This is a genomic window from Caminicella sporogenes DSM 14501, assembly GCF_900142285.1.
In the GTDB taxonomy this organism is placed as follows: Bacteria; Bacillota; Clostridia; order Peptostreptococcales; family Caminicellaceae; genus Caminicella; species Caminicella sporogenes.
Genome location: NZ_FRAJ01000012.1, coordinates 1 through 57,671, shown reverse-complemented (window position 1 = coordinate 57,671; position 57,671 = coordinate 1). Strand labels below are relative to the sequence as shown.

At 29.6% G+C, this 57,671-nt stretch carries 50 protein-coding genes, 3 tRNA genes and 1 rRNA gene (1 of these 54 running past the window's edge); 52 read left to right on the top strand and 2 right to left on the bottom strand.

Annotated features, from left to right (window positions below; translation table 11 throughout):
- A protein-coding gene (gene nhaC / locus BUA90_RS07940; protein WP_072967397.1) for a Na+/H+ antiporter NhaC crosses the window boundary here: on the bottom strand, positions 1-1,018 show its 5' portion. The gene continues 392 nt to the left of window position 1, outside the view; 1,018 of the gene's 1,410 nt are visible here — the first part of the coding sequence; its start codon is at positions 1,016-1,018; its stop codon lies beyond the left edge, outside the window.
- Between the two features lie 605 nt (positions 1,019-1,623).
- On the opposite strand from nhaC, the gene BUA90_RS07935 reads away from it, so the two are divergent.
- From BUA90_RS07935 to BUA90_RS07910, 6 genes are all read left to right on the top strand, one after another.
- Complete coding sequence (locus BUA90_RS07935) at positions 1,624-1,953, top strand: hypothetical protein (RefSeq protein WP_072967395.1); 330 nt, start codon at positions 1,624-1,626, stop codon at positions 1,951-1,953.
- 97 nt (positions 1,954-2,050) lie between these two features.
- Complete coding sequence (locus BUA90_RS07930; RefSeq protein ID WP_072967393.1) at positions 2,051-2,830, top strand: short-chain-enoyl-CoA hydratase; 780 nt, start codon at positions 2,051-2,053, stop codon at positions 2,828-2,830.
- A gap of 100 nt (positions 2,831-2,930) precedes the next feature.
- Positions 2,931-3,779 carry a 3-hydroxybutyryl-CoA dehydrogenase gene (locus BUA90_RS07925; protein WP_072967391.1) on the top strand — a complete coding sequence of 283 codons (849 nt, stop codon included), beginning with the start codon at positions 2,931-2,933 and terminating at the stop codon, positions 3,777-3,779.
- Between the two features lie 190 nt (positions 3,780-3,969).
- A complete protein-coding gene (locus BUA90_RS07920; protein ID WP_072967389.1) occupies positions 3,970-4,929 on the top strand; it encodes an LCP family protein in 960 nt (319 codons plus the stop codon).
- 190 nt (positions 4,930-5,119) lie between these two features.
- A complete protein-coding gene (locus BUA90_RS07915) occupies positions 5,120-6,307 on the top strand; it encodes a hypothetical protein (RefSeq protein WP_072967388.1) in 1,188 nt (395 codons plus the stop codon).
- A gap of 23 nt (positions 6,308-6,330) precedes the next feature.
- Complete coding sequence (locus tag BUA90_RS07910; RefSeq protein WP_072967386.1) at positions 6,331-7,632, top strand: chloride channel protein; 1,302 nt, start codon at positions 6,331-6,333, stop codon at positions 7,630-7,632.
- Between the two features lie 10 nt (positions 7,633-7,642).
- On the opposite strand, the gene murC is transcribed toward BUA90_RS07910, so the two are convergent.
- Positions 7,643-9,025: a UDP-N-acetylmuramate--L-alanine ligase gene (gene murC, locus BUA90_RS07905; protein ID WP_072967384.1), complete on the bottom strand. Its 1,383-nt coding sequence runs from the start codon at positions 9,023-9,025 to the stop codon at positions 7,643-7,645.
- Between the two features lie 276 nt (positions 9,026-9,301).
- On the opposite strand from murC, the gene purR reads away from it, so the two are divergent.
- From purR to BUA90_RS07675, 46 genes are all read left to right on the top strand, one after another.
- A complete protein-coding gene (purR, locus tag BUA90_RS07900) occupies positions 9,302-10,120 on the top strand; it encodes a pur operon repressor (protein WP_072967382.1) in 819 nt (272 codons plus the stop codon).
- A 137-nt stretch (positions 10,121-10,257) separates the two neighbouring features.
- The gene (spoVG, locus tag BUA90_RS07895) at positions 10,258-10,524 is read left to right on the top strand and encodes a septation regulator SpoVG (protein WP_072967380.1); all 267 of its coding nucleotides are present in this window, start codon (positions 10,258-10,260) and stop codon (positions 10,522-10,524) included.
- Between the two features lie 114 nt (positions 10,525-10,638).
- Entirely contained in the window at positions 10,639-12,009 is a 1,371-nt protein-coding gene (gene glmU / locus BUA90_RS07890; protein WP_072967378.1) for a bifunctional UDP-N-acetylglucosamine diphosphorylase/glucosamine-1-phosphate N-acetyltransferase GlmU, read from the top strand.
- Between the two features lie 30 nt (positions 12,010-12,039).
- Entirely contained in the window at positions 12,040-12,990 is a 951-nt protein-coding gene (locus BUA90_RS07885) for a ribose-phosphate diphosphokinase (RefSeq protein ID WP_072967376.1), read from the top strand.
- Between the two features lie 157 nt (positions 12,991-13,147).
- Positions 13,148-15,208 carry a methyl-accepting chemotaxis protein gene (locus BUA90_RS07880; protein ID WP_094756805.1) on the top strand — a complete coding sequence of 687 codons (2,061 nt, stop codon included), beginning with the start codon at positions 13,148-13,150 and terminating at the stop codon, positions 15,206-15,208.
- A 256-nt stretch (positions 15,209-15,464) separates the two neighbouring features.
- Positions 15,465-16,022: an aminoacyl-tRNA hydrolase gene (gene pth / locus BUA90_RS07875; RefSeq protein WP_072967374.1), complete on the top strand. Its 558-nt coding sequence runs from the start codon at positions 15,465-15,467 to the stop codon at positions 16,020-16,022.
- Between the two features lie 85 nt (positions 16,023-16,107).
- Positions 16,108-19,623 carry a transcription-repair coupling factor gene (gene mfd, locus BUA90_RS07870; RefSeq protein WP_094756804.1) on the top strand — a complete coding sequence of 1,172 codons (3,516 nt, stop codon included), beginning with the start codon at positions 16,108-16,110 and terminating at the stop codon, positions 19,621-19,623.
- A 50-nt stretch (positions 19,624-19,673) separates the two neighbouring features.
- On the top strand, positions 19,674-20,657 hold the full coding sequence (locus tag BUA90_RS12385; protein WP_094756803.1) for a peptidylprolyl isomerase: 984 nt from the start codon (positions 19,674-19,676) through the stop codon (positions 20,655-20,657).
- Between the two features lie 183 nt (positions 20,658-20,840).
- A complete protein-coding gene (spoVT, locus tag BUA90_RS07860) occupies positions 20,841-21,392 on the top strand; it encodes a stage V sporulation protein T (RefSeq protein ID WP_072967372.1) in 552 nt (183 codons plus the stop codon).
- A gap of 294 nt (positions 21,393-21,686) precedes the next feature.
- Positions 21,687-23,285 (top strand): putative polysaccharide biosynthesis protein, encoded by a 1,599-nt coding sequence (locus BUA90_RS07855; protein WP_072967370.1) that lies wholly within the window; start codon positions 21,687-21,689, stop codon positions 23,283-23,285.
- 30 nt (positions 23,286-23,315) lie between these two features.
- Positions 23,316-24,791, top strand: coding sequence for a bifunctional methyltransferase/pyrophosphohydrolase YabN (gene yabN / locus BUA90_RS07850; protein WP_242945066.1), 1,476 nt, complete (start codon positions 23,316-23,318; stop codon positions 24,789-24,791).
- 96 nt (positions 24,792-24,887) lie between these two features.
- Positions 24,888-25,166 carry an HU family DNA-binding protein gene (locus BUA90_RS07845; RefSeq protein WP_072967366.1) on the top strand — a complete coding sequence of 93 codons (279 nt, stop codon included), beginning with the start codon at positions 24,888-24,890 and terminating at the stop codon, positions 25,164-25,166.
- A gap of 303 nt (positions 25,167-25,469) precedes the next feature.
- The gene (locus BUA90_RS07840; protein ID WP_072967364.1) at positions 25,470-26,825 is read left to right on the top strand and encodes a TrkH family potassium uptake protein; all 1,356 of its coding nucleotides are present in this window, start codon (positions 25,470-25,472) and stop codon (positions 26,823-26,825) included.
- 13 nt (positions 26,826-26,838) lie between these two features.
- Entirely contained in the window at positions 26,839-27,489 is a 651-nt protein-coding gene (locus BUA90_RS07835; RefSeq protein WP_072967361.1) for a potassium channel family protein, read from the top strand.
- A gap of 26 nt (positions 27,490-27,515) precedes the next feature.
- The gene (locus BUA90_RS07830; protein ID WP_072967359.1) at positions 27,516-27,758 is read left to right on the top strand and encodes an RNA-binding S4 domain-containing protein; all 243 of its coding nucleotides are present in this window, start codon (positions 27,516-27,518) and stop codon (positions 27,756-27,758) included.
- A gap of 149 nt (positions 27,759-27,907) precedes the next feature.
- On the top strand, positions 27,908-28,198 hold the full coding sequence (yabP, locus tag BUA90_RS07825; protein ID WP_072967356.1) for a sporulation protein YabP: 291 nt from the start codon (positions 27,908-27,910) through the stop codon (positions 28,196-28,198).
- Positions 28,199-28,258: 60 nt separating this feature from the next.
- Complete coding sequence (gene yabQ / locus BUA90_RS07820; protein WP_072967354.1) at positions 28,259-28,771, top strand: spore cortex biosynthesis protein YabQ; 513 nt, start codon at positions 28,259-28,261, stop codon at positions 28,769-28,771.
- Positions 28,772-28,843: 72 nt separating this feature from the next.
- Positions 28,844-29,152, top strand: a complete 309-nt coding sequence (locus tag BUA90_RS07815) for an FtsB family cell division protein (protein WP_072967351.1) — start codon at positions 28,844-28,846, stop codon at positions 29,150-29,152.
- 97 nt (positions 29,153-29,249) lie between these two features.
- Positions 29,250-29,666 carry a S1 RNA-binding domain-containing protein gene (locus BUA90_RS07810; protein ID WP_072967349.1) on the top strand — a complete coding sequence of 139 codons (417 nt, stop codon included), beginning with the start codon at positions 29,250-29,252 and terminating at the stop codon, positions 29,664-29,666.
- Between the two features lie 93 nt (positions 29,667-29,759).
- Positions 29,760-30,680, top strand: coding sequence for a Ppx/GppA phosphatase family protein (locus tag BUA90_RS07805; RefSeq protein ID WP_072967346.1), 921 nt, complete (start codon positions 29,760-29,762; stop codon positions 30,678-30,680).
- 169 nt (positions 30,681-30,849) lie between these two features.
- Positions 30,850-30,940: transfer RNA gene (locus tag BUA90_RS07800), tRNA-Leu, on the top strand.
- Positions 30,941-31,034: 94 nt separating this feature from the next.
- A tRNA-Met gene (locus BUA90_RS07795) sits at positions 31,035-31,110 on the top strand.
- A 4-nt stretch (positions 31,111-31,114) separates the two neighbouring features.
- A tRNA-Met gene (locus BUA90_RS07790) sits at positions 31,115-31,191 on the top strand.
- A gap of 246 nt (positions 31,192-31,437) precedes the next feature.
- The gene (gene spoIIE, locus BUA90_RS07785; RefSeq protein WP_159430009.1) at positions 31,438-33,807 is read left to right on the top strand and encodes a stage II sporulation protein E; all 2,370 of its coding nucleotides are present in this window, start codon (positions 31,438-31,440) and stop codon (positions 33,805-33,807) included.
- Between the two features lie 66 nt (positions 33,808-33,873).
- Complete coding sequence (locus BUA90_RS07780; RefSeq protein WP_072967341.1) at positions 33,874-34,599, top strand: vWA domain-containing protein; 726 nt, start codon at positions 33,874-33,876, stop codon at positions 34,597-34,599.
- A gap of 44 nt (positions 34,600-34,643) precedes the next feature.
- Positions 34,644-35,552 (top strand): protein kinase domain-containing protein, encoded by a 909-nt coding sequence (locus BUA90_RS07775; protein ID WP_072967337.1) that lies wholly within the window; start codon positions 34,644-34,646, stop codon positions 35,550-35,552.
- 76 nt (positions 35,553-35,628) lie between these two features.
- Entirely contained in the window at positions 35,629-37,026 is a 1,398-nt protein-coding gene (tilS, locus tag BUA90_RS07770) for a tRNA lysidine(34) synthetase TilS (protein WP_159430008.1), read from the top strand.
- Between the two features lie 58 nt (positions 37,027-37,084).
- Positions 37,085-39,019, top strand: coding sequence for an ATP-dependent zinc metalloprotease FtsH (gene ftsH, locus BUA90_RS07765; RefSeq protein WP_072967331.1), 1,935 nt, complete (start codon positions 37,085-37,087; stop codon positions 39,017-39,019).
- A 156-nt stretch (positions 39,020-39,175) separates the two neighbouring features.
- Positions 39,176-39,565 (top strand): thioesterase family protein, encoded by a 390-nt coding sequence (locus tag BUA90_RS07760; protein ID WP_072967329.1) that lies wholly within the window; start codon positions 39,176-39,178, stop codon positions 39,563-39,565.
- Between the two features lie 500 nt (positions 39,566-40,065).
- Positions 40,066-41,439 (top strand): aspartate-alanine antiporter-like transporter, encoded by a 1,374-nt coding sequence (locus tag BUA90_RS07755; protein ID WP_072967327.1) that lies wholly within the window; start codon positions 40,066-40,068, stop codon positions 41,437-41,439.
- Positions 41,440-41,650: 211 nt separating this feature from the next.
- On the top strand, positions 41,651-41,992 hold the full coding sequence (locus BUA90_RS07750; RefSeq protein WP_072967325.1) for a DUF3870 domain-containing protein: 342 nt from the start codon (positions 41,651-41,653) through the stop codon (positions 41,990-41,992).
- A gap of 191 nt (positions 41,993-42,183) precedes the next feature.
- Positions 42,184-43,683: a succinyl-CoA:acetate CoA-transferase ScpC gene (locus BUA90_RS07745; RefSeq protein ID WP_072967323.1), complete on the top strand. Its 1,500-nt coding sequence runs from the start codon at positions 42,184-42,186 to the stop codon at positions 43,681-43,683.
- Between the two features lie 236 nt (positions 43,684-43,919).
- Positions 43,920-45,596 carry an acyl-CoA mutase large subunit family protein gene (locus tag BUA90_RS07740; protein ID WP_072967321.1) on the top strand — a complete coding sequence of 559 codons (1,677 nt, stop codon included), beginning with the start codon at positions 43,920-43,922 and terminating at the stop codon, positions 45,594-45,596.
- A gap of 140 nt (positions 45,597-45,736) precedes the next feature.
- Positions 45,737-46,135: a cobalamin B12-binding domain-containing protein gene (locus BUA90_RS07735; RefSeq protein ID WP_072967319.1), complete on the top strand. Its 399-nt coding sequence runs from the start codon at positions 45,737-45,739 to the stop codon at positions 46,133-46,135.
- A 147-nt stretch (positions 46,136-46,282) separates the two neighbouring features.
- Positions 46,283-47,218, top strand: a complete 936-nt coding sequence (gene meaB / locus BUA90_RS07730; RefSeq protein WP_072967317.1) for a methylmalonyl Co-A mutase-associated GTPase MeaB — start codon at positions 46,283-46,285, stop codon at positions 47,216-47,218.
- Positions 47,219-47,397: 179 nt separating this feature from the next.
- Positions 47,398-47,802: a methylmalonyl-CoA epimerase gene (gene mce, locus BUA90_RS07725; RefSeq protein ID WP_072967314.1), complete on the top strand. Its 405-nt coding sequence runs from the start codon at positions 47,398-47,400 to the stop codon at positions 47,800-47,802.
- A gap of 97 nt (positions 47,803-47,899) precedes the next feature.
- Complete coding sequence (mmdA, locus tag BUA90_RS07720) at positions 47,900-49,447, top strand: methylmalonyl-CoA decarboxylase subunit alpha (protein WP_072967311.1); 1,548 nt, start codon at positions 47,900-47,902, stop codon at positions 49,445-49,447.
- 101 nt (positions 49,448-49,548) lie between these two features.
- Positions 49,549-49,956 carry an OadG family protein gene (locus tag BUA90_RS07715; RefSeq protein ID WP_072967309.1) on the top strand — a complete coding sequence of 136 codons (408 nt, stop codon included), beginning with the start codon at positions 49,549-49,551 and terminating at the stop codon, positions 49,954-49,956.
- 91 nt (positions 49,957-50,047) lie between these two features.
- Complete coding sequence (locus tag BUA90_RS07710; RefSeq protein WP_072967306.1) at positions 50,048-50,449, top strand: biotin/lipoyl-containing protein; 402 nt, start codon at positions 50,048-50,050, stop codon at positions 50,447-50,449.
- A gap of 44 nt (positions 50,450-50,493) precedes the next feature.
- Positions 50,494-51,627 carry a sodium ion-translocating decarboxylase subunit beta gene (locus BUA90_RS07705; protein ID WP_094756800.1) on the top strand — a complete coding sequence of 378 codons (1,134 nt, stop codon included), beginning with the start codon at positions 50,494-50,496 and terminating at the stop codon, positions 51,625-51,627.
- Positions 51,628-51,893: 266 nt separating this feature from the next.
- Positions 51,894-52,877: a biotin--[acetyl-CoA-carboxylase] ligase gene (locus tag BUA90_RS07700; RefSeq protein WP_072967301.1), complete on the top strand. Its 984-nt coding sequence runs from the start codon at positions 51,894-51,896 to the stop codon at positions 52,875-52,877.
- A gap of 93 nt (positions 52,878-52,970) precedes the next feature.
- Entirely contained in the window at positions 52,971-53,741 is a 771-nt protein-coding gene (locus BUA90_RS07695; RefSeq protein ID WP_072967299.1) for a type III pantothenate kinase, read from the top strand.
- Between the two features lie 71 nt (positions 53,742-53,812).
- Entirely contained in the window at positions 53,813-54,775 is a 963-nt protein-coding gene (gene dusB / locus BUA90_RS07690; protein WP_072967297.1) for a tRNA dihydrouridine synthase DusB, read from the top strand.
- A gap of 299 nt (positions 54,776-55,074) precedes the next feature.
- The gene (greA, locus tag BUA90_RS07685; protein WP_072967295.1) at positions 55,075-55,551 is read left to right on the top strand and encodes a transcription elongation factor GreA; all 477 of its coding nucleotides are present in this window, start codon (positions 55,075-55,077) and stop codon (positions 55,549-55,551) included.
- Positions 55,551-57,044 (top strand): lysine--tRNA ligase, encoded by a 1,494-nt coding sequence (gene lysS / locus BUA90_RS07680; RefSeq protein WP_072967293.1) that lies wholly within the window; start codon positions 55,551-55,553, stop codon positions 57,042-57,044. Before greA ends, lysS begins: the two co-directional genes overlap by 1 nt.
- Before the next feature lie 310 nt (positions 57,045-57,354).
- Positions 57,355-57,671 (top strand): 16S ribosomal RNA (locus tag BUA90_RS07675); the annotation flags it as partial.

Genomic DNA, 57,671 nt, shown 5'->3' with positions numbered 1-57,671 from the left:
ATGCATGAAGCATACCTGATTTTTCCATAACTCCACCAAAGCACATTGCACAGAGAATAAGAGAAATTGTCCACATCATACTGTCTAAGCCGCCACGAGTAAGTAATTCATCAACAGCTTTAATACCTGTTTCAGAAGTAAATCCATAGTGAGCAGCTTTGATTATAGCTGTCATTCCAGCACCTTGGAAAATCCAAGCAAATAATCCACCAAGAACAGTACCACCTATAAGACCCGGAATAGCTGGGACTTTCATAATAACCATAGCTATAACTAGTATAGGTGGTAATAATAAGAATGGAGAAATTGTGAATTGCTTAGAAAGTGCATCTAAAATGATATTAATTGAAGATGTATCAAGAGAATTACCTGCATACTTGAAACCTAAAATTCCATATAAAATAAGAGCTATAGTTAAACTTGGTGCTGTAGTATATACCATGTGTCTAATATGGTCAAATAGAGTTGCACCTGCCATTGCTGGAGCAAGATTTGTAGTATCGGAAAGAGGTGACATCTTGTCGCCGAAGTAAGCACCAGAAATTATAGCACCTGCAACTATTGGTAGAGGAATTCCTAAGCCCTGACCTACACCTATAAGAGCTATACCAACAGTACCTGCAGTAGTCCAAGAACTTCCTGTAGCTAGTGATACTATACTACATATTAAACATGTTGCTACTAGGAAAATGCTTGGAGAAATAATTTTCAATCCGTAATAAATCATTGTAGGCACGATTCCGGCAAGTATCCAAGTACCGATTATCATACCTATAATTGCAAGGATAAGAATGGCTTGTAAAGACATACTGATAGTTTCAATCATACCTTGCTCAAGGTCTTTCCAAGACTGTCCAGACGCAATAGCTACTACTGCAGCTACAACAGCTGAAGCAATAATTGGAATGTGTGGATCACCATTAAATACTTGTAGTGTAAAAATGAGCGCAATGATTAAGAAGAGAATAGGAATCATTGCTTTGCCAAAAGAAATTTTGTTTGCATTTGGCGTGTTCATAAACATACCCCCCATAAAAATTCATAATAATAAAAATTAAAGTATAAAAGTATACAGGTTAATTTATTATAACATGAAATATTCAGATAATTCAATAAATAATAAAGAGATTTTATGAAATATTTATAATTTTTCATCATATAAAAGTATATTTCTTCATTTTCAGGTAAAAACTTACATGTAATATGGTGGATTAAGATGTTAAAAATTGGTATAAAAATACAAATTATCATTTGATTTTAAGCTTGTATAATTTTGCATAATTGGAAAAAATACAGAAAATTACTATATAAATAATAGCAGAGGAGATTGGATAACAGGAATATTATTTATACATTTATATTCATAATAATACAGAATATGTATTGTGTCAATACAATTTGTTAAATACCATAAATTGATAATAAAATGGATTTAATAGAAAAAGTATCATAAGATATTATAAAGATATTTGATTTATAGCTGATAAAGTTTTATAATAATTTATACAAGATATTCATACCCCCATATGAATATATATTAAAGAAATAAAGTCGTCATTAGTGGCGGCTTTATTTCTTTTTAAATGAAGGAAACATTTGATTATTAAGTATGAGGTGATAAAGGTGCTAAAAGAAATATTAAAGCATGTAATAAAAGGTATAGTATATTCAATTTTGTTATCTATTTTGGGAATGGGATTTTCTCTAATAAAAGGGTACTCGCTTATTAAAGGAGCATATATATTTGTTTTTACAGGTGGAATTTTAACTATGATGTTGTCAATAGCATTGTTAATAGGAACACCTAATATTAGAAAAAAATATTTTTTTATGAATGAAGATGAGAAAAAAAATAATCCTCTATTTGGTGGTGAGGGTATAGCACCGGCACTGATGGGTATTGTGATAGTTATAATAGGATTTATTTTAGAAGCTATTACACATTTAGATTAAATTGTTAAAAATTTGTTAAAAAAGAAGGAATTGACGATAAAAAATAGAATAAAATAATTATGATTTAAAATATTTTAAATTTTGTGGGGGTTTGAGTATGGAGCTAAAATATTTATTATTTGAAAAAAAAGAAAATGTTGCTGTAATTAAATTTAACAGACCTAAGGCACTCAATGCATTAAATACCGAAGTTTTAGAGGAATTAGATAAACTTATTGATTGTATTAAAAATGATGAGCAAATTTATGTAGCTATTTTTACAGGAGAAGGTAAAGCGTTTGTTGCTGGAGCAGATATATCAGAGATGGCTAATTTTAATGCAGATGAAGGAAGAAGATTTTCTATTCTTGGTCAAAGAGTTTTTAGAAAATTAGAGTTAATGGAAAAACCAGTAATTGCTGCAGTAAATGGATATGCTTTAGGTGGCGGTTGTGAGTTTGCTATTGCTTGTGATATTAGGGTAGCAAGCGAAAAAGCTAAATTTGGACAGCCAGAAGTAACTTTGGGAATAATACCAGGATTTGCAGGAACTCAGAGATTATCTAGACTAGTGGGTATTGCAAAAGCTAAAGAGTTGATATTTACAGGGGATATGATAGATGCTGAGGAAGCTAAGAGAATAGGTCTTGTAAATAAAGTTGTTCCACATGAGAAACTTATGGAAGAAAGTATGAATTTAGCTAAAAAGATTTGTGAAAGAGCTCAGTTAGCTATTAGATATTCTAAGATGGCGATAAATAAGGGATTAGATGTAGATTTAGATAGTGGAAACGATATAGAGGCAAGCTATTTTGGACTTTGTTTTGCTACTGAGGACCAAAAGGAAGGTATGAAAGCTTTCCTTGAAAAAAGAAAGGCAGAGTTTAAAGCTAGATAATAATTTTAAATTAAACATTTAACTAGCTACAAGTAAATAGTGCCAATTTTTTTACAATTATAAGTTTACATAAAATTATAACTTTTTGGGGGTATGCTTTATGAAAAAAATAGGAGTTATTGGTGCTGGAACAATGGGAGCAGGTATAGCTCAAGTTTTGGCACAAAATGGATTTGAAGTTGTTTTAAAAGATATTAAGGAGGAATTTGTACAAAAAGGTATAGCTACTATTACTAAAGGATTGGATAGATTAGTTAAAAAAGAAAAAATAACTCAACAGCAAAAAGAAGAAATGCTTTCAAATGTAAAAGGTACTGTTGATACAAAAGAACTTTCTGATTGTGATTTAGTTGTTGAAGCGGCTACAGAAAATATGGAAATAAAGAAAAAAATATTTGCTGAATTAGATGAAATATGTAAAGAAGATACTATATTGGCTACTAATACTTCATCATTATCTATAACTGAAATAGCTTCAGTGACTAATAGACCTCATAAAGTAATAGGAATGCACTTTTTTAATCCAGTGCCTGTAATGAAACTTATTGAGGTAATAAAAGGTATTGCGACTTCTGAAGAAACAAAAAAAGAAGTAATTGAATTATCTAAGAATTTAGGAAAGACACCTGTAGAAGTAGAAGAAGCTCCGGGCTTTGTAGTTAATAGAATACTTATACCTATGATAAATGAAGCTATAGGTATTCTTGCTGATGGAATAGCTACACCAGAAGATATTGATAATGCAATGAAGCTTGGTGCTAATCATCCAATAGGACCTTTAGCTTTGGCTGATCTTATAGGAAATGATGTAAATCTTGCAATAATGGAAGTTTTGTATAAAGAATTTGGAGACCCAAAATATAGACCTCATCCACTACTTAGAAAAATGGTTAGAGGAGGATTATTGGGAAGAAAAACAGGAAAGGGATTTTATGATTATTCAAAATAAAATTTAATAAATATGATTTATAAATAAAAATGAATATTTATTTAGTAATTTTATTTTATAAGGTAGCAAAAAGCTACCTTTTATTTTTTTGTAATAGAAATTTAATTATTAAAATAAATAAATTATATGATACAATATAAAATGGTACTAAATTCCTTAATGTCGATGATTGTTGAGGAAGGAGATTAAAATGAAAACTTTTTTAAAATCTTTTATAATTGCGTTTGTTTGTTTTACTCTTTTAATAGGTTCTGCTGCCTTTGCTATAATGAAATTTGCAGATGATAAGCAAGATAGATTAAATGAATATCAATCTTCTAACGATGAGCAAAATTCAAAGCCAGATTCTAAACCTGAAGCTGAAATGACGGAGCTTGAAAAATTGATACAGAAAAGTCAAAGGGTAAATATATTGTTATTGGGTATGGAAGGACCTAGAACTGATACTATTATACTTGCAAGTTTTGATCCAAAGAGTAAAAATTTAGATTTGGTTTCAATACCGAGAGATACTTATTTTTATTCAGCTGGATATGATAAACTCGATCAGAAAAAGATAAATGCAGTTTATGGTAGAAGCGGCATTAAAGGAATAATGAAAGTAGCATCTCATGTACTTGGAGGGGTTCCGATTCATGAGTATGTAAAAGTATCATATGATGGAGTAGAAGATATTGTTGACTCTCTTGGTGGAGTAAAAGTAAATGTACCATTTAATATGGATTACGATGACCCTTATGCAAAACCACCTCTTCATATTCATTTGAAAAAAGGAGTTCAAACTTTAAATGGGAAAAAAGCTATTCAATTTTTAAGGTTTAGAAAAGGCAATAACGGCAGAGGTTATCCAGATGGAGACCTTGGAAGAATAAAAGCTCAACAACAATTTTTGATGGCTGCTATGGATAAAGCTTTGAGCTTTAGATTGCCATTGGTTGCAAATACAGTTTTTAAGTTTGTAAAAACTAGTATGGACTTAAGTGATGTAATTTATTATGCGAAGAGTGCCATAGGAATTAAAAAAGAGAACATAAAAACTTATAGATTGCCTGGCAGACATAAAAATATGGGGCTGTCCTACTTTATACATGACCCAGCAGAAACAGAAAAATTAATGATAGAAATTTATAAAAGGGGATTAGAAGAATAAGAGCGGTTTTAGATAACTGCTCTTATTTTTTTTTGGATAACATTATAGAGTTTAAATTAGCGAAAAATTAAGGTGGAAAAATAAAAATTCATATAAAAAAATTTATATAAAGGAATAATTTTAGAAGGTATTTTAATAATAAAGTAGAATATTGTATTGTGAATAAAAATATCTGGTATAGGTGATAAGAATGAAGGCAAGAAAAAAGTTTTTATATGGAGTTTTATTTTTAATAGGATTAGCTGTAATAAGTGGAATAATGACTTTTTTACTTGTAAATGGAAAAGAAGGCAGAAAAATTGAAGCAGATAAAAAACAAATCTTTGAAGAACATAAGAAAGATGTCCAATCTATTGATTTAAAAAGAGAAGATAAAAAAAACGCTTTAGATATAAATAAAATTTTTGATGATGTAAAACATATATATATTAAGAATATAAATAATCCTACAAATATGATAGAAGTAACGGGAGAAGATAGAGGATTTATAGTTGCAAATTTTAAAGGATTTAAAAAAGAAAAATCAGATATAAATCAGTTTAATGAAGAAGTATTGGATTTAGAAAGTTATGATTATGAGATTGATTTAATTGAAAAAAATATAAAGTTAAAGTTATATGGGCAAAATGGATATATGTTAGTTGATACAAATAATGAAGGAAGTAAAATTTATAAAATACAGAAATCTGATATGGATAATTTTATACCTATATTAGAAAAAGTTTATCTGCAAAATTTGATGGATAAATTACTGTATCCAATTCCAGAAAATATTTACTTATATGCTGAAGATGAAAAAGCAGTCCGTATTATAAATAAAAGAGAGTCAAAAGAATTAATTTCTAAATTTAATATACTATCTATAGAAGAACAGCAAAATTTTGTAGGAGTTCCAACTCTTTATCCAAATTATGATATAACGATAAAAAGAGGTGAAGATAAGTACAAATTTCATCTTATAAATAATGAAATTATGCTGATAGATACACCTATAGTATTTCTTTATTGTAAGTATGATGGTGAAATATGGGATTATATTTCTAAAAAATTACCTGTCCAAAACAATGCTAAAAAAGATGAAATAAAATATTTGTTAAAAGCTGATAGGGTTATAGTAAAAGATATTGAAGGAGTTTATGATTTAGAAAGCAATAGTTATTACAATATAGAAATAGCAAGGTGCCTAAATTCATCAAATCGTGAGAAGTTAAATAATGATAAAACTATAGATGAAGACTTGAGATTAATTTTAAAATTTATTATAAATGAAGATATTAAGGAAGTTTTAGTTTATGACAACTATTTTGTATATGATAATGTAAAGTATTTTTCAAAAAATATAGGTGAGAAGATAAAAAGTTTATTGATGGTTCCATAATTAATATAGGAAGATGAATTAAAATGATAAATAAGGGAAGAATGAAGGAAATTATTAAAGATGAGAAGAGATATGAAAATGTTGTATTGATGACTTTAGCTGTATTTGTTGGTATTGTAACAGGAATTTCTTCTATCATATTTAATAAATTTCTTGAAATTTTTCATTATGGACTTTATGATGGTCAAATTTTAATGAAAAGAGTTCCTTTAAAGATTAAATTTTTAATAATTCCTATAGTTGGCGGTTTATTAGTTGGCATAATTGGTAAATATTTTATAAGTAAAGAAGATAAAGGTTTTGGAGTGTCAAGGGTTATACAGGAGTTAGACGATATAAATAAATTTTTAATGAAGCCGAGAATAGTATTTCTTAAAACTTTTCAAACCATAGTAACTTTGGGTTCAGGTCTTTCTGCAGGAAGGCAGGGTCCAATAGTCCATTTAGGAGGAGCTATAGGGTCGATTATTGGGTATAAGTTTAATTTTGATGAAACAAAAATTAGAATATTGATAGGATGTGGTGTAGCAGGAAGTATTGCAGGAGTTTTTAATACTCCTATATCTGCTACTATATTTGTGCTAGAAATATTAATGCACAAAGATTGTTTGAGATATTTTACTCCGATAGTTATATCTTCAATAACTTCAGTAGTTATGACTAGATTTTTAATTGGAAATAAAGTATTTTTATCTGTTAGAGGTAGTTTTGGAATACTAAGTTATAGAGAGTTGTTATATTATGTAGTTTTAGGCATTTTATTGGGTTTTCTAGCTATTGTCTATATTAAATTGATAGAAAAAACTAAATGGATTATTAAAAAAATAAAAATTTCACATTGTTTTCATCCTGCTATAGGAGCATTTGTTGTTGTAATAATAGGATATTTTTTGCCTTATATATTTGATATAGAATATGGAACTATAGGAAAGATTATAGAAGATAAGTTTAATGTAAAACTTTTAATTTTTTTACTTATTGGTAAAATAGTAGCAACAGCGGCAACTTTAGGGTCTGGAGGAGTAGGCGGGGTATTTTTACCGGGTTTATATATAGGGGCTGCATTTGGAAGTATATATGGCAATTTACTTTGTAGTTTAGTGCCCAATAATATTTATAATGTTAGCTCATATTCATTAGTTGGTATGGGAGCTATGTTTGCAGCATTTGCAGATGCACCTATTACTGCTACGATAATGATTTTAGAACTTACTAATACTTATTCTATAATTTTGCCAATATTACTATCTTGTGCAGTTGGGAGTGCTACAATACAGCTAATTTATCCAAAGACTATTTATACTGTTTCAATAAAAAAAGATTAAGTCATTTGACTTAATCTTTTTTTAAATACATATTTCCAACTTCGTATATATTTCCAGCCCCCATTGTAAGTATTATATCTTTAGATTTTGCATTTTCATTTAAATATTCAACGATTTCTTCAAAGTTTTGAATATAAACTGCATTTTTACCTTCTTTTTTGATGAGATTTGTTAAGTCTTTAGAGTGTATTTCGCCAGTGTCTTTTTCTCTTGCAGCATAAATGTCGGTGATTATTATATTATCAGCATTGTTAAAAGCAGATGCAAAATCTAAAAGTAGAGCTTTAGTTCTTGTAAAAGTATGAGGTTGAAATATACACCAAATTCTATTATGAGGATATTTTTTAGCTGCTTCTAGAGTAGCTTTTATTTCTGTTGGATGATGAGCATAATCATCTATGACTTTAATATTATTTTTTTCGCCGATAATTTCAAATCGTCTATGAGTTCCAGTAAAATCTTCTAATTTTTCTTTTATTTTATCCATTGGAACACCTAAAGTATAGGTAGTTGAAATAGCTGCTAAGGCGTTATAAATATTATGATAACCTAAAACTTTTAAAGAAATTTTTCCTATAGTATCATTTTTGTATAAAATTTCAAATGAAGGATAGCCTTTTTCATTAAATATTATATTTTTTGCCATAAAGTCGCTTTCTACATTAATACCATAAGTGATTATATTGCAGTTTGCATGAGATAATAATTTTCTTGTGTTATAGTCATCATTATTTATTATGAGATAGCCTTGCTTGGGTATGAGTTTAGCAAATTTGATAAATGTATTTACTATATGTTCGAGATTTTCAAAATAATCTAAGTGGTCTTCATCTATATTAAGAACAACTCCAACATTGGGGAAGAATTTCAAAAAATTTTCTTGATATTCACAGGCTTCAGTTATTAAATAATCTTTATTTCCAATTTTTACATTGCCATTGATTTCTTTAAGTTCTCCTCCAATTAGTATAGTAGGGTTAAGGTTTGCATGTTCAAATATTAATGAAATCATTGAAGTAGTAGTAGTTTTACCATGAGCTCCAGCTATAGCCAAGCTTCTTTTGTATTCTTTCATGATTTCTCCTAACATTTGAGCTCTATCTAGGATTGGAATACCTAATTGTTTTGCCTTGTGAATTTCTGGATTATCTGATTTAACAGCTGAAGTATAAACTACAAGGTCTGCATTATCAACATTTTTTTCACTGTGTCCGATGTAAATTTTAGCACCCTTTTCTTTTAGTTTATTAGTTATATGAGAAGGTTTTAAATCGGAGCCAGATACAGCATAACCATTATTTAAAAGTATTTCAGCAATACCGCTCATACCTATTCCGCCAATGCCTATAAAATGTATGCGATTAATATCTTTATTATTAATAAAATCTGCCATGATACACTCTCCTTGATTTCAAATATATAATGGAAAAATTTACTATAATAATATATGTATATATTATATCCATTAATTAATATTACTATAATTTTATTAAATATTATTTTAGAAAATACTTATTGTATAATTGAAATTATATCATATTTTATTTTAATTAAATAGTTAAGCTTAAAGCCTAGAAGTTTATTAATTTAATTAAAGTATTGAAGAAAAGAATAAAAACGAATAAAATTATATATAATACAAATAACATTCGGATAAGGAGAGAAAAAAGTGAGTAAATATAGACGAAATGAAAGAATAGGAGCTTTAGTTAAAATATTGTGTGATAATCCAAATAAGATATTTACTTTAAATTATTTTACAAATATGTTTAATGCAGCTAAATCTACTGTGAGTGAAGATATAGTTATCATAAAGAAGATAATGGAAAATTTAAATTTGGGAAGAGTAGAAACTATTCCAGGAGCATCAGGTGGTGTGAGATATACTACTTTTATTAATGTTGATGATACAAGAGAGATTCTTTTAGATATATGTAAAGTTATGAAAGACCAAAATAGGATAATACCCGGAAGTTTTTTATATATGTCTGATATTATATACAATCCAAAGTATGTTAGAAAAATGGGAGAAATTTTTGCAACGAAATTTGCAGGGCAAAATATTGATTGTGTAGTGACTGTAGAGACGAAAGGTATTCCCCTGGCACTTATGACTGCAAATGTTTTAAATATTCCTCTTGTTATTATAAGAAGTAATAATAGAGTTACAGAGGGTTCTACAGTGAGTATTAATTATGTATCTGGTTCTACTGGTAAAATACAAACTATGTATGTTTCAAAAAGGGCAATCAAAAATGGTTCTAATGTACTTATTATTGATGATTTTATGAGAGCTGGTGGAACTGCAAGGGGAATAGTGGAATTGATGAAAGAGTTCGATGCAAAAGTTAAGGGAATAGGGGTAATGATTTCTACCAAAGAACCTGAAAAAAAGTTGGTAGATGATTATCTTTCGCTTATAATTTTAGATTCGGTAGATGTTGAAAGAGGTATAGAGATTTATCCAAATGAGAAAGTTTTTAAGTGATGAACAAAAATGATTAGAGAGAACTTTGGTAATTTTAAAAAAATTTCAAAAAAACTGTTTTGTAAAAAGGAAATTAGTACTTTTTGGAGAATTATCAATTATAGCTTGTATGAATTGGCGTGAAAGGTGGGAGTTGTATGAATATTACTAATGTAAGAATTCGTAAGCTAAATGAGGCAGGTAAAATGAAGGCTATAGTTTCAGTAACATTTGATAATGCATTTGTAGTACATGATATCAAAATTATAGAGGGGCAAAACGGACTGTTTATAGCAATGCCAAGTAAAAGAATTAATGAAGGAGATTATAAAGATATAGCTCATCCTATTAATGCTGAAACTAGAGCTAAACTTGAAGAAATTATTTTTACTGAGTATGAGAAAGCTTTAGAAAAAGCAAATTAATTAAAGCAAAAGCTGTTTTTAGCTTTTGTTTTTTTTTGAAGAAAATGATATAATATATCGCGAAATAACAACGTTTTTTAAAATTCAAAAAACATGAGGGGTGCTGAAATAAATATGCTAATGTCGATAATTTTAGCTGCAGGAGCAGGAACTAGGATGAAATCTAAACTTCCGAAGGTTTTGCATAAGGTAAGTGGAATTTCAATGCTTGAACATGTAATAGATGTTGCAGAAGAAATTAAATGCGACAAAAATGTAGTTGTAGTTGGGTGTGGTGCAGATAAAGTTAAAGATGCTACTAAACATAGGAATGTTGAATTTATATATCAGAAAGAACAGCTTGGTACTGGACATGCTGTTATTCAAGCTGAAAATTTAATTTGTGATGAAGGATATGTTATCGTTTTATATGGGGATACACCTCTTATTAAAAGTGAAACTATTCAAAAATTTATAAATTTACATATAAAAAGAGGTTATTCAGCATCTATATTAACTACGGAAGTGGAAAATCCTACTGGTTATGGAAGAATTATTAGAAATGAAAATGGTGAAGTAATAAAAATAGTTGAAGAAAAGGATGCAGATGAGTTTCAAAAATCGATAAAAGAAATTAATTCAGGTATTTATTGTTTTAAAGCTAGTGATTTGAAAAAGTCTTTAAAAAAACTTAATAATGATAATAATCAGGGTGAATATTATCTAACTGATGTTATAGAAATATTGAGAAATGAAGAAAAGAAAATAGGCGCATATAAAATTGATGATTATACGGAAATATTAGGAGTAAATTCACGTGTTCAATTAGCTGAAGCTGAAAAAATAATGAGAAAGAGAATTCTTACAGGTCTTATGGAAAAGGGGGTAACTATAATAGACCCCGATAATACTTATGTAGATAAGAGAGTAGAAGTTGGAATGGATAGTATTTTATATCCCGGTACATTTCTTTTGGGAAATACTGAAATAGGAGAAGATTGTATTATTGGACCAAATACACGTATAGAAAATTCTATAATAAATGACAGAGTGAAAATAATAAATTCAACTATAATAGAAAGTTTTATAGATTCAGATACTAAAGTAGGACCATATGCTTATTTAAGACCTAATAGTAAACTTGGCAAGAATGTAAAGATAGGCGATTTTGTTGAGGTTAAAAATTCAACTATAGGAGATAATTCAAAAGCTTCTCATTTATCATATATTGGTGATGGTGAAATAGGAACAAATGTGAATATAGGGTGTGGAGCAGTTTTTGTAAATTATAATGGAAAGTCTAAAAATAAAACTGTAGTAAAGGATAACGCTTTTATTGGCTGTAATGTAAACTTGATTGCACCTGTAATTGTCGAAGAAAATGGATATATAGCGGCTGGGTCAACAATAACTAAAAATGTTCCAGAAAAATCTTTAGCTGTTGCAAGGGCAAAGCAGCAGAATAAAAAAGATTGGGTAGAGAGAAAGGGCTTATTAAAGAAATAATTATTATATAAATTTTTAGGAGGAAAGAAAATGAATTTAGAGGGCAGAGAAATTAAAATTTTTGCAGGGAATTCCAATAAGGAGTTAGCTCTTAAAATCTGTTCAGAATTAGGATTGCCTCTTGGAAATGCTGAGGTAAGTTCTTTTAGTGATGGAGAAATTGCTGTAAACATTGGAGAGTCAGTGAGAGGTGCAGATGTTTATGTAATTCAATCTACAAGTGCTCCGCTTGTAAACAGATATTTAATGGAACTTTTAATAATGATTGATGCATTAAAAAGAGCATCAGCTAAGAGGATAAATGCAGTTATTCCGTACTATGGGTATGCAAGACAAGATAGAAAAGCTAAAGCAAGAGATCCGATTTCAGCGAAATTGGTTGCAAATTTACTTACTACAGCTGGAGCAGATAGAGTTTTATCGATGGATTTACATGCTGCACAAATACAGGGCTATTTTGACATTCCTGTAGACCATCTAGTAGGAGTGCCGATATTGGCAAACTACTTTAAAGAACTTAATTTAGACAATGTAGTTGTGGTTTCACCGGACCTTGGTAGTGTAACTAGAGCTAGAAAGTTTGCAGATAGATTAGATGCTTCACTTGCTATAATAGATAAGAGAAGGCCTAAAGCAAATGTATCTGAAGTTATGAATATTATTGGAGATATAAAGGATAAAAATGTAATTTTAATTGATGATATGATAGATACAGCAGGAACTATAACTAATGGAGCAGTAGCATTAAAGGAATTTGGGGCTAAAGATGTATATGCTTGCTGTACTCATCCAGTTCTCTCAGGACCAGCAATAGAAAGATTGAAAAATTCTCCTATTAAAGAATTAGTCGTTCTTGATACGATTTTGTTGCCAGAAGAAAAGAGACTTGAAAATATGAAAATACTTTCAGTAGCGTCAATATTTGCTGAGGCAATAAGGAGAATATATTCTAATGAATCAGTAAGTGTACTATTTGATTAAAATAAAAATGATGGCTGTTTAGCCATTATTTTTATGTTTTATAAAAACTTAATTTCCAAAAAAAACAAAGAGGATTATTGAGAATTTTGTCGAAAAAGGATATAATATGTAGAATGTAAAAAAAATAGTGGATTAAAATTAAGCTGGGAGGAAAAGTATGGATAAAAAGATAAAGAAAAAGACAAAAAATGAAACAGAAAAGAGAATTAAGATTAGTATGCAGACAAAGCTTATATTGATGTTTGTAGCTTTGATTACTACTTCCCTTATTTCTTTAGGAATTATTTCGTATAATAAATCAGTAGATATAATGAAAAAATCTTTAAAGACAGATACTATGAATGTTTTAAAAGAAATAAAAAATTCCATAAATAATTTTACCAAAGGGTATGAAGAAAGTGTTGAGCAGATAGCTTTAAATCCAGATGTTCAGCAAATAGTTGAGCACCCTGAATATGAAGAATGGATGAAACCAGCATTTGAAGCTTTTATTAAATCTCATAAGGAAGTAAAAAGTATATATATAGGAACAGTAAAAAAAGATATGTACATATATCCGAATACTGAAATACCTGAAGGGTTTGATCCGACTACAAGGCCATGGTATCAAGAAGCTGTTAAAAGAAATACACTTGTTTGGACAGACCCTTATATAGATACTGATACGAAAGAGTTAGTTATTTCTGTAGCAAAACCTGTTTATAATTCATATAATAGAAATGAATTAGTTGGGGTATTAGCAATTGATATTTCTTTAGATGTTTTATCGAAAAAAATTAATTCTATTCAAATTGGTAAAAAAGGTTCTATTATTATACTTGATAGATATGGAAAGATTATGACTCATAAAGATAAAAAATTTATTGGGAAGTTTATTCCAGTACCAGAAATATTTAAAGCTATGAAAGAAAAAAATGAAGGTTTTGTAGATTATAAATGGGTTGAAAAGAATGAAAAAGGTAAAAATGAAAAAGTAGATAAATTTGGAGTATTTACGAAAATAGAAAAAGTAGGTTGGAGTATTTTAGCTATAATGTATGTTGATGAAATAAAAGAAGATGCTGTAGGTTTATTAAAGAATACAGTATTATTTGGAATTATTTCGATTATATTTGTAATATTGATTTCATTTTTATTTTCAAAGGGAATAACAAAACATATAAATATGATGTTAAATAACATGAAGAAGATAGAGCAGGGAGATTTGACAATAAGAAATAATATAAAAACTTCAGATGAAATAGGCGTACTTGCTGAAGGTTTTGATAGAATGATGGATGAGATAAGAAAGCTTGTAGAAAATATTCAAGTTGTATCAAATGAAGTATCTTCTTCAGCTGAAAATTTAGCAGCTACTTCAGAACAAACAAGTGCATCAGCAGAGGAAGTTGCTAGAACAGTAGAAGAAATAGCAAAGGGAGCTACAGAACAAGCTGCTGAAGCTGAAAAAGGTGCTATGCTTACGGCAAATTTATCTACGAAATTTAATAGTTTATCAGAAAGCACAGAAAAAATGCTTGATTCTGCTAATGAAGTAATAGAAGCAAACATAGTTGGTATAAAGGCTATGGAAGATTTACAAGAAAAGACTAAACTTAATGATGATGCTACATTAAAAATAGAAAATGCAATTGTTGAATTAGATAATAAGACTAAGTACATAGGAAATATACTTGAAACAATAAGTTCTATAGCTGAACAAACAAATCTTTTAGCATTAAATGCATCTATAGAAGCTGCAAGAGCAGGAGAGCATGGAAGAGGCTTTGCTGTTGTAGCTGATGAAATTAGAAAACTTGCTGAAGATTCAAGAAATGCTGTTGATGAAATAAAAGAAATAGTTGTTAATATAACAAACGATAGCACAAAAACTGTAAATATAATGAGTGAAGTTAAAGAAAGGGCTGTGGAACAATCTGAGGCAGTTGAGCATGTAAATAATTCATTTAAACAAATTTCAAAAGCAATAGATAGTATTTCAGCAAAGATAGAATCTATAAGTGATTTTATTAAAGAGGTAAATGAAGATAAGGATAATATAGTTGCAGCTATAGAAAATATATCTGCAGTATCAGAAGAAACTGCAGCAGCTTCTGAAGAAGTAACTGCTTCAATGCAGCAGCAGTCTATGGCAGTTGAGGAAGTAGCTAAAGCTGCTGATAAACTTAATGAATTATCTATAAAACTTAGTAAAGAAATTAGACGTTTTAAAATATAAAATACAGCTGCTAGAATATTCTAGCAGCTGTATTTTATATTGGTTGTGAATTTTAAGAGTGATTAAGAATTAAGGGAGTAAAACTTACAATATAGAATTTGAAATTAATAATATATCAAATATATATTTATTTACTGAGGAAATATTGTATTGTGATAAAAGAATGATTAATTTTCAAAAGTAAGTATATTTTTTGTATACAGACAGTAACATTATGATATAATATTGGTAGTTTTGGACTAAAGAGGTGGGAGAAATGTATGTAATAGTAGGATTGGGGAATCCGGGAAAGAAATATGAAGGTACTAGGCATAATGTAGGCTTTGATGTAGTAGAATATTTAGGATATAGGAATAATATAGATATAAAAAAGATTAAACATAAAGCTCTTATAGGCGAAGGAATGATTGAAGGGAAAAAGGTAATGCTTGTTAAACCTCAAACTTTTATGAATCTTAGTGGAGAAAGTGTTTTAGAAATTTGCAGATATTATGATGTTGATTTTAATAAATTGATAGTAATATATGATGATATAGATATTGATTTTGGGAAGATTAGAATAAGAAAAAAAGGAAGTGCTGGTACACACAATGGTATGAGAAATATTATATATAACTTGCAGAGTGATGAATTTCCTAGAATTAGGATAGGAATTGGAAAACCTGAAAAAGGCGACCTTGTAAGTTATGTTATAGGAAAGTTTAAGGATGATGAAAAGGAAGATATTTTAATTTCAATTAAGACTGCTGCTTGTGCATTAGAATGTATTATTAGAGAAGGAATAGACAAAGCCATGAATATGTATAATAAATAAATTTTAAAGTTAAACAAAGATAGTGCCCGGGTTATATAAATCCGGGCTTAAGGTGTTTTATATAGATGGAAGGAATGTGATTGTCATGACAAATCTTTTTATTGACATATTTAATAATTCGAAAGAGTTTGGTGGGCTTTTGAATGGTATAAAGCAAAAACAGTCTCCAATAGTTGTAAATGGACTTTCTGGTTCAGCGATAGCACATATATCTTTTGCTCTTAACAATAAGCTTAAAAATCAGATGATTATTATTACTCATAGTGAATTGGAGGCAAAGAAAATACTTTATGATTTAAAATTTTTTGATGAAGAAAACGTTTATTATTTTCCGCCTAAAGAAATAGTATTTTATGATGTTTATGCTCACAGTAAAGAAATAATTAAAGAGAGGCTAAAAGCCATAGATAGTATTGTAAAAGGAGAAAAATGTATAATAGTTACAACAATAGAAGCTGTTTTAGAAAAGCTTATTCCTCATGAAGATTGGGCTTTATACAGACAAATTTTAAAAGTTGGAGATATTATAAATGTAGATGATTTTATAAAAAGTCTTTTAAATATGGGTTATGAAAGAGTAGAGATAGTTGAAGCTAGCGGACAATTTAGTTTAAGAGGAGGAATAATTGATTTTTATTCATCTGTTGATGACAATCCTTATAGAATAGAACTCTTTGATAATGAAATAGATTCAATAAGAATATTTGATGTAGAAAGTCAAATATCTCAAGAAAAAGTGCAAAAAATTGAGCTGAAACCAGCTAAAGAAATATTAATAGATGATAATAGGATTAATTGTGGCATAAAAAATATAAAAAATGATTTTAAAGAATTTATTAAGAAACTCAAAGGAGATTCTAAAAAAAAGTTAGAAGAAAGAATAAATGAAATTATTTCCAAATTGGAAAATAATATTTACTTTGAAGGTATAGATAGTTTTATAAATTATTTTATGGAAAAGACAGAAACTTTAATTGATTATATTGATGATAAAGCTCTTGTTTTAATTCATGAATCGTCAAGGGTTAAGGAAAGAGCTGAAAACTTTCAAAAAGATTTTAGAAAGAGATTTGAAATGTTTTTTGAAAAAGGTGAAGTTTTACCCGGACAAATAGATGTCATTGAAGATTATGATAAACTTATAAAAGATAATGAAAAAAATATATTCATAGTGATAAATAGCTTGCCAAAGAGAATAAATGATTTTATGCCTAAGCAAATAATTTCGTTTCCTATGCAGGATATGAGTTCTTATCATGGGAAATTAAATTTACTTATAGAAGATTTAAAGGGATGGAAATATAGAGGTTATAAAGTAGTTATATTATCCGGGACACAAGAAAAGGGAAAAAATCTAGAAAGAGAATTTAGAAATGATGGAATAGAATGTGCATGTATAAATAATTTAGATAAGACTATTTTATCTGGACAAACATTTATAATGAATGGAAATCTTTCTAGTGGATTTATATATAATACTTTTAAATTTGCAGTAGTAACGGAAAATGAAATATATGGAGTTTCTAAAAGAATTAAGAGGAAAAAGAAAAAATATAAAGAAGGTAGAAAGATAAAGTCATTTAGAGATTTATCTGTTGGAGATTATGTTGTTCATGAAAATCATGGTATAGGGAAATATATAGGAATAGAACAGTTAAAAGTTGAAGGAGTAAAGAAAGACTATTTAAAAATACAATATTCTGGTGGAGATTATTTATACGTTCCCATAGATCAAATGGATTTAGTACAAAAATATATAGGTGGGGAAGATAGAGTTCCTAAAATAAATAAGCTTGGTGGAAATGAATGGAAAAAAACAAAGGCAAAGGTTAAGAGTGCTATAGAAGATATGGCTAAAGATTTATTAAAACTTTATGCTGTTAGACAATCTACAAAAGGTCATGCTTTTTCACCAGATACTGAATGGCAAAGAGAATTTGAAAACTTATTTCCATATGAAGAAACTCCCGATCAATTAAAATGTATTGAAGAGATAAAAAGGGATATGGAAAAAAGTATTCCTATGGATAGGCTGCTTTGTGGAGATGTTGGATATGGGAAAACTGAAGTTGCAATTCGTGCTGCTTTTAAAGCTGTTATGGATGGAAAGCAAGTTGCATTTTTAGTACCGACTACTATATTAGCACAGCAACATTTTAATACTCTTTCTCAAAGATTATCTAGTTTTCCTATCAAAGTAGAAATGTTGAGCCGTTTTAGAAGTAAAGCACAGCAAAATAGGATAATTGAAGATTTGGGTTTAGGAATGATTGATATTATAGTAGGAACGCATAGGCTTTTGTCAAAAGATGTAAAGTTTAAAGACTTAGGGCTTCTTATAGTAGATGAAGAACAGAGATTTGGTGTAAAACATAAAGAAGCTTTAAAACACTTACGTAAAAATGTAGATGTTCTTACTTTAACTGCTACTCCTATACCTAGGACTTTGCATATGTCTTTGATAGGTATTAGAGATATGAGTGTTATTGAAGACCCACCAGAAGATAGATACCCTGTAGAAACGTATGTAACTCAGTATAATGAGGGAATGGTTAGAGAAGCTATTTTAAGAGAATTAGAGCGTGGTGGGCAAGTGTATTTTGTCTATAATAGAGTTAGAGATATTGATAAAATGGCTTTTCGGATAAAAGAATTAGTTCCAGAGGCAAAGGTAGAATATGCTCATGGACAAATGAGTGAGAGAAAACTTGAAAATATTATGCTGGATTTTTTAAATAAAGAATTTGATGTTTTAGTATGCACAACGATAATTGAAACAGGACTTGATATAGGAAATGTAAATACAATGATTATATATGATGCCGATAAAATGGGTTTATCTCAGCTTTATCAGCTTAGAGGAAGAGTAGGAAGAAGTAATAGGATAGCTTATTGTTATTTAACTTATCAAAAAGATAAAATATTATCTGAAACTGCTGAAAAGAGACTCAAAGCTATAAAAGAATTTACTGAACTAGGTTCAGGATTTAAAATAGCTATGAAGGATTTGGAAATCAGAGGAGCAGGTAACTTATTAGGTTCTCAGCAGCATGGACATATGGCTTCTATAGGGTATGACCTTTACTGTAAACTCCTTGAAGATACTATAAAAACTTTAAAAGGAGAAGAAGTAGAAGAAGTTATAGAGACAAACATTGATATAACTGTAAATGCATATATTTCTGATGAATATATAAACAATGAGAAACAGAAATTGGAAATATATAAAAAGATAGCATCTATTAGAAGTAAAGAAGATGCATATGATGTTGAAGAGGAAGTAGAAGATAGATTTGGAACATTACCGGAATCAGTTTACAATCTCATATCTATAGCATATATAAAAGTTTTAGCTCAAAAATTGAAAATAAATTCTATTTCAGAAACGAAAGAAGGAATAAAGTTTGAATTTGACACTAGATTTAAAATAGACCCGTTTGTCATAGCTAAAGCTACAGAGGAATTTGGAAGAAAAATTATTTTTAATTGCAGTAGTAAACCTTTCTTTATTTATAGACATCAAAATAAAGGGCTTCAATATAGAAAATTGCAAGAAATTAAAGAAGTATTAGAAAAAATTAGAGGTTTTCATAAAAATTAATATGAGATATAATAAGATAGTAAATAACAGAAGATGAGGAGTGGATTTTATTGGTTCAAATAAAAAGGAAAGTATTGGCTATTACAGTAGTACTAATTTTATTGGCAACTATTTTTACAGGATGTAATAAAGAAAGTTTAAAATCAAGTTTAGATAAAAATGTAGTTGCCAAAGTTAATGGTGTAAAAATAACTAAAGAAGATTTTGAAAAGAATTTTAGTATTGTTGAAAAAAGTTATAGTAAATGGTATGGAGAAGATATATGGAGTCAAGAAATAGATGGAAAAACTTTACTTACAATTGTTAAGCAGCAGATACTTGATAAACTTATTACTGAAGAATTAATTCTTCAAGAGGCAAAGAAAATGGGAATAAAAATAGATAGTGAAAAAGTTGAAGAAAAATATAAAGATTTTAGCAAACAATTGGAGAGTAATAAAGAATTAAAGAAATTTTATGAAGAAAAAAATATTGATGAAAATTTTATAAAAAAACAAATAAAAATGGAACTTTACTTGAAAGAATTTAGAAATAAGATATTTGAACAGGCTGGGTTAAATGATGAGAAAAAATTACAGGAGTTAATAAAAAATTATCCTATAAAAGTGAGAGCTAGACATATTTTAGTTAAAGATGAAAAACTTGCTAAAGATTTACTGAAAAGAATAAAAGCAGGTGAAGATTTTGCACAGCTTGCTAAAGAATATTCAGAAGACCCCGGTTCTAAGGAAAAAGGCGGAGATTTAGGCTATTTTTCAAGGGGGGTAATGGTTCCTGAGTTTGAGGAAGCAGCATTTTCTCTTAAAAAAGGAGAAGTTAGTGATTTGGTAAAAACTAGATTTGGGTATCATATTATAAAAACAGAAGAAATTAAGACTATTGAAGACTTAATAAAAGATGGATTAGAAAAGGAGCAAATTGAGAAAGAAAAGAAAATAGCAATAGATTATATAAAAGAGAGTAAATATAATGAAAAAATAAAAGAATTAAAAGAAAATGCGAAGATAGAAAAATTTGAAAAAAATATAAAGTAGAAAAACAAAGTAAAAAAGTTTATGGTGATTTTACCATAAACTTTTTTTTGATGAAGTATATATCACTTTTAACATAAAAAAAGAAATATGCCATAAATGTATAAAAAAAAAGTATATACAAATAATAATCTTACAAGCAGTAATTATTTCATTATTAAAGTATTTATTTAGGAGGGAAAACAATTGAAGGCTACTGGTATAGTGAGAAGAATAGACGACTTAGGTAGAGTTGTTATTCCTAAAGAAATTAGAAGAACGTTGAGAATTAGAGAAGGAGATCCATTAGAAATTTTTACGGATAGAGAAGGAGAAGTTATATTAAAAAAATATTCTCCTATAAGTGAATTAAATGAATTTGCAACTGAATATGTTGAATCTTTAAATGAAGCAATAAACGTTATAGCTATAGTAACTGATAGAGATAATATAATAGCTGTAGCAGGCGGTTCAAAAAAAGATTACATAAATAAAAGGGTTAGTGAACAGTTAGAAAAATTTATGGAACAACGTGAAATAAAAGTTATAAATGAAGCTGAGAAGCTTATTCCTATAATAAATGAAGAAAAAGATGGCAGGAAATATTCATCTCAAGTTATAGCTCCAATAACTAGTCATGGAGACCCAATTGGTGCAGTAGTTCTTCTTTCTAAAGATACTGACAAAATAATGGGAGAAATGGAGCAGAAACTTGCTGAAACTGCAGCTGGATTTTTAGGCAAGCAGATGGAACAATAAATTTAATATATATCAATAAGTTTAGAAAAGTAGTAACAATATGGTTGCTACTTTTTTTCTTTTAAACGAATTTTTTAACTATAATTTGTGATTTATATTTTATATTTTGGTATAATTATTATGTTTTACAATTATATTATTTTTAGGTAATTACTATATAATAGTTAATACTTGAAAATTAATAGTTAGATTTGACTGCATAAGTGAAATTTAAAACTTGTAGAATAAGTACAGTATTATAGAGAGTTAATTTTTAAGTATATAAACTATTAAAAAGTTGCTAGGAGGATAATTATGATTAGAGGCAATTCTTTTCTAAAGGGAGCTTTCATACTAGGCGTTGCAGGAATAATAGTAAAGATATTAGGAGCTTTTTTTAGAATACCCCTTGCAAATATTATTGGTGATGATGGAATGGGTTATTATCAAAGTGCATATCCTATTTATTTATTATTAGTAGTCATATCTACTGCTGGATTTCCTACAGCGATAGCAAAGCTTGTATCTGAAAAAGTAGCTATGGGTGATAATTATGCTGCTCATAGAATTTTTAAAGTTGCATTTTCAGTATTATTTATTATTGGAATTATTACATCTTCTATATTATTTTTTGGAGCTGGATTTTATTCAAAAGTTATTATAAAGAATCCGAAGGCGTATTATTCTACACTTGCAATTGCACCGGCTCTTTTCTTTGTTCCGATAATGTCTGCTTTTAGGGGATATTTTCAAGGACTGCAAAATATGAAGCCAACAGCTATATCACAGATTATAGAGCAAATGGGAAGAGTTGTTTTAGGATTAGGTTTAGCTTTTATTTTATTAAATAAAAAGCTTGAAATAGCTGCGGCAGGAGCTACATTTGGAGCTACAGCTGGTTCTTTTTTTGGAGCAATTATGATGACATACATATATTTTAAATATAAAAAAAGTGAAAAAATAAAATATACAGCTTTAGAGAAAAGGGAAACTACAAGTGAAATAATAAGAAATCTTTTAACTATTGCTATACCTATTACTATAGGTGCTGCAGTGATGCCTGTAATGCAGTCTATTGATGCTGCAATTGTTATGAGAAGGCTACAAGATATAGGTTATAATGCTTCACAGGCTAATGGACTTTATGGACAATTGACTGGTATGGCAAATCCTTTAATAAATCTTCCGCAGGTATTAACTGCTGCACTTCAAATAAGTTTAGTGCCGGCAGTTTCACATTTGATAGCAAGAAAAGATACAAAATCTTTATTTAGTACTATAGAAGCAGGAATGAGAATATCGCTTTTAATAGGACTTCCTTCTGCAGTAGGATTAGTTATACTATCAAAACCTATAATGATGCTTCTTTATCCGCGACAAATAGATAGTGCAATAAATGCAAGTGCCATTTTGGCTATATTGGGATATGGAATAATTTTTTTATCACTTTTTCAAATATTAACAGGAATTTTACAGGGGTTTGGAAAACCATTTGTGCCTGTTAAGAATTTATTTACAGGTGCTGTTGTGAAGTTAATACTTAGTTATATATTACTCGGAATATCTTTTTTGAATATAAGGGGAGCAGCAATAGCTACAGTTATAGGTTATGCAGTTGCAGCTATATTGAATTTCGCATATATTATAAAAATGGGAATAAAATTTAATTTTATCAATGTAATTTTAAAGCCTATTATTTCAGTCGTTTTAATGGCTGTTGTAGTAAAGTTTTCATACTCAATATTAAGTAGTATTTTAGGAAATAATATAGCTACACTTATTGCTGTAGTGTTGGGCGTAGTAGTATATGGATTAATGCTTTTAATAACAAAGACTATTACAGAAGAAGATTTACAAATACTACCTGGTGGAAGCAAATTACAAAAGATATTTAAAATATTTAATCGAGTTTAATAAGGAATGACGATTAAGGGGAGTGATAAATTGAGAGGAAAAATAACAGTGGTTGGTTTAGGACCGGGTGGCAAACAGTATTTGACAGTAGAAGCTTTAGAAATCATAAAAAAGGCAAAACCTTTGTATTTGAGAACAGAAAGACATCCAGTAGTCGATTTTATAAAGGATTTGGGTATAGAAATAATTAGTTTTGATTATGTTTATGATAAAAATGAAAAGTTTGAAGATGTATATGATGAAATAGTAGATAAACTCATAATGATTAGTAAAAAAGGGTCTGTTGTGTACGCAGTACCGGGAAGTCCATTTGTTGCTGAAAATACTGTGCAAAAGCTGATTGAGATAGCTAAAGAAAATAATGATATTCAATTGGAGTTTATTCCGGGAGTAAGTTTTATAGAAGCCATTTTAAATGAACTTAAATGTGACCCTGTAAATGGTTTAAAAATAATAGATAGTTTTCAAATAAATTTTCAAAAACCTGATATAGATGTTGATATTATTATAACTCAAGTATATAATAGATTTGTTGCTTCTGAATTAAAGCTTAAACTTATGGAATATTATGATGATGAATATATAATTACAGTAATTAGAGGAGCAGGTATAAAGGGTAAGCAGAAAATAGTCCATATTCCTTTATATGAATTAGATAGGATAGAATGGCTAGACCATTTAACTAGTATATTTATTCCTAAAACTAGTAATAATATAAAAGAGAAATATGGAATGGATAATTTAGTAAGTATTATGGATAGATTGAGAAGTAAAGATGGTTGTCCTTGGGATAGAAAACAGACACATGAAACTTTGAGACCATATCTTATAGAAGAAGCTTATGAAGTTTTAGAGGCTTTAGATGCAAAAAATATGGAACTTTTAGAAGAAGAATTAGGCGATCTTTTGCTTCAAATAGTATTCCATAGTCAAATAGCTAGTGAAAATGGATATTTTGATATAAATGATGTGATAGAAAGTATATGTAGAAAATTAATTAATAGACATCCTCATGTATTTGGAGATTTGAAAGTTGATACAGCTGAGAAAGTTTTAAAGAATTGGGAAGATATAAAACGAGAAGAAAAGAAAGAAAAAAGTTATACTGAATCATTAATGAGAATTCCTAAACAACTACCTGCTCTTATGAAAAGTTACAAGGTACAAGAAAAGGCTGCAAAAGTTGGATTTGATTGGGATAATATTGATGGTGCAATGTTAAAAGTAAAAGAGGAGTTAGAAGAACTTCATAAAGTTTATAAAAGTGGTAATGTAGTAGCTACAGAAGAAGAAATAGGAGATTTAATATTTGCAGTAGTTAATGTAGCGAGGTTTTTAAAGATAAGGCCAGAACTTGCTTTGAATAATACAATTAATAAATTTATAAGACGATTTAATTATATGGAAGAAAAGGCAAGGAAAAGTGGATTAGATTTAAAGGAAATGACTTTAGAGGAAATGGACAAGCTGTGGAATGAAGCTAAAAGATTAGAAAAAAGGCAGTAATTTCATAAAAAAATCCTTAAAAAAAGAAGGATTTTTGAATAAAAGATAGAATAAGCTATTACGAACTTTATTTTTAAATAATAAGGAGGTATTATTGTGAACAAAGCTGAATTAGTAGCAAGCATGGCTGAAAAGTCAGGACTTACAAAAAAAGATGCTGAATCTGCATTAAATGCATTTATGAAGAGTGTAGAAGAAGCTTTGGTAAAAGGAGAAAAGGTACAATTAGTTGGTTTTGGAACATTTGATGTGAGAGAGAGAAAAGCTAGACAAGGTAGAAATCCAAGAAATCCAGAACAAATAATAGAAATTCCTGCTTCAAAAGCTCCAGTATTCAAAGCTGGAAAAGCATTAAAAGAGAAAGTAAATGCATAGGAATTTAAACTAGATATTATTAGTATATTTTGTGAAAATACTTTAAAGTAAATATATATCAAGTACATATCAAAATTGGAAATAACCTCCTCAAAGTTTTAAGGGGGTTATTTTCATTTAATAAATTATTGACTAATAAGTATTTTAGATTTATAGTTGAAAGAGGAAGAAGTGGTATTTAAATACATAAAAGAGTGTATAAATATAACCATGGATTCTTCATGGTTTTTGTTTTTATTGTGTCTAAGATTTTAATATGAGATAGAATATAGGACAAATTGTTATAGTCAGGAGGCATTAAATATGAAAAGAAATGGGAATATAGATATATTTGCACTTCATCCTACACAGATATTGGTTTTGGGATTTGCAATTCTTATATTGATAGGAGCACTGCTTCTTAACTTGCCTATAGCTTCTCAAAATGGACAGAGTATAGGATTTATCAATGCTTTATTTACTGCGACTTCAGCTGTATGTGTTACAGGTTTAGTTGTAGTAGATACATTGACATATTGGACAACATTTGGACAAGTAGTTATAATACTTCTTATTCAAATAGGTGGTTTAGGTTTTATGACAATGGGGACGTTATTTGCTCTTTTATTAGGTAAAAAAATAACTCTTAGAGAGAGATTAGTTATGCAGGAAGCTTTAAATCAGTTTAGTTTTTCAGGAGTTGTAAGACTTGCTAAATATATTTTAATTATGACTTTTACTATAGAGGGAATTGGTGCTATACTTCTTTCAATAAAATTTATACCTATTTATGGTTTAAGTAGGGGAATTTGGTATAGTATTTTTCATTCAATATCTGCATTTTGCAACGCTGGATTTGATTTAATAGGCAATTTTAGAAGTTTAACTCCTTTTGTTGATGATGTACTAATTAATATGGTAATAATGTCTTTAATAATTTTAGGTGGAATAGGGTTTGTAGTTATTTTAGATGTCATGCAGAAAAAGAATTTTAATAAGCTTTCTTTACATTCAAAATTAGCAATTACTATGACTCTTATTTTAATTTCAGTAGGTTTTTTTGTAATATTGATTTTAGAATTTTATAATCCAGATACAATGGGACAGTTGTCTTTAAAAGGTAAATTTCTTTCAGCATTATTTCATTCTGTAACTCCGAGAACGGCAGGTTTTAATACACTTCCTACTGATAAGCTGACTATGGCATCGATATTTTTTACAATAGTATTAATGTTTATAGGAGGTTCATCTGCAGGAACTGCTGGTGGTGTAAAGATTACAACAACAGGGGTAGTAATAGCTACGATTGTATCAGTGATAAAGGGTAAAGATGATACAGAAACGTTTGGAAGAAGAATACCTAGAGATATTATAAATAGGTCTTTAGCTATCATTGGACTGGCATTGGGATTAGTTATATTAGTTACAATGATATTATCAATAACTGAAAAAGACTGTTCGTTTATAGGAATATTTTTTGAAGCAGTATCAGCTTTTGGTACAGTTGGTTTATCGTTAGGTGTTACATCAACTCTTAGTAAGCTTGGAAAGATAATTATTGCTATAACGATGTTTTTTGGAAGAGTAGGACCACTTACGGTTTTATTAGCTTTGGCTCAAAGGAAAAAAGAAAATAAGGGAATATTGAGATATCCAGAAGAAAAGGTTATTGTAGGTTAAAGGAGGACATATTATGAAACAATTTTTAATAATTGGAGCAGGACGGTTTGGTGGCAGTATAGCAACTACTCTTTATAATATGGGAAATGATGTATTGATTATTGATGATAGTGAAGAGGCAATAAATCAAATATCAGGTTCTGTTACCCATGCTATTCAGGGAAATGCGGCTGATGAAAGATTGATTAGTACGATAGGAGCAAATAACTTTGATGTATGTGTTATTGCAATGGGTTCAGATATACAGTCATCTATATTAGTTGCTATTATGCTTAAAGAAGCAGGAGCAAGGTATATAGTAGCTAAAGCACAAAATGAACTTCATGCTAAAGTATTATATAAAGTAGGGGTAGATAAAATAGTATTTCCAGAAAGAGATATGGGAGCTAAAATTGCTCAAAGTTTAGTATCTTCTAATATAATGGACTATATAGAATTATCTCCCGAATACAGTATAGTAGAAATTACAGCAATTAAAGAGTGGATAGGAAAAAATTTATTAGAATTGAATATGAGGGCAAAATACGGAATTAATATAATGGCTATAAAAAAAGGAACAAGTATAAATATATCACCTACAGCTTTGACTGTTATTGAGGAAGGTGATGTATTAATAGTCATAGGACATAACAGTGATTTAAAGAAATTAGAAAGAAAAGTATAAAAGACTGCAGAAGGAGTTGAAAATTTATGAGAGTTGATAAATTTTTAAAAAATTCTAGACTGATAAAAAGAAGAACAATTGCGAAAGAAGCGTGTGAGCAAGGCAGAGTAAAGATAAATGATAAAATAGCAAAGCCGGGTACTGAAGTTTCAGTTGGAGATATATTGACTTTGGAGTTTGGTACGAGGGTGATAAAGGTAGAGGTTTTAGACTTAAAGGAACATGCAACTAAAGATGATGCAAAAGAAATGTATAAAGCTATAGAATAATATGGCAAATCAGCAGAATAATAGCTTAACAAATATTTTATAAGCACAAAATTGTGCTTTTTTTTTATCAAGTACATTTGTTTTCTAGAAAATAAACAAGTAATAATTCCAATATTATATACATATTTTTATAAGAGGGAGGTGTCTTTTTGGAAGAAAAGAATGGTTTTAAAAATAGGTCTCAAAACATAATATTGGAAAATCGAGAAAAAATGAGCATTTCAGGAGTAGAACATGTAAAGAGTTATAATGACGATATGATAGTATTGGTAACAGTTCAAGGTAATTTAACTATTAGAGGTGAGGGACTGGATATAAAAAAGCTTAATTTAGAAGATGGGAATCTGTCGATAGAGGGTTATATAACATCTATTGTGTATTCTGAAAAAGAAGATAATCTATCTAAGGGGCTTGGATTCCTTGGGAAAATGTTTAAATAATCTCTCCATTTTAGTAAATGGAGAATTTTTTTCTATGATGGTACATGGAGAGTGATTGATATGACTAGTTTCGTATATTATCAAATATACGTTTTTTTTGCAACATTATATGGAGGGATATTAATAGGGTTTATTTATGATATTTATAAGATTTTTAGATTTTATTTAAAGCCCAAGAGAATTACTGCTATTTTACAAGATTTATTTTTTTGGATTACTATAACTATGGTTGCTATATTAGTTCTTCTTTATAGTGATGACGGAAGGGTGAGAGGATATACTTTATTAGGTTTTATACTTGGAACGTCATTATATAATATATTTTTAAGTAGATTATTTACAAAAATGTTTATGGAAATAATTGTTTTTATAAAAAGAGTTTTTAGCTGCATATATAACAAAGTCAATAGTATTGTTATATTTATAATTAGAATAATCAAATATCCTTGTATAAGAGTAGTTCAAATGTTAAGACCATATTGTTTAAGATTGAAAAGAATATCTTTAATTCCCAAAAGAATGTTTAAAGATATTAAGAAAAATATGAGTACAATTATACATAAAAAAAAATAGAAGGGAATATAGAAAGATTATAGAATAATTAAAATAATAATAGTGTATTAAGATAATAAAGGATGTGAACGTATGAAAAAAATGAAGAAAAAAAGTTTCTTAAAGAGAAATAGAATACATATAATAATTTGTCTTATATTATTTATATATTTATCCATAACTATGATAAAGCAAGAAATAAAAATAAGAGAATTGAAAAATGAGGAAAAACAGGCATTAAAGCAAGTTAATGAGCTTAAAATGAAGATTAAAGATATGAAAAAAAATATAGAAAAAAGTGATAGTAAGGAGTTTGTAGAAAAGGTTGCTAGAGAAAAATTAAAAATGGTAAAACCTAATGAGATTATTTATATTATTCAAGATAATAAGAAAAACAATTAATTGTTAATTATAAAAGGTATATTGACATTAGAGGGCTTATAAAATATAATTTACTTGATAACAATAATGTTAAATGAATTAAGGAGGAATTTTTTTAATGCCCGTTGAGATTGGAAAGGTAGTTGATGGTACTGTTACAGGTATTACTAATTTTGGAGCTTTTATTCAACTACCGGATGGTATAACAGGATTATGTCACATTTCAGAAATTGCAGATGAATATGTAAAGGATGTGAAAGACTATTTAAAAGAACAACAAAGGGTAAAAGTAAAGGTAATAGAAGTTAGTGGAAATGGAAAGGTAAGCCTTTCTATTAGAAAAGCTACTGAAGGAAGTAAGCAGAAAAATACTGTTAAAAAAGAAGCAGTTAAAGAATTTGTAAGCAGACCGGTTAGACCGAAAGCATCTTTTGAAGATATGCTAGCTAGATTTTTAAAGGATAGCGATGAAAAGTTGAAAGATATGAAGAAAAATGTAAATAAGAGAAAAGGGAACGGATATAATAGAAAATAGTAATTAATATGAATATGAAATAGTACCGGGATATATTCCCGGTTTTATTATGTTGAAAAGAGGATATTTATTATTTTATTTGGAGGTAGGAGAATGAAAAAGGTGGGCGTTATTGATATAGGAACAAATTCTATAAGGATTATTATTGCAGAAATAAAAAATAACAAAATAATAAACAGCAGAAAAGAGCTTATTATGACGAGATTAGGTGAAGGAGTAGGTAAGACTAAAAAGTTGTCAGAAAAAGCTATTGATAGGAGTATAGATGCTTTAAAAGTATTTAAAGAGATTGCAATTAAAGAAGGAATAAGTGATATTAGAGCGATAGCAACTAGTGCGGTTAGAGATGCTGTAAACAAAGAAGAATTTGTAAAAAGGGCAAGAGAAGAAGTTAAAATAAATATAGAAGTTATTGATGGTGATATGGAGGCACAGCTTGGTTTTAAGGGTGTAGTACATGGGATAGATAAGTGTGATAAAGATATATTAGTTATAGATATAGGTGGAGGTAGTACAGAATTTATCATCGGGAATATTAACGGCATAAAATTTAAAACTAGTTTAAATGTTGGAGCTGTGAGAATGACGGATAAGCATATTAGTACTGACCCTATAAGCGATATAGAATTTGAAAATCTGAAAAAAGATATAAAAGGAATTATTAGTAAAGTTTTAAAAGCAATTAGAGAATATGATATAAAAAGGATAATAGGGATTGGGGGTACGGTAACAACATTAGCTGCCATAGATAGAAAACTTGAAATTTACGATAGTAATTTAATACATAATTATGAGATTAAAATAAAAAAAGTAGAAGAAATGGTAGATTTATTTAAGAGAACAAATAATGAAGAAAGAAAGAATCTAAAAGGTTTACAGCCTAAGAGGGCAGATATTATATTGGCTGGTGCTGTTATTCTTTATGAAATACTTGTAAGTTTAGGAGTAGATAAAATTACTATTAGCGATTATGATAATTTAGAAGGATATATTTTTGAAAAAATAATAGGATAAAACTTATATTTTGATTAGGAATTTGTATAATGTGTGATTTTTATTATGTTTTTTAGTTTTTATCTGTTATGTTTAATTTTATAATAAATTTCTCAAAAATAATAAATAAATGTGTTGACAAAAAGTAAAATATAATGTAAAATAAAATTCGTCGCAAGAAATGTAATATGCCGGGGTGGCGGAACTGGCAGACGCACAGGACTTAAAATCCTGCGGTCCTTATAAAGACCGTACCGGTTCGATTCCGGTCCCCGGCACCAAATGTAATGAAAGAATTGAGAATTGAAAATTGATAATTGAGAATTAAAAGTTAGTGTTAATTATTTTTTAAAATAATTTTTAATTTTTTATCGTCGCGGGGTAGAGCAGCTGGTAGCTCGTCGGGCTCATAACCCGGAGGTCGCAGGTTCGAATCCTGTCCCCGCAACCAATATGGCGGCGTAGCTTAGCTGGCTAGAGCGTCCGGTTCATACCCGGAAGGTCGGTGGTTCGAGTCCACTCGCCGCTACCAATAAAAAATATTTAAAGTACAGATAAACTATAAGTGATGCCACTTATAGTTTTTATTTTTTTACAATATGTTTTAAAATTTATTTTTAGAGTTATAAAAAAATAATTGTTTTATTTCTAAAAAGTAAACAATTTGTTTGAAAATAGTAGTGAATGTCATAATTTTTTTTGAAACATTCAGTCAAGTTGACAAATATTTCAAATCCTCCCTGTTATAATGCATTATACAGGGGGGTGTTTTTTTACTATGGAAAAATTTAATATAGGATACAAAAGATTAGGAAGAGAAGAAGGACAGATTTACAGTATTATAAGCAAAGATTTTTTGTTGTTAAATATTTTGGCTTTTTTATTGGGACGAGCTTCGATTTTAAATGGATTAAATCCTTTTGGAGTAGCTTATTTTACAACTTTAATGACTAAGGATAAAAAGAATTCTATATTAGGATTAAGTATTTTATTGGGGATTTTAACTACTAATGCTGATAAGTATAGGTATATGTTAATTTTGGGATTAAATTTTATTGTTTTTAGGTATATAGTCAAAAATATAAGGTTTAATACATCAAAATTGGCTTTTTTAACCGGTAGTATAACTTTTTTTTCTGGTGTTTTGTATTTATTTTTAACAGAGTTTTATTTGTATGATTTATTTATGACGAGTTTTGAATCAATTATAGTTTTTGTATTTATATACATACTTTCTTATAGTATTCCAATTCTAACAGTAAAATCAAATAGAAAAATCCTTTCTAATGAAGAGGTAATATGTATAGCAATTATTTTGGCAGTTTCGGTATTAGGACTTTCAGATGTAATATTTTTTGGTTATGATTTGAAGAATATAGTTGGGATTTTTATAATATTAGTATTTGCTTATAATGGAGGAGCAGCGATAGGAGCAGCTGTAGGAGTTACTATAGGTATTATAACTAGCATGTCTACAGTTGATACTCCTGTTATAATAGGAATTTATGGATTTTCAGGTTTACTGGCAGGTATATTTAAAGATGTAGGTAAAGTTACTTCGGCTTTAGGAATTGTATTAAGCAATTCTATACTTACATTTTATATAAATGGTTCAACTGAAACGTTAGTTCAATTTGAAGAAATAGTAATTGCATTTTTAATATTTATACTGCTGCCAAAATCGGTTTCTGAATATATAAATAAATTTATCAGTTTAAAAAGTGATGGTTTTGAAATAGATAAAGTTTATAGTGAGAGAATTAAAAAGCTTATGTTAAGACAATTAGAAAATTATTCATTAGCTTTTTCAGAATTAGCAGTAACTTATTCTAAGATTGCTGAAAAAGAGAAAGTTGTTGAACAAAAAGAAATAACAAATATAATAAATAATATTGCAAATTCTATATGTTTAAATTGTAATATGAAAAGAAGTTGTTGGAATAACTGCTTTTATAGTACTTATAATGCATTGGTAGATTCTATTACTTTAGTAGAAGCTAAGGGCATATTGGATAAAAATAATGTTCCTGATTATCTTAGGAAAAGATGTTTAAGATTAGAAAAGTTGATAAATATAATTAATAGTGCTTATGAAATATATAAGATAGATTATAAATGGAATAAAAAACTCTTTGAAATGAGGCAGTTAGTTTCTGAACAATTTAATGGAATATCTCAGATATTAAGAGAATTATCTAAGGAAATATCTTCTAATATAGAATTTAAAAGAGATGTAGAAGATGCCCTTTATGTTGCTTTTGACAAAGAAGGTATTATAATTGATAAAATTACTGTTTTAGAAAATGAAAATGGGAGATTTGAAATAGATATTGAAAAGAAAAAGTGTTTTGATAGAGAAATATGTGAAAGAAGAATTATTCCAATTGTAAAAAAAGTTATAGGAAGAGAAGTTGTTCATAAAAACAGAAATTGCAATAAAGGCAATGAAAATGGAAGTTGTTTAATTCAGCTAGTTGAGGCTCAAAAATATAAAGTTAATACAGGAGTTGCAAAGGTATCAAAGGATAATTACTATATAAGTGGAGATAATTATTCTTTTATGGATTTAGATGACAACAAGTATATGTTAGCGCTTAGTGATGGAATGGGAACAGGTGAAAAAGCTGCAAAGGAGAGTGTGGCAACTATAACTTTATTAGAACAACTACTAGGAGCAGGATTTAATAAAAATATAGCTATAAAAACTATAAATTCTGTTTTGATGTCTAAATCTTTAGATGAGGCATTTTCAACTATAGATTTATCGATAGTTGACTTGTATAGTGGAAAAGTAGAATTTATAAAAATAGGAGCAGTACCATCTTTTATAAAGAGAACAAATGGGAATGTGGAAGTTATACATGCATCATCTTTACCTGTTGGAATAGTAAATGAGATAGCAATAGATAGCAAGTCTGTAAAATTAAATTCTGGAGATTTTATAATTACCATGTCAGATGGAGTTTTAGATGTAGATAAAAATTTTATAGATAAAACTAATTGGATGGTAGAATTAATTAAAGATATAAATAGTAGAAATCCACAAGTGATAGCAGATAGTATATTAGATAAAGCTATAGAGAGAAATAACAATAAAATTGAAGATGATATGACTGTATTAGTTACAAAGATTTGGAAAAGAAGATAAAATGTATATAAAATAAATAAATTGGCAATAATCCCCTTAAACAAAAAAAGATTGGGGGATTATTATATGGAAATGAAAGAAATTATAATAGTTACAGATGGTAAATCTAATATAGGCGGAGACCCGTTATTAGCTGCAATGGAGGCTCAAAAACATAATATAGTAGTAAGTGCTATAGGGATAATTGGAAAAAACGAAAGTGATGAAAATCCAATTGAAGAAATTCAAGGAATTGCGAAAAAAGGTAAAGGTGAATGGGAACTAACATATTTAGATGATTTAAGCGTTACTTTGCAGATGATGACGCAAAAGACAGTAAATAAAACAATAGGATATGTAGTAAATAGAGAACTTAAAGAGATAATTGGTTCAAGCTTAGATGAAATAAAACCTAAGTATAGAAATAAATTTATTGAGTACATTGAAAATTTAAGTGATGAAATACCACTTAAATGTTGTATTTTGATTGATTGCAGTGGAAGTATGAAGCAAAAACTTGAAAGAGCAAAGGAAAGTATATTGGATTTAATGAATTCATTAAGAGTGAGGAAGGGAAAGAGTGAGATTGCAGTTATAGCTTATCCCGGTGTAAATGGAGAAATGACTAATATAATAAATGGTTTTACTGATGATGTAGATTTATTAAAAGATAAATTAAAAAGTATATTTGCAAGTGGAACAACTCCAACTGCTCCTGCTATTTATAAGGCAATAGAATTATTTACTAATAGAAGCAATATAGTTGATGAAATAATAGAAGAAAAACCTTTCTTAAGTGAAGGTATAGTTTAAAGCGGCTGTAAGTAGCCGCTTTAAATTCGTTTAGGGTGGTAAAAGTGGATTTTAGAGGTATAGAAATTGTTGGAAAATGGAATAAAAAAACTTATATTATTAAAAAGTTGATTGGAACAGGTGGAGTTGGAAAAGTTTATAAAGTTTATGATGCAAAAAGTAAAGAATACTATGCATTGAAAATTAGTATGGATTTATGCAGCATAACTAAAGAAGCAAATATGCTAGATAAATTTAAAGATTTTGAATTTATCCCCAAAATAATCGATATAGATGATTGTGAAATAAATGGAAAAATGTATCATTTTATTGTTTTAGAATATATAGAAGGTAAAAATTTAAAGGAATATACGAAAAAATATAGAATAAATATAAAAGAGTTATTAGGAATAGCGATAATAGTTTGTGAAGCTATTGATAGATTTCATAAAAGAGGATATGTATTTGGAGATTTAAAACCTGAAAATTTGATGATTGATGAAAAGAAAAAAAAGTTAAAAATAATTGACTTAGGTGGAGTGTCTAAAATAGGATTAGGATTGAAAGAATTTACGCCTCTGTATGATAGAGCAAAATGGAATATGGGACTTAGAAAAGCAGACCCAGCATATGATTTATTTAGCATATGTATGTTTCTTACTTGTTTTATTTTAGAAAGTAATAGTAAAATATTGAATATGGATATAAATAGTATGATATGCGAATTAAAAAGAAAAGGTATAAATCAAAAGTTGATAAATCTAATAAAAGATGGTTTATTTCAAAGACAAATTGATTTTTCTATTTTTTTGAAAAGATTAAAAAAAATATATGTGAATGGTAGTTTAAAAAGAGATAAAAAATATAAAAATAAGATAAATTTAATAGTTAATATATATTTTATAAGTTCTTTGTTATGTTTAATAACTATGCTGTTATTTTTATTGTCAAAAAGCTTAACAAATATAGTTTAGATATTGTAGTATTATATATATGATTTTTAAATTTTACTTTCTACTAAAAAATTAAGTTAAAATGGAGAGTAGATATATGATAGAAAAATTTTTAAATACAGTTAATAAGTATAATTTGATTGAAAAAGGGGAAAAAATTGTTGTAGGTGTTTCGGGGGGACCTGATTCAATTTGTTTATTGCATTTATTGTGGAGAATTAGGAATGAATATGATTTAAAACTCTTTGTAGTTCATTTAAATCATCAATTTCGAGGTAGTGAAGCAGAAGAAGATGCCGAGTATGTTAAAAAGTTTAGTGATAATTTAGGTATAAAATCATATATATTTTCTATTGATATTGCTTCATATAGTAAAAAAAAGGGTATTACATTTGAAGAAGCAGGTAGAGAGTGGAGATATAGATTATTTGATGATGTAGCTAAAAAAGAGGGTGCATCAAAGATAGCAATAGCACAAAATAAAAATGATCAGGCAGAGACTATTCTTATGAGGTTAATGAGGGGGGCAGGGTTAGAGGGACTTACAGCCATTGATTATAAAAGAAATGAAAAAATAATTAGGCCGCTACTTAATATTACCAGAAGAGAAATTGAAAATTATTGCTTATATTATAAATTAAATCCTAGAATAGATAAAACTAATTTAGAAACTATATATACGAGAAACAAGATAAGACTTGAACTCATACCTTATATTGAAAAAAACTTTAATTCTAATATAATAGATACTTTGTGTCGAACTGCTGATATTTTAAGAGATGATAGAGATTATTTAAATAAAATGACTAATGAAATTTTTAATGAAATATCACAGATTTATAATAATGGGATATCTTTAGATACGAATAAATTTAGGACTTTACATATTAGTATGCAAAGAAGAGTTATAAGAAAGGCTATTGAAAAATTAAAAGGTAATCTTAAAGAAATAGGGCTTGTGCATATAGAAAAAGTGATAGAGCTAGTTAAAAATTATAAAGTAGGTTTAAGGAGTGATTTGCCGGGACATATAATTGTAGAGCTTGGATATAATAGTATAAATGTAAAAAAACAGAATGAAAAAATACAAAGTAGATTAGGTGAGTTTGAGTATAATATTAAAATAGGAGAGAGTGTATATATTAAAGAGTTAGATTCAATTGTTGAATCTTCGATAATATCTAAAGAAGATATTTGTTTTTGTGGTAAAAATATGATTTTTATAGATATGGATAAGGTAAAAGGTGATTTAATAATAAGAAATCGAAAAAATGGAGACAGGTTTGTTCCATTAGGGATGAAGGGTAGTAAGAAATTAAAAGATTTTTTTATAGATAAAAAAGTGCCAAAAGATTATAGAGATAGAATACCTATAGTATGTGATGAGCAAGGCATAATATGGGTAGTTGGATATAGAATGAGCGAAAAGTATAAGATAGATTCTGATACTGTAAAAGTAATTAAGCTCGTCTATAAAGAAGGTTGTATAGAATAATAAAATATGTTAGAATTAAGAGACCTAAGTTTTTTTTACAGTGAAAGGAGGAGAGTTGTTGAGAAAGTTTTTTAGAGGCGCAAGTTTTTATATTTTGATATTTATAATATTTGTAATGATAGTTCATTTTTATGGAAGACAACCTCAAGAGACATTAGTACTTGACATATCGGAATTTGTAAATCAACTGCAAAATAAGAATGTCTCTGAAATTCATTTTATAGATAACAGTGTAGAAGGCAAATACAAAGATGGAACACTATTCCATATTTATATTCCAAAGGCTATAATGACCGATACATTTGTAGCAAAATATATTTTGCCTGCTTTGGAAGCTGGAGAACTTAAATTAACAGGAGAACCGCCTGCTACTACGCCATGGTTTATAGATATATTACCGTCTGTATTTATGATTTTAATATTTGTTGTTTTTTGGTTTGTATTTATGCAGCAGTCTCAAGGCGGTGGAAGCAGGGTAATGTCATTTGGGAAGAGCAAGGCAAAGCTTCACAAAAGTGATGCAAAGAAAAAAGTTACATTTAAGGATGTAGCCGGTTTAGAAGAAGAAAAAGAGGAATTAAAAGAAATTGTAGATTTCTTGAAAAATCCGAGAAAATATATTGAACTTGGTGCTAGAATACCAAAGGGAGTTTTGATGGTAGGACCTCCAGGGACTGGTAAAACGTATTTATCACGTGCAGTTGCAGGAGAAGCAGGAGTTCCATTTTTCAGTATCAGCGGTTCTGAATTTGTTGAAATGTTTGTTGGTGTTGGAGCATCAAGAGTTCGTGACTTGTTTGAACAAGCTAAAAAGAATTCTCCATGTATTGTATTTATAGATGAGATAGATGCAGTTGGTAGAAAAAGAGGTGCTGGACTTGGTGGAGGTCATGATGAAAGAGAACAGACACTCAACCAGCTATTAGTTGAAATGGACGGATTTGGCGTTAATGAGGGTATAATTATTATTGCTGCAACCAATAGGCCAGATATACTCGATCCAGCATTACTTCGTCCGGGTAGATTTGACAGACAGATAGTTGTTGGAATACCTGATATTAAAGGCAGAGAAGAAATATTGAGAGTACATTCAAAAAATAAACCTTTAGCTGATGATGTAGACTTAAAAGTTTTAGCTAGAAGAACTCCGGGTTTTACACCAGCAGACCTTGAGAATTTATTAAATGAGGCAGCACTACTGGCAGCTAGAAAAAATGATAAAAAAATTCATATGGATACTCTTGAAGAAGCTATTACAAGAGTTATAGCAGGACCTGAAAAGAGAAGTAGAGTTATTAGTGAAAAAGATAGACGACTTACTGCTTATCATGAAGCGGGTCATGCTGTAGTAGCAAGACTTCTACCTAATACTGATCCAGTTCATCAAGTAACTATAATACCACGTGGTAGAGCTGGTGGTTTTACTATGATTCTTCCTAAAGAGGATAAGTATTATATGACAAAAACTGAAATGGAAGAGAGAATAGTTCATTTATTAGGTGGAAGAGTAGCTGAGGAATTAGTATTAAATGAGATAAGTACAGGTGCTCAAAATGACCTGCAAAGAGTTACTGAAATAGCTAGAAGTATGGTTACGAAATATGGTATGAGTAAGAATTTAGGTCCTATGACATATGGTACAGGTGAAGAAGTATTTTTAGGTAAAGATTTAGCTGCGATGAAAGATTATTCTGAAGAAGTTGCAGCTCAAATAGATAGAGAGATAAGAGAGATAATCGATAGAGAATATGAAAGAGCAGAAAGATTATTAAAAGAAAATATAGATAAGCTCCATGAAGTTGCAAAAGCCCTTTTAGAAAAAGAAACACTAAATGCTGATGAATTTGAGATAGTGTTTACAAAAGGATTAAGTGCTTTAGAAACAGATGAAAAAGTTAATTTGAAAAAGGAAGAAATAGATGAAAAAGATAGTACTACTTTTGATTTGACTGATGTAGTAGAAAAAAAGGATAATGATGTAGATGAAAAATAGCTCCTCAAATATGAGGAGTTATTTTTGTAAAATATTACAATATAAATGTTTGGATTTTTAAATATCTGGTATAATAAAATTGTTAATAAACAAACATTATGTGATTTTTAAGATATTGCTTTAAAAGTATAAATTGATAAAAGGAGTGAAGAAATTATGGAATTCAATTTAAAATTGGGAATGTCTGCTGAAGTTGAAAAAATTGTTACAGAAAATGATACTGCATCAGCTTTTGGGAGTGGAAAGGTATTAGTTTTTGCTACGCCAATGATGATTGGTATAATGGAAAATGCTGCTCTTAAAGCTGTTGACCCACATTTGCCAGAAGAACATGCAACAGTTGGAATTCATTTAGATGTGAAGCATATGGCTGCGACTCCAGTTGGTATGAAAGTAAAAGCAAAAGCTGAGCTTATAGAAATAAATGGGAAAAAGCTCAAATTCAAAGTAGAAGCTTTTGATGAAAAAGAAAAAATAGGTGAAGGCTACCATACTAGATATATAATAAATATTCCAAAGTTTTTAGAAAATACAAAACAAAAATAGGACAAAAAATTGCAAAAAATTTTAAAAATATGCAGGAATTATTGAATATATGTAGAATAAATAATATAAAGAAAATTTAAAATTATTTTTTAGTTCTAAATTTTTATTGAAAAGCATAAATTTTTATAATAAAATTATAATAAAAGTTCATATAAAATGTTTGCCAGATTTCTATTTGAGTAATTTCACCATTACTCATTCCTTAGGAATCGTACGGCATGGGATATAATTCCTTTTAAGAGGGGCATATTCCATGCCGTTTTTCGTTTTTATTTATATAAAATTTTTGAAAGGAAATTATTAAAAAACTTAGTATATAGAAATTGCAGTTTAAGATGAATTAGATGCAGTTAGAAAACGTTTTTTAAAAGGAGAAATAAAATAAAAACTTATTATAGAAAGGAGCGATTAAAAGAATCAAATAAGCAGACATTATAGGTTGATAGTATTAATTAATTTTAAAAATTAAATGTTAAAAAGATATTAGAGGGGGAGAAAAAATGAAATTTAATTTAATAAGCTGGATTATGAATCCATTTGTCTTAATGTTTATAGCTGTTTTTACAGGTATGTTGTTTGGTAAAATAAAGTTTGGAAAATTTAATTTTGGTGTTTCAGGGTGTTTGTTTACAGGACTTATAATTGGATGGTGGGTATTAGGTTATGCCAATAGGTTTAATGAAGGAGATAGTGGATTTGCTGCGGCTCAAAAACTTATAAAATCAGGAGTAATACCAAAAGATTTCTTCTATTTGTTCCTTATACTATTTGTTGCTGCTGTTGGACTTTTAGCGGCTAAGGATATGGGTGTTGTACTTAAAAAATATGGGGCTAAATTTGTTATATTAGGTTTTTTAATTACATTATTGGGAGCAGCTGCTACATATGGTATGACTTTATTTAGTAAAAATGCTAATCCATATGAAGTATCAGGAGTTTATACAGGAGCACTTACCAGCTCTCCGGGACTTGCAGCAGCACTTGAAACTGCGAATGCTCACGCTACCGATTGGGTAAGTAAGTATGAAAAGTTGAGTGATGAAGAAAAAGCTAGGTTTTTAAAGCTTCTTGATCCTTCTGGTAAATTAACACCTAAAAATACTCCAACATTGACACCTGAACAAAGAGAAAAATTTATAAAAGATGCAGGAGCTGGTATAGGAGTAGGGCATGCTATAGGTTATCCTTTTGGAGTTCTTATAGTTATTCTTGCTGTTAATTTTTTCCCAAGAATTTTTGGAATAAATGTAGCTGAGGAACAAGAAGCATTTAAAAGGGAAATGGAGGAAGCTAGAGCTATATCATCTGCTAAAGAAATACCAGAGGTATCATTTGACCTTACAGCATTTACTATAGCATGTTTTTTTGGATATACTTTAGGTAAGATAAAAATATACTTAGGACCACTAGTAGGATATTTTAGTCTTGGTTCAACAGGTGGAGTTTTAATAGGTTCTCTTATATTAGGTTATATTGGAAAGATTGGATTTATAAATTTTAGAATGAATAATAAAGTTCTCGGAGTAGTGAGACAATTATCTTTAGCATTTTTCTTAGCAATAGTTGGATTAAGATATGGATTTAAAGTATTTGATGCATTATTTGGGTCAGGAGGTTATTTGGTATTAGTTTCATTAGTAGTTGGTATAGTAGCTATGTTTGTAGGCTTTATAATAGGAAGATATGTATTTAAGATAAATTGGATAATGTTAGCAGGAGCTATTTGTGGAGGCATGACATCAACACCCGGTTTAGGTGCTGCTGTTGATGCTATAGGAAGTGATGACCCGGCAGCTGGATACGGAGCAACTTATCCATTTGCATTACTTGGTATGGTTATATTTACCATAATACTTCATAAGTTGCCTATGTAATTTAATAATTAAAATAAAAATTTTATATTCTTCACAAAATGTTAAAAAAATGCTAATATTTAATTATAAAGTATGAAATAGGAATAGTTTTTTATGATTTTGCGAATTTAAATGTTTTTACAAAATTTTAAATATATAGTTATAGTTTAAATATGCAGAATTATTTGAAGGTGTATTTATTTTTCTTAATTTCAAGAAAAAAGGTGATAATGTGGAGCCATATGAAATATTTATAACTGGTTATGCTAAATTACCCAAAGGTATAACAGCTACAGAACTTTATCATGTTATAGCTGTTGGGTTAATAGTGGATAAGTATACAGGAAAAATATTAGATGTAGATTGTTCTTTAGTAACTAGAGTTGCAAAGCAGTTTATTAAAAATCTTGTTGTAGGTAAAAATTTAAAGGATTTCGATTCTATTCAAAATGATCTCAAAAATCATTATTACGGCTCTGCAAAAAAAGCTTTAATATCAGCTTTTAAAACGTGTCATGAAAAGTATAAACAGATTATGGAAAGTAATAAAAATTATATTGATATAGATGATTAATAAATATATGAAATTGCAATTAATTACAAGTTAATAATTGAGGTATATTTAACTTTATTATTTACGGGAACAAAATGACCTTTTGTTCTAGAGAGTAAATAAATTAAAGTTAGATAACTGGTCTTTTTATAAAAAACCGGTCTATCTAACTTTTTTTTGTAGAAATAAAAAATAATTAAGGGGGGGCTTAGATGTTAAATAATAGATTGAGAAGGGAAGAACTTAAAAGTAAAATTATGTCTGCTGATGATGCAGCTATGCTTATAAAAGATGGTATGATTGTAGCAACTAGCGGTTTTACTCCATCTGGTTATCCAAAGGCAGTACCTCTTGCTTTAGCTAAAAGAGCACAGGAAGGTGATAAGGTAGAGATAACAATTATTACAGGAGCTTCTGTTGGAGATGAATTAGATGGAGCTTTATCTAGGACAGGAATAATGGTAAGGAGATATCCTTATCAGACTAATAAATATTCAAGAAATAGTATTAATGATGGAAGTATAATGTATCAAGATATGCACTTAAGTCATGTACCACAGTTTATAGATTATGGCTTTTTTGGAAAAATAGATATAGCACTTGTTGAAGCACTAGCTATTACTGAAGATGGTGGAATTATTCCAACGACATCTGTAGGTGTAATGCCTCAAGCTATAAATAATGCTGATAAAGTAATTGTTGAAATAAATACGAGTCAGCCAATGGAACTTGAAGGGGTTCATGATATATATGTTACTGAAAAACCACCTCATAGAAAACCTATTCCAATAACTCATCCAGGTGATAGAATAGGAACACATTATATACCATGTAATCCAGAAAAAATAGCAGCTATTGTCATTACTGATATTACTGATAAAGTAAGACCTTTAGCTCCAATAGATGAGAATTCAAGGAAAATTTCTGGATATATTATAGATTTTTTAGAACATGAGGTTAAAATGGGTAGGCTGCCTAAGAATTTACTGCCTTTGCAGTCAGGAGTAGGTTCAGTGGCAAATGCAGTATTAGGTGGGTTAGTTGACTCAAAATTTGAAAATATGACTTGTTATACAGAAGTTATACAAGATTCAATGTTTGACCTTATAGATGCAGGAAAAGTTACAGTAGCATCAGGAACATCTTTTACACCATCAGAAGATGGTTTAAAAAGACTTCTTTCAAATATGAAACATTATGCTAAACATTGTATATTAAGACCTATGGAAATAAGTAATCATCCTGAAGTTGCTAGAAGACTTGGTGTTATAGCTATGAATACTGCCATAGAAGTAGATATATATGGACATGTTAATTCTACAAATATAATGGGTTCAAGAATGATGAATGGAATAGGTGGCTCAGGAGATTTTACTCGAAATGCTTATTTATCAATATTTACTACTGTTTCTACAGCTAAAAATGGAGATATTTCATCAATAGTTCCTATGGTTTCGCATGTAGATCATACAGAACATGATATTGAAGTTATTGTTACTGAACAGGGTATAGCAGACCTTAGAGGAACTTCACCAAGAGAAAGGGCAAGAAAAATAATCAAGAATTGTGCTCATCCTGATTATAAAGATATGCTTATGGATTACCTTGAAAGAGCAGAAAAAGGGAAATATAAGCATGAACCTCATTTGTTAACAGAAGCTCTTTCATGGCATGTTAGGTTTTTAGAAACGGGAACTATGAAGATTAAATGATATTGAATTAAATAAAATATATGAAACATAATAATAGGTAAATTTTAAAGATTAATAAAAAATTATGTTTGTATACAGAATTACCACATGGTATTTTCAAAAAGTATACGTTTATACTTGTAGAAAAAGGTATTGAAATATTAAAAATCATTAAGTTTTGTGTTATTCTTATAGAGGGTACCATGTGGTAGATTACATATTTTTAAATATATAAGCCTAATAAAGGAGGAAATAGGATGTTTGATAAAGACAAATTAGCTGGAATCAAACAAGGCATTACAGAGTATGAAGAAAAAACGAAAAAAGTCTTAGAAAAAAGACCTGAAAGACAGGAAAAATTTTATTCTGGTTCAGGTGATGAAGTAAAAAGACTCTATACTCCATTAGATATAGAAGATTTTGACTATGAGAGAGATTTAGGCTTTCCGGGACAATATCCTTATACTCGTGGGGTACAACCTACTATGTATAGAGGAAGATTATGGACAATGAGAATGTATGCAGGATTTGCTACTGCAGAGGAATCAAATAAAAGATATAAATATTTAATAGAACAAGGTTCTATGGGACTTTCTGTTGCATTTGACTTACCAACACAAATAGGATATGATTCAGACCATCCACTTTCAGAAGGTGAAGTTGGTAAAGTTGGAGTTGCAATAGATTCATTGGCAGATATGGAAATATTATTTGATGGAATACCGCTTGACAAAGTAAGTACTTCAATGACTATAAATGCTCCTGCTTCAGTACTTTTAGCTATGTATATAGCAGTTGCTGAAAAACAGGGTGTTACTCCAGATAAATTAAGAGGAACAATTCAAAATGATATATTAAAAGAATATATAGCTCGTGGAACATATATATTTCCGACAGAGCCTTCAATGAGACTTATAACTAATATATTTGAATATTGTTCAAAATATGTACCTAAATGGAATACAATCAGTATTTCAGGTTATCACATAAGAGAAGCTGGGTCAACTGCTGCTCAAGAAGTAGGTTTTACATTAGCTGATGGTATTGCATATGTTGAGGCTGCAGTTAAAGCAGGACTTGATGTGGATACATTTGCACCTAGACTTTCATTCTTCTTTAATGCCCACAATGATTTATTAGAAGAAGTTGCTAAGTTTAGAGCTGCAAGAAGGTTATGGGCTAGAATTATGAAGGAAAGATTTAAAGCTAAAAATCCTAAGTCAATGGTTTTAAAATTCCATACTCAAACAGGTGGTTCAACATTAACTGCTCAGCAGCCGGATAATAACATTGTTCGTGTTGCAATACAGACTCTTGCTGCAGTGCTTGGTGGTACTCAATCATTACACACTAATTCAAAAGACGAGGCATTAGCACTGCCTACTGAAGATTCAGTTAGAATAGCACTTAGAACTCAGCAAATAGTTGCATATGAAAGTGGAGTAACTAATACAATTGACCCACTTGCAGGTTCATATTATATTGAAGCTAAAACTAAAGAAATTGAAGATAAAGCTATGGAATATATTAAGAAGATAGATGAACTTGGTGGAGCGCCAAGAGCAATAGATTTGGGATATATTCAGCAAGAAATTATGGATGCTGCTTATCAATATCAGAAAGAAGTTGAAAGCGGACAGAGAATAGTTGTTGGTATGAATAAATTCCAGATTGAAGAAGAACCTCCTAAGGGATTATTAAAAGTTGACCCTGCAGTTGGAGAACGTCAAAAGAAAAAGCTTGCAGAGCTAAGAGCTAATAGAGATAATGAAGCTGTTAAAGAAAAATTAGAAGCATTGAGAAGAGCTTGTGAAGGCGATGCAAATGTAATGCCTTATATATTAGATGCTGTTAGAGTGTATGCAACTTTAGGAGAAATATGTGGAGTTATGAGAGAAGTATTTGGTGAATATCAACAGTCTGTTAATTTATAGAATAGTTAGTATCTGAGTTAATTGACAAAATTAATTCTATTAAAAAATAAGAATAATACTACTTCTATTAGTTATTGGTTAAATTTATATAAAAAATAATTAAAAATGTCCTTATTTATAAAATAAAGGAGGAAATTTTGATGGACAGACCGATTAGAGTATTAGTAGCTAAGCCAGGCTTAGATGGTCATGACAGAGGAGCAAAAGTTATTGCTAGAGCTTTAAGAGATGCAGGTATGGAGGTTATATATACAGGACTTAGACAGACACCAGAACAGATAGTAAATGCAGCTATACAAGAAGACGTTGATTGTGTTGCTATGAGTATTTTGTCAGGAGCTCATAATACTTTGCTTCCGAGGGTAGCAAAACTTCTTAAAGAAGAAGGTGCAGATGATATACTAGTAATAGGAGGGGGAGTTATACCAGATGATGATATTCCTTTCCTAAAGGAAAATGGAATAGCTGAAGTATTTACACCGGGAACTCCAACTCAAGTAACCATAGATTATATTAAAGCAAATGTAAAGAGAAAATAATTTTTACAAGCTGTCTAATAGGTTTTTCCTATTAGCAGCTAATTTAGCTTTTTTAGTAGCTGGTTATAGGTTTTTTTATTATAAAATACATACGATTTTAAAAAGCCTTAACCTTAGCTTTTATATGATGCTAGGTGGTGTATATAAATGGAACTTGCAGAGAGACTGCTTAAAGGCGATAGGAGAGCCGTTGCAAGACTTATATCTATGGTTGAAAACAGAGAGCCTGAGGCTTTTGAAATTATTAAAAAACTGTATTCAAAAACAGGAAATGCTTATGTAATAGGAATAACAGGTCCACCGGGAGCAGGAAAAAGTACATTGACTGATAAATTGGTAAAAAAACTTAGTAGTAAAGGAAAAAAAATTGCAATTATAGCTGTAGATCCTACAAGTCCTTTTACTGGTGGGGCTATTTTAGGAGATAGAGTACGGATGTCAGATCTCAATACTAACCCAAACGTTTTCATAAGAAGTATGGGTGCAAGAGGTCATTTAGGCGGTGTTTCAAAAGCTACTCAAGGTGCAATAAAAATTTTAGATATATATGGTGCAGATTACATATTTATCGAAACTGTAGGGGTAGGACAATCAGAAATAGATATTGTTAAGACTTGTGATACAACGGTAATGGTTATGGTGCCCGGGCTTGGTGATGATATACAGGCTATAAAAGCTGGTGTTATGGAAATAGGAGATGTGTTTGCCGTAAATAAAGCAGATAGAGATGGTGCAAAGAGAACTGCTAGAGAAATAGATATGGTACTTGATTTTAATAAATCTGATTGGAGACCACCAGTAGAATTAGTTGTAGCTGTAGAAAACAAAGGAATTGATGAGCTTTTAGAGCATATACAAAAACATAGAGAGTATTTAGAAAGTACAGGCAAATTAATAGAAAGAAGGATAAGAAATAGTAAATTTGAACTTATTGATTTAGTTCAACAAAAGCTTATGAGTATTCTTTTTGATAAATCGAATAAAGAAGAACTTATTAATAAATTATCAAAAGATATTGTAGACAAAATAATTGACCCTTATACTGCAACTGAAAGAATTTTTAATGAGATAAAGATGGATTAGATTTATTAAACTGGAGGTAATTGACATTTGCAGTTGACTGATGAAGGTTTTGATAATTAATTATTATATATTGATAAATTCATAATAAAATTATGGCAAGTTTGCAGTGAGATATGATGAATTTTGTGTTGTAATTTTATAAAATTTTAATAAACAATAATAAAAATGGAGGGGATAATATGAAAGTTTTAAAGGTAGATCATATAGGTATAGCTGTTAAAAATTTAGATGAAACTTTAAAGTTTTATACTGAAGCTTTGGGTTTAGAACTTCATGGGACTGAAACTGTTGAAGAGCAAAAAGTTAAAGTTGCTTTCTTGCCAGTTGGAGATACTGAAGTAGAACTTCTTGAATCAACTTCACCAGATGGACCTATTGCTAAGTTTATTGAAAAGAAAGGTGAAGGTATACAGCATATTGCTTTTAGAGTTGAAAACATAGAAGAAGCTATTGAGTATATGAAAGAAAAAGGATTTAGAATGATAGATGAAAAACCTAGATATGGAGCAGGTGGTGCTAAGATAGCATTTATGCATCCAAAGAGTTCTCATGGAGTATTAGTAGAACTAACTGAAAGAAAGTAGTAGGACTAAAATTTTTACTATTTGTTTTACAACTTAAAGTTTGACTAAAAAACTTGAAATGTGAAGCTTATATTATGTATTAGGAGGTATAAAGAATATGTCCAATCATAAATTGGAAGATTTGCGTAAGCGTCGTCAAAAGATAATGATGGGTGGCGGGGAAAAAAGAATTCAAAAGCAGCATGAAAAAGGTAAATTGACAGCTAGAGAGAGAATAAATCTTTTGTTTGATGAAGGAACATTTGTTGAACTTGATGCATTTGTTAAACATAGATGTACTAATTTTGGTATGGAAAAAGTTGACGCTCCAGGGGAAGGAGTAGTTACTGGATATGGTATGGTAGATGGAAGATTAGTTTATGCATTTGCCCAAGATTTTACTGTGATTGGTGGTTCTCTTGGAGAAATGCATGCAGCCAAAATTTGTAAAGTACTAGATAATGCATTAAAAGTTGGAGCTCCAGTTGTGGGACTTAATGATTCTGGTGGAGCAAGGATACAAGAAGCAGTAGATGCATTATCTGGATATGGAAAAATATTTTATAGAAATACTATAGCATCAGGAGTAATTCCGCAAATATCAGCAATTATGGGACCTTGTGCAGGTGGAGCGGTGTATTCACCAGCAATAACTGATTTTGTTTATATGGTTGATAAAACAAGTCAAATGTTTATAACTGGACCACAAGTTATCAAATCAGTTACAGGAGAAGATGTAACTGCAGAAGCACTTGGTGGAGCGATGACTCACAATAGTGTAAGTGGAGTAGCCCACTTTGTAGCGGCAAATGATGAAGATTGTATTGCACAAATAAGAAGGCTTTTAAGTTTCTTGCCATCAAATAATATGGAAGCACCTCCAAAATATGAATGTACAGATGATATAAATAAAATAATCCCAGAGCTTGATGAAATAATTCCAGAAAATCCAAATAAACCATATGATATGAAAGAAGTAATTGCTTTGATTGTAGATAATGGAGATTATTATGAATATCTAAAATTTTATGCACAAAATATTATTACATGTTTTGCAAGAATTAATGGGCAAACAGTAGGTATAATAGCTAATCAGCCAAAAGTTTTAGCTGGTTGTCTTGATATAAATGCTTCAGATAAGGCAGCTAGGTTTATAAGAACATGCGATGCTTTTAATATACCACTACTTAATATAGTTGATGTACCGGGATTTTTACCGGGAACTACTCAAGAATATGGTGGGATAATAAGACACGGAGCTAAAATGCTTTATGCATATAGTGAAGCTACTGTGCCAAAAGTGACGCTTATTGTTAGAAAAGCATATGGTGGTTCTTATATAGGAATGTGTAATAAAGAGCTTGGTGCAGATATAGTATTGGCTTGGCCATCAGCAGAAATAGCGGTAATGGGACCTCAAGGAGCCGCAAATATTATATTTAGAAAAGATATTAAAGAAGCTGATGATCCAGTAGCAATGAGACAAAAGAAAATAGAAGAATATACAGCTGAATTTGCCACTCCTTATAAAGCTGCTGAAAGAGGAATGGTTGATGATGTAATAGAGCCAAATTCTACAAGACCAAGGTTAGTAGATGCGTTTAATATGTTAGCTTCTAAGAGAGAAACTAGACCGGCTAAAAAGCATGGAAATATTCCTTTATAAAAAGCGAATAAAGCAGGTTGTTGGTGACAAATAAATTAATGTGATGAGATAATAAAAATAGTCATCGGACCTCATAATTTAGTAGAAAAGAGGTGAAAAGTATGGGGCTTCTTGAAAAATTTACTAGTCCTGAACTAATACATAGTTTAAGTTTGGGTGAAAAACTTTTAGCTTCTATATATGTAACTATATTAGGGATGTCAGCTACATTTGCTGCATTAATAATTTTATGGGGTTGTATTATAATAATGTCTAAATTGCTTAATACATCTAAACCTAAAGAAGAAACTGTAGAAGTTAAATCTGTGCCAACTTCACAAGTAAATGTATCTGTTCCTGAAGTTGAGGAAAATGATGAAGAACTTGTTGCAGTAATAACTGCAGCTATAGCAGCAAGTTTAAATACATCAACTCATAATATTATAGTTAAAAATATAATAAGAATACCTGATACAACACCTGTATGGGGTAAAGCAGGTAGACTTGAACAGATGAATAGGATGTTATAAAAAATTAGATAGTAGTTTACGGTTAAAATAGAATAAAAAATATATATTTTTATGAGTTAAATAATGAAAAATTTAAAGGAGGAAGTATCAAATGAGAAAATTTAATATAACTGTAAACGGTAAAACTTATGAAGTAGAAGTAGAAGAAGTAGGTGGAGTAAGTACTCAAGTATCAAAACCAGCTGTAGCACCAAAGTCAGCATCAACAGCGGTGTCACCTACACCAAAACCAGCAGTTTCAGTTCCAAAACAGTCAGCACCAACTACTGCTCCAGCAGGTGCAAATACGATTACAGCACCAATGCCTGGAACTATTTTAGATATAAAAGTAAATGAAGGAGATAGTGTATCAAACGGACAGGTATTGCTTATACTTGAAGCTATGAAAATGGAAAATGAAATAATGGCACCTGTAGATGGAAAAGTTGTATCCATTAATGTTTCTAAGGGTGCATCAGTAAATGCAGGAGATGTTCTTATAGTTTTAGGATAAAGCTGTCCTAAACTGGAACACTTCAAATGAAAGGGGATGCACGAATGGGTCAAGCGATTATTAAATTTCTGCAAAGTACAGGGTTTGCAGAGCTTACAATTCAGCATGTAGTAATGCTTGGAATTGCATGTTTCTTATTATTTCTTGCAATTAAAAAGAGATTTGAACCTTTGCTTTTAGTGCCTATTGCTTTTGGTATGCTTTTGACAAACTTGCCGGCAGCTGGATTAATGCAACCTCATGGAGGACATGGACAGCCTGGTGGACTTTTATGGTACTTTTTTCAAGGAGATGAATTAGGAATTTTTCCACCATTGATTTTTATGGGTGTAGGAGCAATGACTGATTTCGGACCACTTATAGCAAATCCTAAATCGTTATTATTAGGTGCAGCAGCACAATTTGGTATATTTACAACGTTTTTAGGAGCTATAATTTTAGGTTTTACTGGACAGCAAGCAGGAGCTATAGGTATTATAGGTGGAGCAGATGGACCTACATCTATCTATGTGGCATCAAGACTTGCGAAAGAAATACTTGGACCAATAGCAGTTGCAGCATACTCATATATGGCATTAGTTCCGGTAATTCAGCCGCCTATAATGAAGGCTTTAACTACTAAAGAAGAACGTATGGTAAAAATGGAACAGTTAAGACCTGTTTCCAAGACAGAAAAGATACTCTTTCCTATAATAGTTACATTGTTAGTATCACTTATGTTGCCACCAGCGGCTACACTTATAGGTATGCTTATGTTAGGAAATCTATTCAGGGAATGTGGTGTAGTAGGAAGATTGACAGATACTGCATCAAATGCATTAATAAATATTGTAACTATACTACTTGGATTATCAGTAGGTGCTACTGCTACAGCAGATGCTTTTCTGCAACTTGAAACAATAAAGATAATGGTACTTGGAGTATTTGCATTTGCAGTAGGTACTGCAGCAGGTGTATTATTGGGAAAAGTTATGTATAAGTTATCTGGTGGAAAAATTAATCCGCTTATAGGTTCTGCAGGGGTATCTGCAGTACCAATGGCAGCAAGAGTTTCTCAAGTAGTTGGGCAAAAAGAAAATCCATCTAACTTTTTATTAATGCATGCAATGGGACCTAACGTATCTGGTGTTATAGGTTCAGCAGTTGCAGCAGGTGTATTATTATCATTATTTGGTTAAAATAAAAGGCGGGTATTTTACTCGCCTTTTATATGTTAATTAACATATGAACATGAAAACAAATTAGTTTGTGGATAAAAGTAAAATTTTAAAACAATTATTCACAGATTTTAAATAGTAATTGACATTTTGTGAAATCTTTGAAGTAGGTGTAGTTTTAGTAAGATAATAAATATAAATAAATTTTTTGTTTTTAAAATAAAATTTTGGTGCTGTCTATTCATGTGATAAAATATATCCAGATATTTGTGACTGGAGGGTTTGGGTTGAAAAAAGAAATTTTAGAGATATTAAAAAATAATAAAAACAGTTTCATATCTGGAGAAGAATTAAGTAATAAATTAGGAGTAACGAGGACAGCTATTTGGAAATATATAAATATTCTTAAAGAGGAAGGATACAAAATAGAATCTATATCTAGAAAAGGATATAAGCTAGTTGAAGAGCCGGATATTTTATCAAGAGAAGAATTATTAATAGAGCTCAAGTTGAGTAGATTTGTAGATGATATATATTACTTTGATAAAGTAGATTCTACTAATAGTTTTGCAAAAAAATTAGCGCTAGAAGGTGCAAAAGAAGGTACAATTATACTAAGTAATGAACAAACAGGTGGGAGAGGAAGATTAGGTAGAGTTTGGATATCTCCACCATGTTCTAGTATATCCATGTCTTTAATACTTAAGCCTTCAATAAGACCTTGGGATGCAGCAAAAATAACTGAAATTACAGCTGCTGCAGTTGCTATTGCAATAGAAAAAGTAACAAATTTAGATGTAAATATAAAGTGGCCTAATGATATTATTATTCAAAATAAAAAAGTTTGTGGAATATTAACGGAGATGGGTGCAGAACTCGATAATATAAATTATGTAATAGTTGGAATAGGTATAAATGTCAATATAGATGAATTTCCAGATGAGATAAAAGAGGTAGCAACATCTCTGAAAAAAGTAGCAGGAAAAGAGATATCTAGAAAAGAAATAGTTATTAACATAGTAAGAGAATTTGAAAAGCTCTATTATAACTTTATTGAAACAGGGAGCTTAAAAGAAACAGTTGAAATATGCAAGAGAAAATCAGCTACATTAGGTAAAACTGTAAAAATAATAAATAAAAGTGAAACGATTATAGCAGAAGCTGTTGATATAAATGATGAAGGAGAACTTTTAGTTAGAAAAGAAAATGGAGAAATAATAAGTGTAATATCTGGAGAAGTATCAGTAAGAGGTATTAATGGATATATATAGTTTTATAAATTGCTATTGCTATGGATAGTTAAAAATGATAAGATACTTAAGGTGATTGATAAATTTATGATGTAAAGTGAGTAGGTGATTTAATTGTTATTAGCTTTTGATGTAGGGAATACTAATATAGTTCTTGGAGTATATAAGGGAAAAGAGTTAATTAAGTACTGGAGAATATCTACGGATAAGAGTAAGACATCAGATGAATTGGGTATGATTGTAAATCAGTTGTTTCAATATGAAGGTTTAAGACTTGAAGATGTTACAGATATTATTATATCATCTGTAGTTCCTACTATAATGTATTCATTACAGCATATGGCCTATAAATTTTGTAATAAAGAAGCGATAATAGTTGGACCGGGAATAAAGACAGGTATAAATATAAAATATGATGATCCAAGACAAGTAGGAGCAGATAGAATAGTAAATGCAGTTGCTGCATATCATAAGTATGGTGGACCTATCATTGTAGTAGATTTTGGGACTGCTACAACTTTTTGTGCTATATCTGAAAAATGTGAATATTTAGGAGGTATAATTAGTCCGGGAATAAAAATATCTAGCGATGCCTTGTTTCAAAAGGCTGCAAAGCTTCCGAGAGTTGAATTAGTAAAACCTGAAACAGTTATATGTAAAAATACTACTGAAAGTATACAATCAGGTATAGTTTATGGATATGTTGGATTAGTTGATTATATTGTAAAGAGAATGAAAGAAGAGTTAGGTAAAAAAGATGTAAAAGTAGTTGCAACTGGAGGACTTGCAGGTCTTATAGCTACTGAATCAAAGACTATAGAAGAAGTAGATAAATTTTTGACTTTAGAGGGATTAAGACTTATTTATGAGATGAATAAAAAATAAACTGCCGGGATATTTGTCCTGGCATTTATTTTATTGCTGAAAGATTAAATATTTTTTAGGATGGTGATTGAATGAAAATAGGTAATGTTCAAATCGAAAATGATTTAGCATTGGGACCTATGGCTGGTGTTACCGATTTGACATTTAGAGTCATATGCAAAGAAATGGGATGTGGTTTAGTATTTACAGAAATGGTCAGTGCAAAAGGTATATATTATGGAGATAAAAAGACTGAAAAGCTTTTAAAGATAGAAGAAAGTGAAAGACCTGTAGCACTTCAAATATTTGGCTCAGAACCTGAAATAATGGCAAAAGTAGCAGAAAAATTGAATAATCATAATCATGATATACTAGATATTAACATGGGATGTCCAACACCTAAGATAGTAAAAAATGGAGATGGTTCAGCTCTTTTAAAAAATCCAAAGCTTATTGGTAGAATTGTAAAATCTGTTGTAAGGGCATCTGAAAAGCCTGTTACTGTAAAAATAAGAAAAGGGTGGGATGAAAGCAGCATAAATGCCGTTGAAGTAGCTAAAATAATTGAACAAAATGGGGCTAAAGCTATTTCTATACATGGTAGAACAAGAGAACAATTTTATACGGGAAAAGCTGATTGGGAAATTATAAAAAAAGTAAAAGAAGCTGTTAATATACCAGTTTTTGGTAATGGAGACGTTTTTACCATAGAAGATGCTAAAGCAATTAAAGAAACTACTAATTGTGATGGAATAATGATAGCAAGAGGAGCACAGGGGAATCCATGGATATTCAAGAGGATTAATCATTATTTTCAAACGGGAGAAATACTTCCACCACCATCAGTAGAGGAAAAGGTAAGTATGTGTTTTAGACATTTAGATATGCTTATAGATAACAAAGGTGAGTATATAGCAATTAGAGAAATTAGAAAACATGCTGCTTGGTATTTAAAAGGCATAAAGAATTCTGCTAAAATTCGAAATGAGATAAATAAATCTACTTCCATAAAAGAAATAAAAAATTGTTTGGAAAAAATTCTAAATAATTTATAGATAAAGTGTTTATTTTTGTCGAAAAATGATGTAAAATAAATAACTTGACAATAAAATATAACTACATTATAATAATTCGCATAAGTTAAAGCACTGAAAGCCAGTGCTTATAATATTAGTTGGGGGAAAATAAGGTTTTAAAAGCTTTATATTTTTTATGAATAATTTAATAAAAACAACATATATTAGGAAAAATAAATGGCAATAAATATAGAAATTAAAGTAGGATGTGTATATGCAGATAAAAACTTAAAATCAATTTTTTAATACTAAAAACGATTATAAAGGAGATGAGATAAATGATTGATAAGGAAATCGTTTTAACTAAAAAAGGTTTAGAAAAAGTTGAACAAGAATTAGAAGAACTTAAAACAGTAAGAAGAAAAGAAGTGGCAGAAAGAATAAAACAGGCATTAGCCTTTGGTGATATTAGTGAAAATTCCGAGTATGATGAAGCTAAAAATGAACAAGCTCAATTAGAAGAAAGAATAGCAAAACTTGAGGCAACTCTTAGAAAAGCAAGAGTTGTAGATGAAAGTGAGATTACTAATGAAGTTGTAAGTATAGGTTCTACAGTAAAAGTAAAAGATTTAGAATTTGATGAAGAAATTGAATATACAATAGTAGGTTCAGCTGAAGCAGATCCATATGAATTAAAAATATCAAATGAATCTCCAGTAGGAAAAGCGTTATTAGGTAAGAAAGTTGGAGAAATAGTTGAAGTTCAAGTGCCTGATGGAATTACTAAATATGAGATTTTAGATATAAGGATTTAATGGAGGTGTTACAAAAGATGAGTGAAGAACAAAATCTTAATGAAGTCCTTAGGGTTAGAAGGGAAAAGCTTAAAAAACTAAAGGAGATGGGGCGAGACCCTTATAAAGTAGAAAAATATGAAAGAACAGCCTTTAGTGCAGACATTAAAGAAAATTTTGAAAAGTATGAAGGTAAAGAAGTGAGCATTGCAGGAAGAATAATGGCAAAAAGGACGATGGGTAAGGCTACTTTCATAGATATTCTTGACAAAGATGGAAGAATACAGTCATATGTAAGAAAAGATGCATTAGGAGAAGAAGAATATGAAATATTTACTACATATGATATTGGCGATATTGTAGGAATTAAAGGTACTGTATTTAAAACAAAAAAACAAGAGATTTCTGTAAGAGCTAATGAAGTTAAACTTTTATGCAAATCTTTACAAGTTTTACCAGAAAAATGGCATGGGCTAAAGGATCCGGATTTAAGATATAGACAAAGATATGTTGATTTAATTGTAAATCCAAAGGTAAAAGAAACTTTCTTGAAAAGAAATAAAATAATTAAGGCTATAAGAGAGTTTTTAGATAGCAAAGGATTTTTAGAAGTAGAAACTCCTATTCTCAATACTATTGCAGGTGGAGCAGCTGCTAGACCATTTATAACACACCATAATACTCTTGATATTGATATGTATTTGAGAATAGCAAATGAATTATATTTAAAAAGACTTATAGTTGGTGGATTTGATGCAGTATATGAAATGGGTAGAATGTTTAGAAATGAAGGCATGTCTATTAAGCATAATCCAGAATATACTGCAATGGAAGTATATGTTGCATATAAAGATTATGAATATATGATGGAACTTACAGAAAATTTAGTAGCTTATTGTGCTGAAAAAGCAAATGGAACTACAGTAGTAAATTATCAAGGCACAGAAATAGATTTCAAGCCGCCTTGGAGAAGAGTATCTATGCATGATTTAGTTAAAGAGAAAACTGGTATAGATTTTTACGCTTTTGAGAGTGATGAAGAAGCAAGAAAGGTTGCAAAAGAAAAGTTAAAATTAGAAGTAGAAAATCATATGACAAAAGGACATCTTGTAAATCTTGCATTTGAAGAATTTTGTGAAAAAGATTTAATTCAGCCTACATTTGTACTACATCATCCTGTAGAGGTTTCACCACTAGCTAAGAGAAATCCTGACAATTCAGCAATAACTAATAGATTTGAAGCTTTCGTAAATACGTGGGAAATTGCAAATGCTTTTTCTGAGTTGAATGACCCAATTGACCAAAGACAGAGATTTGAAGAACAATTAAAACAAAGAGAAGCAGGCGATGATGAAGCACATATGATGGATGAGGACTTTTTAAATGCATTAGAGGTTGGACTGCCACCAACAGGTGGATTAGGAATAGGAATAGATAGGTTAGTAATGCTTTTAACTGATTCACCTTCAATAAGAGATGTAATATTATTCCCTACAATGAAACCAATAGATTAATTAAAGGAATGGCTTTTGCCATTCCTTTGATTGATAAAAAAATAAATGCTATTTGACTAGAGATATTTTTTATGATAATATGATTAAGCATTTTGAATTAAGGGTATATATTTAATTACAAGATAATATATAGAGAAGTTTAAGAAATAAATAAAAAAATCCTTGACAATAATATTTAGACATGATAATATATTAAAGCGTCAGGAGAAATTGATGAGTTTGGACATTGAAAACTAAACAGTGTAAGGGAAAAGCAGATAACAGTAAAAGATTAAAAGATTTACTGAAGCCTAAAATGAAGAGTCAGTTTTATTTTGAGAGTTTGATCCTGGCTCAGGATGAACGCTGGCGGCGTGCCTAACACATGCAAGTCGAGCGGAGCTTTAGTTTTTTTAGCTTAGCTGAGGAGATTAAAGCTTAGCGGCGGACGGGTGAGTAACGCGTGGGCAACCTGCCCTGTGCAGGGGGATAACACATCGAAAGGTGTGCTAATACCCCATAAGACTACGATGTCGCATGGCATAGTAGTAAAAGCTGAGGCGGCACAGGATGGGCCCGCGTCTGATTAGCTAGTTGGTAGGGTAACGGCCTACCAAGGCAACGATCAGTAGCCGACCTGAGAGGGTG

Bases quoted from the DNA above. Each gene is read 5' to 3' on its own strand.
- BUA90_RS07710 (WP_072967306.1), top strand. From the start codon at position 50,048: ATGAGAAAATTTAATATAACTGTAAACGGTAAAACTTATGAAGTAGAA.
- mce (WP_072967314.1), top strand. From the start codon at position 47,398: ATGAAAGTTTTAAAGGTAGATCATATAGGTATAGCTGTTAAAAATTTA.
- BUA90_RS07715 (WP_072967309.1), top strand. From the start codon at position 49,549: ATGGGGCTTCTTGAAAAATTTACTAGTCCTGAACTAATACATAGTTTA.
- BUA90_RS07735 (WP_072967319.1), top strand. From the start codon at position 45,737: ATGGACAGACCGATTAGAGTATTAGTAGCTAAGCCAGGCTTAGATGGT.
- BUA90_RS07920 (WP_072967389.1), top strand. From the start codon at position 3,970: ATGAAAACTTTTTTAAAATCTTTTATAATTGCGTTTGTTTGTTTTACT.
- BUA90_RS07830 (WP_072967359.1), top strand. From the start codon at position 27,516: ATGAGAGTTGATAAATTTTTAAAAAATTCTAGACTGATAAAAAGAAGA.
- BUA90_RS07915 (WP_072967388.1), top strand. From the start codon at position 5,120: ATGAAGGCAAGAAAAAAGTTTTTATATGGAGTTTTATTTTTAATAGGA.
- pth (WP_072967374.1), top strand. From the start codon at position 15,465: ATGTATGTAATAGTAGGATTGGGGAATCCGGGAAAGAAATATGAAGGT.
- BUA90_RS07810 (WP_072967349.1), top strand. From the start codon at position 29,250: ATGCCCGTTGAGATTGGAAAGGTAGTTGATGGTACTGTTACAGGTATT.
- mfd (WP_094756804.1), top strand. From the start codon at position 16,108: ATGACAAATCTTTTTATTGACATATTTAATAATTCGAAAGAGTTTGGT.
- BUA90_RS07755 (WP_072967327.1), top strand. From the start codon at position 40,066: ATGAAATTTAATTTAATAAGCTGGATTATGAATCCATTTGTCTTAATG.
- spoIIE (WP_159430009.1), top strand. From the start codon at position 31,438: ATGGAAAAATTTAATATAGGATACAAAAGATTAGGAAGAGAAGAAGGA.
- BUA90_RS07885 (WP_072967376.1), top strand. From the start codon at position 12,040: ATGAATTTAGAGGGCAGAGAAATTAAAATTTTTGCAGGGAATTCCAAT.
- BUA90_RS07745 (WP_072967323.1), top strand. From the start codon at position 42,184: ATGTTAAATAATAGATTGAGAAGGGAAGAACTTAAAAGTAAAATTATG.
- dusB (WP_072967297.1), top strand. From the start codon at position 53,813: ATGAAAATAGGTAATGTTCAAATCGAAAATGATTTAGCATTGGGACCT.
- BUA90_RS07910 (WP_072967386.1), top strand. From the start codon at position 6,331: ATGATAAATAAGGGAAGAATGAAGGAAATTATTAAAGATGAGAAGAGA.
- BUA90_RS07925 (WP_072967391.1), top strand. From the start codon at position 2,931: ATGAAAAAAATAGGAGTTATTGGTGCTGGAACAATGGGAGCAGGTATA.
- glmU (WP_072967378.1), top strand. From the start codon at position 10,639: ATGCTAATGTCGATAATTTTAGCTGCAGGAGCAGGAACTAGGATGAAA.
- meaB (WP_072967317.1), top strand. From the start codon at position 46,283: ATGGAACTTGCAGAGAGACTGCTTAAAGGCGATAGGAGAGCCGTTGCA.
- yabQ (WP_072967354.1), top strand. From the start codon at position 28,259: ATGACTAGTTTCGTATATTATCAAATATACGTTTTTTTTGCAACATTA.
- BUA90_RS07840 (WP_072967364.1), top strand. From the start codon at position 25,470: ATGAAAAGAAATGGGAATATAGATATATTTGCACTTCATCCTACACAG.
- greA (WP_072967295.1), top strand. From the start codon at position 55,075: ATGATTGATAAGGAAATCGTTTTAACTAAAAAAGGTTTAGAAAAAGTT.
- BUA90_RS07760 (WP_072967329.1), top strand. From the start codon at position 39,176: ATGGAATTCAATTTAAAATTGGGAATGTCTGCTGAAGTTGAAAAAATT.
- BUA90_RS07705 (WP_094756800.1), top strand. From the start codon at position 50,494: ATGGGTCAAGCGATTATTAAATTTCTGCAAAGTACAGGGTTTGCAGAG.
- tilS (WP_159430008.1), top strand. From the start codon at position 35,629: ATGATAGAAAAATTTTTAAATACAGTTAATAAGTATAATTTGATTGAA.
- murC (WP_072967384.1), bottom strand. From the start codon at position 9,025: ATGGCAGATTTTATTAATAATAAAGATATTAATCGCATACATTTTATA.
- BUA90_RS07930 (WP_072967393.1), top strand. From the start codon at position 2,051: ATGGAGCTAAAATATTTATTATTTGAAAAAAAAGAAAATGTTGCTGTA.
- BUA90_RS07805 (WP_072967346.1), top strand. From the start codon at position 29,760: ATGAAAAAGGTGGGCGTTATTGATATAGGAACAAATTCTATAAGGATT.
- lysS (WP_072967293.1), top strand. From the start codon at position 55,551: ATGGAGGTGTTACAAAAGATGAGTGAAGAACAAAATCTTAATGAAGTC.
- BUA90_RS07740 (WP_072967321.1), top strand. From the start codon at position 43,920: ATGTTTGATAAAGACAAATTAGCTGGAATCAAACAAGGCATTACAGAG.
- BUA90_RS07835 (WP_072967361.1), top strand. From the start codon at position 26,839: ATGAAACAATTTTTAATAATTGGAGCAGGACGGTTTGGTGGCAGTATA.
- spoVG (WP_072967380.1), top strand. From the start codon at position 10,258: ATGAATATTACTAATGTAAGAATTCGTAAGCTAAATGAGGCAGGTAAA.
- BUA90_RS07780 (WP_072967341.1), top strand. From the start codon at position 33,874: ATGGAAATGAAAGAAATTATAATAGTTACAGATGGTAAATCTAATATA.
- BUA90_RS07815 (WP_072967351.1), top strand. From the start codon at position 28,844: ATGAAAAAAATGAAGAAAAAAAGTTTCTTAAAGAGAAATAGAATACAT.
- BUA90_RS07855 (WP_072967370.1), top strand. From the start codon at position 21,687: ATGATTAGAGGCAATTCTTTTCTAAAGGGAGCTTTCATACTAGGCGTT.
- BUA90_RS07880 (WP_094756805.1), top strand. From the start codon at position 13,148: ATGGATAAAAAGATAAAGAAAAAGACAAAAAATGAAACAGAAAAGAGA.
- mmdA (WP_072967311.1), top strand. From the start codon at position 47,900: ATGTCCAATCATAAATTGGAAGATTTGCGTAAGCGTCGTCAAAAGATA.